The following is a 43306-nucleotide window of genomic DNA, read 5'->3' on the forward strand; positions in this document are numbered from 1 at the left end:
GCCCCTCCAGAACAAGGTTCAGTATCTGTGCTCTCTTCGCTTCTCGCTCGGTCAAATGTAGTCCTCTCATGGACTGACATATTCACTGAGCAGTTACCTACTGACAATATCACTGAGCAAAGACATCAGCACGTCCCGTTATTGACCCTTTTTGCGGGCCGTTGATACACTAGGGGGGCTAACCGCCCAAGACGTCCCTGTAGCTCAGGTGGATAGAGCAGCTGCCTTCTAAGCAGTTGGTCGCGGGTTCGAGTCCTGCCAGGGACGCCAACATCCCCAGAAACCCCTCCGGGGCTTCGCCTCCGCACGGGCAGGCAACTGACGTCTCTCCTCCTCATACATGGGATCGATGACCGCCCCGAGTAGCCCTTCCATTTTGGCCCTAAATGTTACCGCCGTCTGGGTACCTGCTTTCCTTCGCTCCTCTCAACTTGTTCACTCCCATGACGCAGGCGTGACGGAAACCGTCGCGCCTGTCCTTTTACCCTCGGGGCGTGTAGAGTAGTTGTATAGTTCGCTTCCTGCGAATCGTGACGGATTTCGGAGGTCCGGGACATGCCGGAGTCTTACGAGGGTAAAGTGAGGGCGCCTGAGTTCCCGTCCGGCCTGGACTGGATGAACTCGGACCGCCCGGTCGCGCTTAGTGAGTTTCGCGGCAAAATTGTCATCCTGGACTTCTGGACCTTCTGCTGCATTAACTGCATGCATATCCTCCCGCAGCTCGCAAAACTAGAACAGAAATACCCGGATGAGCTCGCGGTGATCGGGGTCCACTCGGCAAAGTTCATGGCGGAGAAATCGAGCGAGGCCATACGCCAGGCGATACTCCGTTACCACATTGAGCACCCGGTCGTTAATGACAAGGACTTCACAATATGGAGATCGTACGGCGTTCGCGCATGGCCGACCCTCATGTTCATCGATCCCGAAGGAAAAGTGATCGGCCGACACCAGGGCGAGATCTCTTTTGATTCACTGGACCGTGTGGTGGCGGATATGGTGAGGCAGTTCGACTCCAGGGGCATCCTTGACCGGCATAGGATCAAGCTGACCCTCGAGAAGGACAAGGAGCGCGACCGCCCTCTCTCCTGCCCCGGCAAAGTCCTCGCGGACGCCGCTTCCGGGCGGCTCTTCATCGCGGACTCGAACCACAACCGCGTCGTCGTCGCAACTCTGGACGGCGTGGTGACGGACGTTGTGGGCAGCGGTCATGCGGGCCTCGCGGACGGAGACTTCGCATCGGCCGCGTTCAACAACCCCCAGGGAATGGCGATAGACGGCGACGCCCTGTATGTCGCCGACGCCAGGTCACACGCCGTGCGCCGGATCGACCTTGCGGCAAAGTCCGTCACCACAATCGCCGGCGCTGGCGGCCAGGCGATGCGCCTCCATCGCGGCGGCCACGGGCCTGACGTGCAGCTCAACTCTCCTTACGACCTTGCGCTGCATAACGGCGCGCTATTTATCGCGATGGCAGGCTTCCACCAGATATGGAAGATGGACCTTGCATCCGGCCTCATCGGGCCGCATGCCGGCTCCGGCACAGAAGGCATCGCGGACGGGCCGGCGGCGGAAGCGATGCTGGCCCAGCCGTACGGGATCGCGACAGACGGCGACGCTCTCTATTTCGCGGACAGCGAGACGAGCGCCGTCCGGCGGGCGGACATCCACGACGGCGGCGCGGTCACGACTATCGTCGGGACGGACCTCTTCCAGTTCGGCGACGCGGACGGCGTGGGAGAGGACGCCCGCCTCCAGCATGTGCAGGGCCTTGCCCTTCACAATGGGCTTCTTTACATCACGGACACCTACAACAACAAGATCAAGACCGTCGACCCTGCGACCCGTGAGGCGGTGACATTCGCAGGCGATCGCGACCCCGGCATGTCCGACGGCGCATTCCACGAGGCACGGTTCTACGAGCCGGCCGGCGTAAGCCCTGCACATGGTAAGCTGTACGTGGCAGATCCGAACAACCATGCGATACGCGTAATCGACATCCCCACTCGATGGACCAGAACCCTGACCCTGGACTGGAGTCGCTTGCCGGAAGCGGCCCGGACAGGGGCCACAGGGGGCCGCTGACAATATCGGCGCGGCTCGGAAAGGCGGGTGGCCCTGCTTTGACCGCCTCAAATCGCCTCGCTGTATCTGTGGCGCCACCGAAAAATCACCCAGAGGCGCGTAATGCTCAACAGACTCATCAACGAAACAAGCCCTTACCTTCTTCAGCACGCCAACAACCCCGTGGACTGGTACCCCTGGGACCCGGAGGCGTTCGAGAAAGCCAGGGCCGAGGACAAGCCCATCCTCCTCAGCGTGGGCTATTCCGCGTGCCACTGGTGCCACGTGATGGAGCACGAGTCGTTCGAGAACCGCGATATCGCCAAGCTGATGAACGACAACTTCGTCTCGATCAAGGTGGACCGCGAAGAGCGGCCGGACGTGGACTCCATCTATATGTCCGCAGTGCAGGCCATGACGGGCCGAGGCGGATGGCCGATGACGGTGTTCATGACGCCGGACGGCAAGCCGTTCTACGGCGGCACATACTTCCCTCCCGAAGACCGCCGCGGCATGCCCGGCTTTCCGCGCGTGCTCCAGGCGCTGGCGGAAGTCTACCGCGAGAACCGGGGTGAAATCCTCAAGACCAGTGGCCAGCTGATGCAGCACATGCGGCAAATGGATATCACGTCCAGTAGCCGGGACCCGCTCACGGACTCCATTCTCAACCAGGCCTTCAGCGGGCTGGCGAAGGACTTCGACGACAACTACGGCGGCTTCGGGTACCAGCCGAAGTTCCCGCAGCCGATGACTTACGAGTTCCTGCTCCGCCACTACGCCCGCACGGGCAGCCCCACGGCGCGCGAAATGGTCGACACGACTCTGGACCACATGGCCATGGGCGGCATCTACGACCAACTCGGCGGAGGGTTTCACCGCTACTCGGTCGATATGTACTGGCTTGTGCCCCATTTTGAGAAGATGCTTTACGACAACGCCCTTCTCGTCCGCCTCTACCTGCACGCATACCAGGTCACGGGGAAGCCCCTTTACAGAAGGGTTGTGGAAGAGACGCTGGAGTACATGCAGCGCGAGATGGTGTCGCCCGAAGGCGGCTTCTACTCCGCCCAGGACGCCGACAGCGAAGGCGAGGAGGGCCGCTTTTTCCTCTGGCGTCCGGACCAGGTGCGTGGCCTCCTTGGCGAGGAGGACGGCGATCTCGTAAACGACTACTACGGCGTCACTCCCCAGGGCAACTTCGAGGGTCGCAATATCCTCAGCGTCGCGGTCGACCCGGAAGCCTATGCACGTTCCAGAGACATGGCCCCCAAGGCGTTCCAGGAGCTTCTCGACGGCCTGCGCAGGCGGCTGCTGGAGGAGCGCTCGAAGCGCATCGCGCCGGCACGCGACGACAAAGTGCTAACCTCGTGGAACGGGCTGGCTATCACCGCGTTCGCCGAGGCGGCGCTGGTGCTTGGGCGGCCCGAGTATGCCGTGGTCGCCGATCGCGCGGCCACGTTTGTCATGGACAATCTGCGCCAGGATGGCCGTCTCCTTCGGACGTTCAAGGACGGGCAGGCCAAGTACAAGGGGTACCTCGAAGACTATTCGTTCCTGGCGTCCGCTCTGCTGCAGCTACACGAGGCCTCGTTCGACCGTCGCTGGCTCGATGACGCCATCGGACTGTGCCGGCAAATGGTTGAGCTGTTCTGGGACGCGGGGGCCGAGAAGTTCTACGACACCGGCGCGGACCACGAGGCGCTTGTCCTCCGCCCGCACGATATCTCGGACAATGCAATCCCTGCAGGCAGCTCAATGGCCGCGGACGTGCTGCTGAGGCTTGCGGTCATCACAGGCGACGCCGACCTGCGCGAGAAGGCGGCGGCGGCCCTCCGCGGCGTGCGCGAGCTCATGTCGCGCGCCCCCAGCGGGGCGGGCCACTGGCTCTGCGCTCTGGACTTCTACCTCTCCACGCCGAAGGAGATCGCCATAGTCGGCGAGCCCGGCGCGCCGGATACGATGGCCCTCCTCGCGGAAGTGCACAACATGTACCTCCCCAACCGTGTGCTCATCGGGAGCGACGGCGGCCCAGTCGGCGCGGTCGAATTGCCGCTCCTGGAGTCGCGCACCATGGTGGGCGGCAAGGCGACGGCGTACGTGTGCGAGCACTACGTGTGCCAACTGCCTGCAACCGACCCGCAGGCGCTTGCCGCCCAGCTCGGGGGCGATTGACCATGTGCAGGCTGAGATAGCAAGATTGCAGTGCATCCGGTATATCTTGATATCCGGTCCCGAATACACCGGCGCCGCGACTCTAAGTGCCATGGGCGAATGAATTCGCCGCTGGGGGCGCGTGGTCTGCTTTGCAGGCCACGTCGCCGGATGTCCGCCTTCGCGGACAATGAAGAATGCCTGGAGCATCATGCTCCGGGATGATCGGATCGTCCGCGAAGGCGGACGTTTGGCGTCGTTCATCGCGAAGCGATGTACGCGCCCTCAGCGGCGAATTCATTCGCCAACGGCCTCTCGTGCCACCCTGGGCCATCCCCCTTCCCACCTGAGCGGCAGCGAAGGGTCTACGGGCGCTGCCGGCGTGCGGTCGTCCAAATTGCAGGCACGGTTCTTAGACCCTTCGCTGCCGCTCAGGGTGGCAGTACTTGTTACGGGTTATTGCTTGTATACCATTGGTCGCTATGTCATTGCGCCTATTAATTTCTTACCCCGATAATTCGCGGAAATCGCCACGAAACAATTTCCCGACCATCGTACTCCATCAAAGCTATTTCGCGTTTAAGATAGCGTCTTATGTGCAGGCGAGCACACGCCCCGCAGCGCAGAATCAAGCGGGGAATCAAGGGGTATTCGTGCGTGGTTTGTCCTCGCGTGCGGCGCGGAGAATGGTGTGGGTGTAGGCGGCCCTGTAATCGAACTCAGGCAGCGCGTCGAACTGCACCAACTGCTCGTGAAGGACCTTCCACTGCTCGTCCGTCATCCAACCGAAGCCGTGCGCCCCGGTGACGGGCCCGAAGGCGTCGGCCATCTCCGCCTGCAGCATGAAGCGCTGGTGGTCGCGGTCCTCCTCCGGCGCGTACTTCATGACCACGCTCACGGCCCCGTCCGGGTCCGCCTGGATGTCCTCCATCGCCCTCAGAGTCGCCCGCAGGAAGCGCGCCAGCCGGTCGGGTGAGCCCGCGACCATGTCCTCCCTCGTGATGAACGTCAGACCGATGTTGTCGACGCCGAAATCCTCCGGCGACCATTGCAAGACCTCGAAGCCGAGGCGTCTGATGGTGTCCGGCTCGTTGGACTTGAATACCGCGAGCAGGTCTACCCTGCCCTCCGTGAGAACGCGGACGTCGAAGCCGGCGTTGACCTCGCGGATCTTCGACCGGTCCACCCCGTTCGCGCTGAGCATCGCAAGGTAGTCGGGAGGGACGGATGTCCTGTAACCGAAGGTCTTGCCTTCCCAGTCCTTCGGCGTGCGCATACCGGAGCTCTCCAGGGCGACGTACGCCTGCTGGCCGCGCTGGCCGAACAGGGCGAACGCTACTACGGGGAGGCCCGGATCTGCCCGCCGCTTCAGGACGGAAGAGGCGGCGGCGGTGGTCACATCGACGTCGCCGGACATCAGCAGCTTCAGGTGCTCTCCGGTTGCGGCGTGCCGGATTTCCACGTCCAGCCCTTCCTCCCTGAAGTAGCCCCGCTCCTGCGCCACGTAGACAGCTACGAACGGCAGGTTGGCCTGCGGCTTGAAGCCGGCCATGAATACGAGTTTCTCCGCCGATTGCAGTGCATCCGCCGCGGGGGACGGTCCCGGCGTGGCGTCCTGCCGCTCGGCGCACGCCGTCATGAGAACCAGCGCCAGGCTTGTCAGCAGCAGTCGCATCATCGTCGTTGCGCCTGGCGGGACTCGTGCCAGAAGAGGGTACGGCCCTCTGCGTAGGCCGTGAGCGCCGTGAGCGCCACGCCGATGGCGGCCAGGACGACGATCGCTGCGAACAGCGTGGGCATGTCGATATTGTTGTGCGCGACGATGATCACGCTGCCCAGGCCGCGGTCGCCGGTGAACCACTCGCCCACCACGGCCCCGATGACTGCCAGGGGCACCGTGATGCGGAAGGCGGCGAACAGGTACGGCAGCGCGCTCGGGAGTCGCAATTTGAGGAAAATCTCGACCGTCGAGGCCGAAACGGAGCGCATGAAGTCCAGCGCGCCGGAGTTGACGGACCTGAAGCCGGCGATCGCGCTCACGAGCACCGGGAAGAACGTGATGAGCGCCGCGATGAGCACCTTGGGGAACGACCCGAAGCCGAACCAGATGACGAACAGCGGCGCGACTGCGATCACCGGCGTCACCTTCACGAGGAGCGCCAGGGGGTACAGCGTGCGCTCAGCGGCCCGCGAGTGCGCCATTACGGTGGCCGCCGCGACCGAGGCCGCGCATCCCAGTGCGAAGCCAGCCGCGGCCTCTGCGAGCGTCACCGCGCCGTGGCGGGCGAAGTGGCCGGGGCGGTCCATGAGGCGCGCAGCGATGTCCGAGGGCGCCGGGACAACGTATACCGGCGTGCCCGACAGCCTTACCCAGATCTCCCACACCGCCAGCACGGCGAGCACAGCGGCGACCGGCGCGGCGACGTCCACAAGCCGGCGCGCCCCGCGGCCCCTATCCTCGCGCTGCGGCATACGCCACCCCCGCGGAAAGGCTGTCCTTCACCCGCCGCACAACGGCCATGAACTGGGCGCTGTGCTCAAGAGAGTCGTCGCGAGGCCGTGGAAGGTCAACGGGAATGTCATCAAGGATCCTGCCCGGCGACGGCGACAGGACGATCACACGGTCGGACATGCTCACCGCCTCCGCGATGCTGTGCGTGACCATGAGCGCCGTCGTGGGCGAGGCCTCCCATACCCTGAGCACCTCGTACCGCATGGCGGCGCGTGTAAGCTCGTCTAGCGCGCCCAGCGGCTCGTCCATGAGCAGCACGGCCGGCCTGAAGACGACCGCGCGGGCCAGTGCGACGCGCTGCTTCATCCCGCCGGAAAGCTCATGTGGGTAGAAGGACCGGAACGCAGAGAGGCCGACCGCGTCTATCATGCGCTCCACGGCCGCGCTGGCGTCCTCGCTTCGGCCCGCCCGGTTGACATGGAGCGGCAGCGCGATGTTGTCACGAACGGTCCGCCACGGCAGGAGACACGGGTCCTGGAAGACGAAGCCGATCTGCTTGCCGCGCTGCGCCTCGCGCGGAGGCTTGCCTGCTATGGTGATCTTCCCGGCGGACGGCGTAATGACGCCGCCCACCGACTTCAGGAGGGTCGTCTTCCCGCACCCGCTCGGGCCGATGATGGAGACGAATTCGCCTGCCGCCACGGAAAGGCCGACGCCGTCCAGCACAGCCGGCCCGCGCCCTTCGCCGGGGCGATAGCTGTGCGAGAGTCCGCGGATGGCGATGTGCGGCGGCGCTTTCATGGCGGGCCAATCTACTCCTACAATGGGTATCATAGCATCGGAGGGTACCTGTTGAAGCTCGGCAGGCCGGTCCACATTGCAGAGGGCATCTGGCAGGTGCGGGCGCTCGGCTCGCGCGTGACCGCCGTGGAGAGCGGGGACGGCCTGCTGCTTGTGGACGCCAGCTCACGCGGCAGCCTCGCGCCCATCAGGGACGGCCTCGCCTCCGCCGGGCTCCCGCTGGACCGGGTGTCGCTCGTCGCCGTGACGCACCACCATCCCGACCATACCGGCGGGTTGCGCGAGCTGGTGGATGCGACCGGCGCACCCGTGGCGGCGCACCCTGCTGACGCCGGTGTGGTGAGCGGCGCCGTGCCCGCGCCGAACCCGTTCCGCCGCCGTTACGCCGCCCGGATGTCCGGCCCGGCCGTCGCGAGGCTGAACGGACGCGCCTGCGAGGTGGTCTACGAGATGCAGGACGGCGCGGCCGTGCCCGGCTTCGACGGCGTCGTCGCCATCCACACGCCGGGCCACACGCCCGGGAGCGTGTGCATCTACTTGCCGGACAGGAAGGCGCTGATAGTGGGCGATGCCCTGCAGAACCGGTTCGGCCGCCGTCTTAGCCCGCCATCATCCTTGTTCACCGAGGACGCGGCGTCGGCGATGCGCTCGCTGCGGCGGCTACTGGAGCTGGAGTTCGAGACGATCGTGTTCAGCCACTTCCCGCCGGTCCGCAGCGGGGCGCGCGATGCGCTAAGTGCGATGCTGGAGGGGCGACGCCGCTAGCCGGCCTGCCGGAGGTGCTGGTTGCGGTACTGCACGCGCGCCTTGAGAAGCACGATGCCGCCCGCCAGCAGGACGCCGAAGACGCCCACAGGGTCGCTCTGGAGCGCCCATCCGGCCAGGGGGGTTACGATGAAGTACGACGCCCCGGTGTACCCGGCGTTCCGGGTCGCCACGAGCACCAGCAGCGCGATCACGGCCCCCACCGGCACGCCCAGCGGCGCCAGGCCCGCCGTGGTGCCCATCGCAACCGTCACGCCGGTGCCGCCCTTGAAGCCCTGCGTGACCGGGAAGATGTGCCCCGCCAGCACGGCCGCCATCGCCACCAACCCCACCCACGACGGCCACCCCATCAGGTAGACCGGCAATGTAGCCGCGAGCCCCTTCAGGATATCCAGTCCGAAGACCATCAGCCCGAACTTGCGCCCCGCCTCGCGAAAGATGTTCGCCGCGCCAGGGTTGCCGGTGCCGACCGTCCTGATTTTCACCCCCGCGCGGCGCGCGACCAGGTCACCGGCAGGCACCGTGCCGATGAAGTAAGCGATGATTGTCCAGACGACGATCAGCGGCAAGCCCAAGACGCTCTCCAGATACGCAATGTGCGATTCTCTGCGTTGTAGTTAGCTATGTTATGGTATCTCGGCGGCGTTGTCCACTACTTCTATTTTGAACTGATAGGCAATGTCGCCGACCGAGAATTTGGCAAGGAATTCCAGAACATATACGCCCGGCGGCAAGTCAACATTGAAAGGCTTCATCAAGTCCGGGGTGATCACCGCCTGTCCAGTCATTAGCGGGGTTGCCTGCGCAACCGTATAGACACCGCCGGAGATATTGGTGACTGGTAATTCCGAGACAGCTTCAATGACAACCTCTCCACCTCGCTTTACGATCACCGGAGTCGCGTTGGCGAAGTCCGGCCAGCGTATAACGTCCCCACGCCTGCGCACGCCCTGGCCGATGGGCCAGCAGTGGCTCCCTGCCCGCCCGCCGTCCACAACGTCGCCGTACCTGATCTCGAATCGCGGCAACGGAGGTGGCGGCGCAACGCCTCCCGAAGGAATTGGCCCGATAATAACTTGTGGCCGGTCTCTGTACTTCACTTCCAACTTGAAGTCGTACAGCGCTGAAACCATCAACCACTCTCCGCGCACGGTGAGAGAATACACGCCCGGGTACAGGTCCACTTCGAGCGGCCCGCCGGAGCCGAACTCTATGAACTTGATGTCCGTATCCAGCCAGGGGGAGCTTTGAGATACACGGGATATCCATCCAGACAGGGTAGATGTGCTATACCCCTCCGTGACTTGGAACGCAATGGACTCACCTCCAAAGACGGAAACAGCGCGCGCCGCATCGAATCCCTCCCAGGGTGCTAACGTGGCACACACGTTGCCCATGTAGACGCCGGATTCTTGTTTAGGGAAGTACCGGCATTGTACCCTGCGATTGCCCATAACCCGGGTGTCTCCGAAGTGGACGAACAACGAAGGTAAGTCAGGCATCGGCGTTGCGGGCGGCAAAGGCGTCAGCGCCCCTTGCACCCCGGAAGGCGGGACATACCAGATGCTGGAAGGATCACTCGTCCACGGCGTCGGCGTGGGCTCAGACGTCGCCGCCGGCAGCGGCGTCCACGGGTCGGCGGCTGCCGGCGAACATGCGGCGATCAGCCCCGAGAGTGCCAACGCGACGATTGTGTACAGCGTTCTCAAAGTTGCTCCTCGACACTCGCGGCCGGCTCAGACCAAAATTGCGCCCATGGTCAATCGAAGCTGGTGCTGCCGCCTTGCCCCATGGCATGTATGAGCATTCCGATGCCGGTCCAGACAAGGTATACGCCTCCCGTAATGGCAGAAAACACATGGAGCCCACGAGGGACAGGAGTGCACGCCTTCAGGTGTCGCGCGTACTCGTCAATAATGGCCTCGCGCCTGCCAATTACTACCGCCCCAACCACAATTAGCGCAAGGCCCATGATCGCCCAGGACACCCTTCCCACGGTTTTGAAAACAGAACTGCTCTCGATGCTGGGCGGGATGCCTGGCAAAGCCTCAATCGCAACAAGTCCGGCAATGGCGGCCCACGCGGCAAGGACGACTATCCCGAAGACGAACGCGCGTCGCCTGGCGCCGTTCCGACCGGCAACAGCCGTTGTCGCAGACTCATAGGGTCGCTTGGCATAAAGTAGGGCCGCAACATAAGCTCCACGCCGCTTAACACAAGACATGCCAATGTACAACGTAGCCAGAGCGACGAGTATCAATTCGATATTTGGGACGAGCATTTGCTCTCCAGCCTGGTAGGTGTTTCAGAAATCATGAGGCCGGAATTGCGAAGCGCCGTGTCGAGAAAAAACCCGCCATTAGGCGTGTGAGGCTTCGCACAACCTCCATGTTCGTCGCTCAAATATGGGATGGGTATCCCGGCGGCGTTGACTAGTACCCTAACGGCGCCGTCCTTGGCGACGGTCTCGGGTGAGGCGTCGGCGTCGGATGCGGTATGACGTCCAACCTGAAGTCGTAATATACCCTGCCGTTGGGCCACGTGCCTTTCAAGATCAGCGCACAGGACGACGGAAAGAGATCAACCATGAGCGGCTCACCGGAGACAATCTCCTTCATCATAGTGCCCGTCTCAAGCCAGGGCGTCCTCTTCATCGCGATGTAAATGCCGCCGGTGATGGTTGAAGTCGAATAACCATCGGATAGGACAAAGGTCAGCATATCGCCGCTCAAGACCGGCACCGGGCGCGCGGTGTCGAAGCCGTCCCACGGCGCGAGCGATCCGATCTGGGCATGGGTATACGTGCCGTCCTCTTTGACTCCGAAGTACCTGGCCTCCACGCGCCTGTTGCCCAGCACCCGGCTGTTGCCGGCCAGAACGTACATCCACGGCAGGTCCGGCTCGGCGGTCGGCGCAGGCAGCGGCGTCACAGGCTCGCTCGTCGGCGGCGGCTCCATGGCTGTCGCTGTGTGCGCCGGCAGCGGCGTCCACGGCTCGGCCGCCTGTGCGGAGCACGAGATGGTGAGCATTGCTAAAGCAACCAGTGGCAGCGCACCGAAGAATCCGAGTCCGGTTGGCCTTCTCGGAGCTATCGCCCTCACTCTATCACCTCAATCAGGAATCGGGCCGTCGCCGCGCCAACCGGCCAGCCCGCATGTACGTCGAGCACGTACCTCCCGGGAGGGATATCGAGGCGGAACGGGCCATTCAGGTCTGGCAAGAGCACCAGTGAGTCACCTCGTGGCACCGGCTGCGTCGTGCCCGGGTAGATCCCGCCCGTCAGCGAGTCGGGCCCATCGTGCGCCTCCACCTGCACCTGGACCAGAGCGCCCTTCTTCACCCTGATTGGCTCCCCAGCGGCTATCCGCACCCAGCTATCCGTGTTCTCGCAGCTCAGGCCTTTGGAAGCGGGTCCTGCCCAGCAGTAGCTCGTTATCTCGCCCACCGTCGCGAGGCCGTCGCCGTGGCGCAGGCTGAACGACGGGAACGGATATGTCGGGTACGGAGTCGCCGTAGGCGTGGGCGTTCGGGTCGCCGGGTCCCGCACTGCGTCCTCTATGCGTTTGATCAGCTCCGCCTCCGAGATGCCTTCCACGTCTGCCATATGCCAGGAGTACATCCCAACTATCTGCACCCTACCGTCCACTATCTTGAGCCGGTACACGGAGGAAATGTTTATGTACGTGTTCGGCAGTTGCCCGACCGGCCCCACGAGCAAAATGAAGCGCTCGCCGTCCTCCATCGGAAACAAGCGGCATTCAGAGCGGTGAAGGAGCGTGAAGCGCCCATTTCCGGCGCCCTTGAAGTAGCGGTCGACCTCAATCTCGTAGGTCGTGAACCACCCAAAGGCCAATTGCTCAAGGTCTACCGTCAGGAACTTCGATTCGTTATTGACGTTTCGGACCGGCAGCGTGGAGACGACGAGCGTGGACTTCGTTACCGCCTCGAACAGCGGCATGGAATTGTCGGGACCCGTTCGGAGGCACGACGGTCGGATAGCGGGAAACGGCGTCGGCGTCGGCGGCGCTGGCGTGCGGGTGGGCCTGACCTCCGGCGCCCGCGCCTGCGCCGCCGGGGCCGGAGCGGCGGGCGGGAGCTGCACAAGCAACGGTCCCGGCGTAGCCGAAGGCTCTGCAGTCGCCGCCGGCAGCGGCGTCCACGGCTCGGCCGCCTGCGCGGAGCACGCGGCTAAAAGGCACGCGCCGACGGCAAGAGTGACGACCAACGTCACTTTCATTGGGCCTGCTCCCTTACCGACTTCCAAATAAGTCCGATCAACTCGTCGGCGGGTATTCCCTCAAGCGTCCGCATTGGCCCGGCATTGGGGCTTACGATGTGGACCACATCGCCTCTAAGATCGAAGTGGAATACGCTCGATGCGTTGACAAATATGTGCGGTGCCCCATGTACCGGGCGCAAGAGCATTAACACCGGCCCTTCGCCTTCGACAAGGTACTCTCTGCATGGGGAAGAGAACCTGGCGAAAGTGATACTGGCCGGGCCTTTCCCTTTGAGATATCTAACGTCAACCAGCTCGGTCAGAACAAGTCGCTGAATTGAGTCCACGGTATGTCCCAGCATAACAAGCTCGTCCACGTTCGCCCTGCCTGGCATTGGACTCCCGATCACTATGGCCGTAGAGGACGCCACTGCCTGCTCGAGAGTCATGTAATACCACGGTACGAAGTCATAGGAACAATGTACTGTCGGTTGGGGTGGCTCCGGTAGCGGCCGCGCGGGACGCGGCATCGCCGGCTTTTCCGGCGGCCCGCTAGTGGCTGCGGGTTCGGGAGGCGCCGCTGTAGCCGCGATGCTGACCGGGAGCGCAGTCACGGCGGGGCTCGTCGCCGCCGGCAGTGTCGTCCAGGGCGCTGCGGCCTGCGCGGAGCACGCGGCGGCGGCGAGACCTCCCACAGCAAGAGCAAGCAACCTGTGGACCACTTAAGCACGCTCCTCACTTTGAGGACGCCTCAATGCGGGATATTAACGCATCGACGGACATGCCACGAACGTCGGCCATCTTGTCGGTTCCCTGCCCCACCACGATGGCCGTTCCGCCGGAGATGTCGATGTAGTTATCGACCGTCACCCGGAAGTAGGCGTCGGTAATCTGCGTATGGTGGCGAAGAAACACGATAATCCGGCCTTCCTCCGGAAGCGGGTACCGGCAGTCCGGCATTCCTGACCGCCTGACGATTCCGTTCGGTTGCGCCATGATGAACTCCTCGAACTGCAGGACTTTCACCCTGGCGTCACCTTCGTCTTTCAGATACTTTTCCACTCCGACCTCGTATAACACGACGCGGGCAGTCAACCCGGGGCCTCCGGCGGATTCCAGCCTTTCCTCTCTCCCAATCAGCTTCCCGAGCACGACGATCGCGGAGTTCGCGACGGCCTCCTCCAGCGTTACGTACATTTCGCGGATGAAGTCTCCAACGGCCTGCGTGCATGGCGTGGGCGCCGGCGTGGCCGAAAAGGCGAGGACTGTTGGCGTGGAAACCGGAGTTGCGGAAGCCGAGGGCAGAGGAGTTGGGGTTGGCGTTGGCGTCATGATCTGGGCGGGTTCGGTGGGGACCGGGGTCTCAGGTATGGCTGTGGCCTGGACCAAAGGTGTAGCCGTTGGAGTGGGCATACTCGCTGCTGGTATGGCAGCCTCTCGCGTGGGAGTGCCCGGCGCATCCGAAACGCAGGCTACCATCAACAGCAGCAGTAACGGTCCACTTACCGATACCTTTATGGCATTGTGCATTTGAGTTACCCAATCCCGGGAAATGCGTTGCGCCAAATCGTCCCAAATGTCGAGCCTCATTGCGCCCTGCCCTTCACCGTGCGAAAATACCGCGCAACCTGTACCTGAGAATACGAGAGGAGACGCCGAATGGTTTCCATAAAGCCGACTGTCGACCCTTCCATGCTCGGGACGTTGCGGTGGAGGAACATCGGCCCGCACCGCGGGGGCCGCGTCGTGGCCGTCGCGGGACACCCCACCGAGTACGCCACCTTCTACTTCGGCGCGTGCGCGGGCGGCGTGTGGAAGACGGACGACGGCGGCAACTACTGGCGCAACGTGTCGGACGGCTTCTTCAACACGGCGTCCGTCGGCGCAATCGCCGTCGCGGAGTCGGACCCCAACGTCATCTACGCCGGAATGGGCGAGGCATGCGTCCGCGGCAACGTCGCGCAGGGCGACGGCGTCTACAAGTCCACGGACGGCGGCGCCACATGGTCGCACGTGGGGCTGGAGCTCACGCGGCACATCTCCCGCGTCCGGGTCCACCCCGCCAACCCGGACATTGTGTACGTCGCCGCTCTCGGCAACATCTTTGGCCACGATGGCAGCCGTGGCGTGTTCCGGTCGGTAGACGGCGGGCGCACCTGGGCGAAGGTGCTCTTCCGCAGCGAGAAGGCGGGCGCGTGCGACCTGGTCATGGACCCGGCGAACCCCCGCGTGCTGTACGCCGCAACGTGGGAGAACCTCCGCCGTCCCTGGAACTTCTCCAGCGGCGGCCCGGACAGCGCTATCTACAAGACAGAGGACGGCGGCAATACCTGGAAGGAGATCACCTACGCCCACTGCCTGCCCAGGGGGCCGCGCGGCCGCGTCGGCGTCGCCGTCGCACCGAAAAGGCCCGGCCGCGTGTGGGCGATCGTCGAGTCGAAGGACCGCGGCATCTACCGCTCCGACGACGGCGGCGAGTCGTGGGAGATGCTCACGAACTCCGCCAACCTCCACCAGCGGCCCTGGTACTACAGCCACCTTGTCGCCGACCCCATGGACCCGGAGACGGTCTATGTCGTCGGCTCGAAGATGTACCGATCGAACGACGGCGGCCGCACCTTCACTGAGGTCACGACGCCGCACGGCGACAACCACGACCTCTGGATCGACCCGCGCAATACGCAGCGCATGATCAACGGCAACGACGGCGGGGCGTGCGTGAGCTTCAACGGCGGCGCTACCTTCTCCACCATCTACAACCAGCCCACCGCGCAGATATACCGAATGGACGCCGATAACCAGTTCCCCTACAAGGTCTACGGCACGCAGCAGGACAACTCCGCCATCAGCGTCCCCAGCCGCTCCTACAAGGGCGCAATATTGTTCTCCGAGTGCGAGTTCGTCGGCAGCTCGGAGAGCGGCCAGGTGGCCGTGCACCCCTCCGACCCTAATATCGTCTTCACCGGCGCGATCGGCAGCTCCGACGGCGGTGGGGACGCGATGCTGCGATACGACAGGCGCACCGGGCAGACGCAGGTGGTGTCGGTATGGCCGGAGTACGTCTGGGGCTGGGGCGTGCAGGACCACAAGTACCGCTTCCAGTGGACCTACCCCCTGCTCTTCTCCCCCCACGACCCCAACACGATTTACGCCGCCGCGGAGGTGGTGTTCCGCTCGACGGACCAGGGGATGAGCTGGAAGGCGTTCACGCCGGACCTTACCCGCAACGACCGTACGAAGATGGGGCCGTCCGGCGGCGACATCACGCACGACACGACGTTCGTGGAGCATTTCGGGACGATATTCTCGTTCGCGGAGTCGCCGCACAAGAAGGGCGTCTTCTGGGCAGGCTCGGACGACGGCCTCATCCACATCTCCAAGGACAACGGCAAGACCTGGAAGAACATCACCCCGCCGGGCCTGCCCGAGTGGTCCACGGTGAACATGATCGAGCTTTCGCGCCATGACCCGGCGAAGGCGTACGTGGCGGCGACCCGGTACCGGCTGGACGACCACAAGCCGTACCTGTTCAAGACGAGCGACTACGGCAAGACCTGGACGAAGATCGTGAGCGGCATCGACGACCGCAACTTCTCACGCGTGGTCCGCGAGGACACGGAGAAGCCCGGCCTGCTGTACGCCGGCTCCGAGTACGGCATATACGTCTCGTTTAACGACGGCGAGTCGTGGCAGTCGCTTCGCGGCAACCTGCCCGCCGTGGGCGTTCACGACCTCAAGGTCAAGGGCAACGAGCTTGCGGCGGCGACGCACGGCCGCTCGTTCTGGGTGCTGGACGATCTTGCCGTGCTGCGGCAGGCCGCCGACTCGATACGCGGCGAGGCGGCGCACCTGTTCGCTCCGGCGAGCGCCTACCGGCTGGCGCCGGACATGGCCGCGGGCCGCACGACGGGACCCGGGACGAAGTACATGCTGCGCCTTGGCGCGGCGGCGCTGTGGCACGAGAAGAAGCACCCCAACGGCGACGTGGAGGAAGTGTTCCTGGACGCCGGCAAGAACCCGCCGGAGGGCGTCGTCGTCCACTACTACCTCAAGGACAGGCCCGAGGGCGAGGTAACGTTGACGTTCCAGGACGAGGCGGGCAACACCATCCGCACCTTCACGCCGAAGCCGCCGGAGGAAGCGAAGCCCTCAACCGGCCCTGCGCCGGTGGCAGGCAGCGCCAGGTCAAAGAAGCGCTCCGAGAAGTTCATCCACGTGGAACCAGGCATGAACCGGTTCGTGTGGGACATGCGCTACCCGGGCGCGACCCGCATCAATGGGCAGGGCGACATCGATCCCGGCCACGTCGGGCCGTACGCCGTGCCCGGCAGGTACAAGGTCACGCTGAAGGTCGGCGTGAAGAGCTACACGCAGCCGTTCGAGCTGGTCAAGGAACCGCGCATCGCCACAATCGCCGAGGACTTCAAGGCACATTTCGACCTGCTCATGCGGATCCGCGACAGGGTGACCGAGACACACGAGGCGATCAACCGCATCCGCTCCGTCCGCCGCCAGATCGAGGAGTGGTCGGAGCTTGCGAAGGGCAAGGAGCCTCTGGCCGCGCTCCGCAAGGACGCGGAGGGCATCTGCGCCAAACTCTCCGAGATCGAAGAGGAGCTAATCCAGACAAAGTCCATCGACGGCATGGACGTCATCGCCCTGCCCACCCGCATCAACGCCAAGATATCGGAGCTTGCGTCCGTCGTCGCCAACTCGGATACGCGCCCAACCAGACAGTCGTATGATGTACTGGAGCACCTCAGCGCAAAGCTGGCCGAGCAGACCGACAAGCTGAAGGCGCTGATAGACGGCGACGTGGCAAAGTTCAACATGGAAGTGCGGAAACTGAATGTGCCGGCGATAGTGGGGTGAGTGGGGGTGTTTCCCCACCCGGACAGCCCCACAACAGGGGTACAGGGTACGGGGTACGGCCGAACAGCCATCACGCTCACCCGTCCCGATGGGGCATCGCCCCGATGCATCGGGGTCTCCCGTCAAGCACAGGAGAGGAACAATACAGACAGCCGACACCCTCTCTGTCCCGCAAATCCGGGACATCTCCCCCTGAGGGGGAGAAACGTAAGGGGGCAGGGAAGCCGGGTTAGGGATCGACGATCGGGCCTACGGCCCGATGACTTGGGAGTCTGAGGGCTTCGCCTTCAGTGGGGTACGGGGCGAAGCCCCGTGTCTTCTTCTTCCCCTTCCGCCGAAGGCAGGAAGGGGTTTGGGGGATGGTCCCAACACCCTCCCAATTCGCCGGACACACCACTGGCGCGGCGCTCACCGTAGACACTGCCTGCCCGGCCCACATTAACGATATTTCGAAGGACGACACACCGTTACCATGTCAACAACAACCCAACCCAACTTCAAGGTCGTCGGCGCCCGGCCGGTGAGGCACGACGGCGTCGAAAAAGTCACCGGCAGCGCTCAATACGGTGCGGATATCTACCTGCCGGGGATGCTCCACGGCAAGATACTGCGGAGCCCGCACGCCCACGCGCGCATCGTCTCCATCGACACGAGCGCCGCGGAGACGCACCCGGACGTGCGCGCCGTCGCCACGTGGCGCGACCTCCCACCCGCACCACCCATCGCCAGGACCGTCCTGCCCAACCAGACGCCGCTGGACAACGTGTTCGCGAAGGACAGGGCGCTCTACAAGGGCCACCCCGTGGCGGCCGTCGCGGCGACGAGCCTCCACGCAGCACAGGAGGCGCTTGCGCTGATCAGGGTCGTTTACGAGCCGCTGCCGGCTGTGACGACCATCGAGGAGGCGCTGAAGCCAGACGCGCCAGTGCTACACCCGCACTGGCAGCCTTTGCCGAGCATCGCGGCGCTGCCTGAGAAGAACAACATCGCCGCGCACCAGCGCCACGTCATCGGCGACGTCACGGCCGGCTTCGCAAAGGCCGACGTCGTCATCGAGCGAGAGTTCCGCACGAAGTCCGTCCACCAGGGTTATATCGAGCCACATGCGTCAACGGCAAGATGGGACAGACCTTTACCGAATTCTCCTCTCCCTCTGGGAGAGGATGTCCCGATTCTATCGGGACAGGTGAGGGACTCAGGCCGCCTTACCGTATGGACGTGCAGCCAGGGCCACTTCGGCATACAGGAGCAGCTTGCGAAGCTGCTCGCGCTGCCGGTATCTCAGGTCAGGATCATCCCCACCGAGATCGGCGGCGGCTTCGGCGGCAAGCTGCAGCCGTACCTTGAGCCGGTGGCGGCCGCGCTGGCGAAGAAGAGCGACAGGCCGGTCAAGATGGTAATGGACCGGGCCGAAGAGCTCGAGGCAACCGGCCCCGCGCCCGCGACTCACGTGAAGGTGAAGCTGGGCGCGACGAAGGACGGCCGACTGGTGGCCGGCAAGGCGCAGATATTCCTGGAGGCCGGGGCGTTTCCCGGTGCGCCAATGGCGGCCGCGCTGGCGGCGGTGTTCTCCGCGTACGCCATCGAGAACACGGAGCTGGACGTCTACGACGTTGTCACCAACAAGCCGAAGTCGGCCGCGTACCGCGCGCCCACCACGCCGTGCATGGCCTTCGCCGTCGAGGGAACGATGTCCGAGCTTGCCGAGACCCTCGGCATGGACCCTATCGACCTGCGCATCATGAACGCCGCCAGGCCCGGCCAGCGCCGCGCGGACGGCCTCATGAACGGCGCAATCGGCGCGATGGAGGTCATGCAGGCGGTGAAGTCGCACCCGCACTACACCGCTCCGCTGGGAGGAGAGGGGAATAAGGGCAAAGCCGCCAGTTTCGGGCGGGGCATCGCCATCGGCTTCTGCCGAAACAACGTCGGCACCGGCGCGGCCGTCGCCAATGTGCTCGCAGACGGCACGGTCGGCCTGGTTACGGGCGCCATCGACATCGGCGGCACGCGCACTGCCGTCTCCCAGATGCTCGCCGAGGCGCTCGGGATAACGGTTGACCGCATCAACCCGTCGATCGGCGACACCGACTCCATCGGCTACACGACGAACACGGCGGGCAGCAGCGTCATCTTCAAGCTGGGCCACGCCGTGAACGACGCGGCGAACGACATCAAGCGCCAGCTCAGGGAGCGCGCGGCGAAGGTGTGGGGCGTGCCGCTCGACGCCGTGGAGTACTCTGACGGCGGTCTGCGCCACAAGTCAGACGGCGAGTTGAAGCTCTCGTTCAAGCAGATCGCCGCGATGCTCAACGAGACCGGCGGGCCGGTGGTCGGCCGCGGCAACCTGGCGGCGACGGGCTCAACCGGCTCGTACTCCGCGAATATCGTGGACGTGCAGGTGGACCCGGAGACAGGCAAGGTCAGGATTCTGCGCTACACCGCGCTGCAGGACGTGGGCCGGGCGATACACCCGTCTTACGTGGAGGGGCAGATACAGGGCGGCACGGCGCAGGGCATCGGGTGGGCGCTCAACGAGGAATACTTCATGAGCGCGGACGGCAAGATGCTCAACACGAGCCTGCTGGACTACCGTATGCCCACGGCCTTCGACGTGCCGATGATCGAGGCGGTGATGATCGAGGTCCCGAACCCGAACCACCCCTTCGGCGCAAAGGGCGTCGGCGAGGCCAACATCTCCCCGCCCATCGCCGCCCTCGCGGACGCCATCTACCACGCCACCGGCGTCCGCCACCGCAGCCTCCCCATGAATCCGGGGAGAATAGTGAATAGTGAATTGAACAGCCGGATCCCGGTCCGATAATTCACTATTCACTATTCTAAATTCACTATTCCTCACACCCCCACCGCCCACCCATCCCTCCGCGGGTCCGCCCCACCGTGATATATGCCGGACTCGGGGTCCAGCAAGAGGCAATGGCCTCCGCCGACGCGGTACGGCCACGGCTCCATGATGGTGATCTCGTGGCCGCGCATCTCAAGGTCGCGCCGCACGTTGAGCGGGACACGCTCCTCCATGTGCACGTTCCTGCCGGAGAACAGACGGAATAGCGGCGCCTCTATCGCCTGCTGGATGTTCATGCCGTAGTCCAGCACGTTCATAACCATCTGCGCCGTCGTGTGCGTGATTCCCCAGCCCCCGGGCGTCCCTATCGCCGCGTAGAACTTGCCGCCCTTCAGCGTGATCGTCGCGGAGTACGGCGAAGCGCCGCGCCCGCCGGGCCTGATCGCGTTCGGCGCGCTGGGGTCCACGTCGAACACCATGGACATGTTGTTGAGGAAAATGCCTGTGTCGCCAACCGCCAGGCCGCAGCCGAAGTAGTGGCCCAGCGACTGGGTTATCGACACGACGTTCCCGTCGCGGTCAGCCACTACGAAGTGCGTCGTGTGCCCGCCGCTGTGCTCCTCAGGCGACCCGCCTGAGATCGCGCCGGCCGGCCGGGGCCGGGCGTAAGACTCGCCCTCCACCGCCGCGGCCTTCTCCATGTCAATGCGCGCCCTCTGCTTCGCCGCGTAAGCCTCCGACAGCAGCCCCGCCACGGGCACCATCGCGCGCGAGGCCTCCCCTGCGTATTTGATGCGGTCGGCGACGGCGAGCTTGCACGCCTCCACCTGGATGTGCAGGCTGTCCGCATCGCCGTGTCTCAGCGCCTCCGGCCCGTATCCCTCCATGATCTTGAGTGCTTCCAGCACCTGGAAGCCGCATAGCTCCGGGGCCGTGGAGAATACCTGGTGGCCACGATACTGGGTGCTGACCGGGTCGGCCCACTCCGGCCTGTACGTGGACAGGTCCTCGTATGAAAGGACCCCGCCCGCGCGCTGGGTATGCTTGACGATCCTGTCCGCGAGCTCGCCGTTGTAGAAGACCTCCCTGCCCTGCCTGGCGATCTTGGTGAGGCTGGCCGCAAGCTGCGGCATGACCACCTTCGCGCCTGGTCGCGGCGCTCGGCCGTTATTGGTTAGCAGGATTGCCGCCGATGTGGGGAACGGCCGCAGTCGCCACGCGAAGTAGTCGGTACGGTAGTTGTTGGCGTAGGTGAATGGGAATCCGTTCCCAGCGTAGTCAATTGCGGGCCGGAAAAGGCGCTCACGGTCCTTCGTGCCGTATTTCTCGTGCAGCATGAGCCATCCGGCCACATTCCCCGGCACAAGCGGCGCCATCGCCCCAAGGTCGAGGGCATCCAGCTTGAGCCCCTCCACCTGCAGGCCGAACGGCACGCGCCCGCCGAAGTTCAAGGTGCGCACGCGCCGCTCCTTCGCGACATACATCACCGCCGAGCCTGTGCCGCCGATGCCGGACATGTACGTCTCGGCAACTCCGAGCGTCGCAGCTACTGCCACGGCGGCGTCGAACGCATTCCCGCCTTCCGACAGCACCTCCATTCCCGCCTGAGAGGCAAGCATGCTGCCGGAGGAGACCATGCCGTTCGCGCCCATTACCACAGGGCGTGTCGGCGGTGGGAACTTGTGCCAGTTGCGCATCGCGAGACTCCTTCGAAATAACGTGTGGCGCACCGGGCGCGCCACCTGCTACAATTTAACGCGACGAATCAGGAGGTGCCGTTCAGTGTCCCAGACGCAGGCTTTCGACTACCGAGCCGACGACAGGCAAGTATGGGAGGAGGACCTCGACTCCTTCGTGCCGAAGCGCGTGTATGACACTCATATCCATTTGTTCAAGAAGTCGGAGATTGCCCCGGCGGCCCTCGCAGAGGTCCATTTCGAGGACGCAGATTTCAACAGGCTGAAGGCATGGACCTCCACGATTATGCCCGGCCGCGAAGCCCACTTCCTCGTGCTGGGGACGCCGTCCAAGGGGTCCAATACGAAGGCGCACAACGACATGATGTTCAATGAGGTCCGCGCGGACCCGCTGTCAAGGATGAACAGGCTTACCACGCCCGCCTGCACACCCGAAGACATTGAGCGAGATTTCCGAAGGGGCTTCGTGGGCCTGAAGGTCTATCGCATCTACGCAACGAGCGGAAACGCGAAGGACTGCCGCATCCACGAGTTCCTGACGGAGCCGCAGATGGAAGTCGCCAACCAGCTCGGGATGTGGGTCACCCTGCACCTGTCGAGAGAGATGGGCTGCGGCGACGAGGAGAACCTCAAGGACCTGGAGAACTACACGAAGAAGTACCCGCGGATCAAGTGGATCCTCGCTCACTCGGCGCGCAGCTTTATCTGGAAGCCGATACGCCTGGCAATCGACCGCCTGCGAGCTATGCCGAATATATACTATGACCTGTCTGCAGTCTGCGAGGTGAGGGCCTTCACAACCCTGTTCCAGCAGGAAGACCACAGGCGAATCTTCTACGGGTCCGACGGCATCGACTCCACGGGCTACCACGGGTATTACGTGCCGTTCGGCCACGCGTGGCAACAGGTGAAAACCGATAAGCTTACGATGCACCCGCTGACGACGAACAGGCGGCCCATCCTGTGCATTTATGAGCAGCTACTGGCGATGAAGCATGCAGCGGAATACGCCGGATACACAAAGGACCAGATAGAGGATATCTTCTGGCGCAACGCCGTAAAGGCCCTGAAGGTCGACTGGAAATAGCCTTCTCACGGCTACCCTCGGTGAAAAAGATAGTGGGCGGTCGGCATGCCGACCGCCCACTGCTATTCATATCCCTTTCGCTTCCCTAGCCCCTGGCCCTGGCAACCTCCACCTTCGTCGATTGCGTGAGGCGCTTCTTGATCTCCGGCCGCTCACCCTCCATCACCGTCTCGCCGGAAGGAGCGGCGCTGCCCCCCTCTCCCTCCACAGTGACCAGTATGCGCTCGGCCATTGTCAGCTCCAGCGGCATTGTGAAGATATCCGTTTCCGCGCCTGAAGGCACAAACGTGCCGATGGAAACGCGCCGGTCGCCGGAGGCCTGCCAGACCTGGTACGCGCGGTCCCTGGGAAGCCTGGGCAGATTTTGTACAAGCAGGTACGCCGTCTCACCGTCGTCCGACTGGACAAGGCTGCCCGTGGCGACGGGCGCGCTGCCCGCGCCGGCGAGGTTGTACACGGCTGCGCCGCCTGCCATCGCGCTGAGGAGATTGTGCTGCGCCGCGGCCGTGTGCTCCCTGTCCTTGAACCGCAAGTACACCCCGGCATTCCACACCGTCATGCCCACGGCCAGGAGCGCCAGCATGGCAACCGCCACCACCCAGCTCTTGCCGGACATCCACCCCTGATATGCGTCGCTGCCCGGAGAAGGACGAACGGCAACCGCGGGGTTGGGCCTGACGACGGGCTGAGGGCTCGGCCTCGGCTCCCTCGACTCAACGGCGACGAAGCTCAGGGACTCGCCGTGAATATATTGCTGAACAAGGCCCCGGCAGGTCGTGCAAACGTCCAGGTGAGTGGAGTATTCGCGGCTGTAACGAGGACTGAAGTTGCGGTTGAGGTAGCCGGATGCCAGCCTTTCCAGCTCGCGCGTCACCGACCCGTGAGTCTGGTCTGTGCTGAACGGTAAACTGTTCATCTCCCCGCCTCCTCCGCCTCTGTTTCAACTACGTATGCGACTACGTATACTAATATTTCGAGACTAGCCGCCGGTGCTTCGTCCATAATATACCTAGATAAAAAACATACCTGCAATCGGCGTTTCGGACTATTTTCAGTACATATACGTAGACAATTATTACTGGCCGTGCGGTGTCTCGCAATATTTACGAAATCCGTAAGCGCCATCAGCGGACGCGGATGGCGCGCACCTGGTTGTTGAGGGAGTCGCAGATGAGGAGATGGTCGCCGTAGAGGAGGAGCCCACGCGGCTCGTTCAGCCGGGCGGAACCGGCCAGGACGCCGTCCGCGAGGTCGCCGGGAGTGCCGCTGCCGGCCACGGCGGCCAGCTCGCCGCCCGGGACGATTCGGCGCACGCGGTGGTTCATCGTGTCGGACACGTACACCGTGCCTTCCGGCGAGACCGCCAGGCCGAGTGGCTTGTTGAAGTATGCCTCCGCCGCCCTGGCGCCGTCGGGGCTGAAACCGGCCTTCCCGCAACCTGCGACCGTGGAAATAGCGCCTTCCCTGCTAACCCGCCTCACAACGTGGTACGCCGAGTCCGTGAAGTAGAGGTTCCCTTCGCCGTCGAAGCGGATCGCGCTCGGCGCGCCGATCCTCGCCCTGACCGCCGGCCCGCCGTCGCCCGAGTACCCGGAAATGCCCGTCCCCGCAACGGTGGAAATCGTATTGGAAACCGCATCGATCCGCCGTATCCGCCCAACCGGGTCCCCAATATACAGACTATCGTCCGGCCCATACCCCACGCACTGCACCCTCGTAAAACAGGCCCCCATCGCCGGGCCGCCGTCTCCGCGGTCGTGGGCGAATGAGGAGCCGGCGATGATCCGGATGACTCCGTCTTCGTCCACGCGCCGGATGAAGTTGTGTATCTTTTCTGCAATGGCCACCCTGCCGCGGGAGTCCACGGCAACGTCGTACGGGTTGCCCAGCCACGCGGAGGCGGCGGACCCGTTTTTGTCGCCGCCGAAAGCCTTGGCCCTCGTGCCGGCGAACGTTCGTATGAGCCCCGTGCGGGGGTCGATTGCCCGGACCCGGTGACTCCACTCGTCCGCGACGTAAACCGTGCCGTCCGGGCCTGCGGCGAGCCCTGCCGGGCTGCAGAGGAACGCTGACCTCGCCGGTCCGCCGTCGTGCACGCTAGTCCCGCCCAGGACCGTGGTCACAATGCCGGTCCGGCCGTCGTACCGGCGCGTCCTGCCGGACTGGTCTCCCCAGAAAAACCGTGCCGTCTTCGTCCGCCCAGATGCCGGCCTCGCAAGCGTTGCAGTGCGTCTGGTTGCCGGGCAGGCCCTCTTCACCCCAGCCGGGAACGCCATTGCCGACGAGCGTGGAGACGATGCCGGTCCCGGCGTCCAGCTTGCGGACGCGATAGCCCCACTTCTCGCCCACGTAGATGTTGTCCCGCTTATCGATGAACAGGGAGTCAGGCCACTGCAGCCCTGCCTCATCAGCCGGCCCGCCATCGCCCTTGGAGGTGAATGCGCCGGTGCCGAGGGCCGTCGCGACCAGGCCGGTCCGCATTTCTATCTTGCGGATTCGGTGATGCTCGCAGACATACATGTCACCGCGAGAGTCGAAAGCTATGTGCTCCGGGTAGTACATCGCCGCGTCCAGGGCGTGGCCGCCGTCCCCGTGGTAGCCGTAGAGCGACAGCCGCGCCCCCGCAAATGGCCGGCTTGCGCCGCGCTCTGAGGCGTAGTGGCGGGCGTCCAGGCCGGCGAAGCGGGTGATGATTCCGGTCCGCGCGTCCACCTTGCGGATGTTGTTGCCGAACTCGCTTGCAAGGTACACATTGCCGTCAGCGTCCACCCCAACCCCGCAAGCGACGTCCGTCTCGGCCTCCAGCGCCGGTCCGCCGTCGCCGCCCCTGCCAGCTTTTCCGGAGCCGGCTACACGCGTAATTATGCCCGTCCTGTAGTCGATCCGCCGGACAGTGTTGTTCCACAGGTCTGTGAAGTAGACGTTGCCGTGCCGGTCCTGGAAGAGGTCGTGGGGACCGGCAATGCGCGCCTCCCCAGCGCCGGGCCGCCGTCGCCGGCCGCGCCCTTGACGCCGTCACCGCAGAAGGTATGGAGGATGCCTTCCCTCTCTATCCGCCAGATGCGGTGCGCGTTGTGGTCGCCGATCAAGAGGTCGCCGTCTGGCCGCCGGACGATGCCCTGCGGCCAGCCGGCATCCGCCTCGGCCGCCTGGATGCCGTCCCGGTAACCCTGCCCGGCGATCGTGAAGATAGTGCCTGGCTGGAGGCTGCCGAGCGACTTCAAGATCGGCATTTGGGCCTCCGGGCTAGCGGGCGGTCATAATCTCGCGGATTCGCCGAACGATGATCTCGGGCTCGCCGTCCTGAAGGGTAACAGGGCTGATGAAGAAGCCGCCGGTGAAGAGCTTGTTGACTACTCGGATGGAGGGGTCCCCGCTTGCCATGCGGTCTACAAGGTCGTCGGTCGACAGGCGGTGCTTCGATGAATCACGCTTGACCACGACGCGGGGCAGCGTGGTGTCGAACTCCAGGTGTTCGGGCTCGCCGGGCTCCGCCACGGCCGTCAGCCCCGGCACTTTTGCCACTTCGGACGCAATGTACTCCGCCATGGACAGCCACTTGCGTGTGAGGGCGTCAAAATCCGTGTCCACAAACAGCTCGAGCGCGGTCACCAGGCCGACGATCTCCTCCTTGGAGACCTTCGCCGGGCGGCCTATCGCCGCGTATGGGGACGCGTTGAGCGTAGCCGCCTCAATGAACTCTTTCTTCCCGCACAGGATGCCGCTGGACTGCGGCCCGCGCACGCCTTTGCCGCCGCTGAAGCACACGAGGTCCGGCCCCATCGCGACGAATCGCGTGAGGTTCTCCGGCGGCGGGAGCATGGAAGCGGCGTCCACGATGACCGGGACACCTCGCGAATGGGAGATCCTGACGACTTCCGGCATCGGCAATGCGCCACCCGGCCGGGGGCCGATGACATATGCAACAGCGGCGGTCCTGTCATTTATCGCGGACTCGAGCATCCATTCCGTCGTATGGTGCGTGTCGCCGATCATCACCAGCTTCGCGCCTGCGGCTCGGAAATTTATTTCGTAGCCGATGCGATGGGCGTGGTGGATGATGATCTCGTTCTTCATCCCCTCGGTGTCCGGCAGGCGGGATATCTTCGCCGGGTCCTTACCGGCGATGCACGCGGCAGCCTCCAGCAGCATTGCTGCCGAAGCGCCGGCCGTCACCATGCCGGCCTCCGCGCCGGTAAGCTTCGCGATGACTTCGCCCGCCTTGCGATTGAGCTCGTAAATATCCACATACGACCGGGAGGCCTCCGCCATCGCCTTGACGACGGCGTCGGGCATCAGGCTGCCGGAGACCCCTGAACGCCAGGAGGCGGCGTTGATGATGGGCCTGACACCCAGCCTGCTGTAAACGGAATTTGAGGACATCGAAAGGACACCCCCGCCCTACTCGACTTTGGGCTTACCCCAGATTATGACGAGCTTGAGAATTTCGTTACCCGTGTTGCGGAAACCGTGGTCCACCCCGGGAGGCACCATGATCGCGTCGCCGGCCTTAACATCAACGTCCTTACCGTCGCACCACATCACACCCTTGCCCTGCGTGAAGTAGTAGATCTCCTCGAGGGCGCTGTCGCCGCCATGGGTGTGGCCGCCCTCGCTCACGCCGGGCTGGAGCTCCCAGACCTCCATCCGGATAGGGAGGCGGCTAGACTGGCCGAAGAACTTCCTCCGGGTGATCTCGCCCTCCCCGTGGTGGATGTTCATCGAGACGACGTTGCTGCTCTCATTTTCCTTGTAGTACATTTCTGCCCTCTCATCGGCTAGTCTATAAACCGCAGCGCCTCGGCAGGATAGACCATCGAAGCTTGCCTTGCCGGAAGGAATGTTGTCAATAGGGACGCCAGGTAGGCCACGACTACGACGACGGCTATGTTCATCCATGGGACCTCGTAGCTCGCGCCTTCGAACTCCCGGGATACTTCCGCAACTATCTGCACAGACAGGCTCGCGCCCAGGGCGACACCAAGCGCGATGCCGAGGAGCGCGATGAACGATGACTCGAGAAGGAATGAGAGCTGTACCTGCGACTTCTGAAAGCCCACGGCCCGGAGCATGCCTATCTGCTGTCGACGTTCAACGACGGACCGGGCGGCAATTACCCCGAGTGCAGCGATGCCGACAACGAGCCCGAGGCTCATGAATCCCTGCAAAAGGTTGTTGATCATCAGGTTCGCGTTCACCTGTGTCTGAAGGAACTCGTCAAGCGACTCCGTCTGCGCCCCGTTTTCCAGGAACGCAGACTCGATTGCCCGTGACATTGCGAAGGCGTCCGCGCCATCCCTCACCCTGACGAAGTACCTGAGCCTCGGCACCGGCTGACCGATCAGCCCTTCGACCGTCTCCATAGAGGAGGCGAAGCCGAATGAGCCAAGGAACGCTGTCTGCTCTATCACGCCGATCACCCGCAGGCGGCGGGTGTTCCCCGTGAGTTCGTTGGTCACGTCCACGAAGATGTCGGCCGGAACAACTTCGTCCTCGCGGAAGAACCCCTCCAGCCGGAACGTTGGTCCACCGGCATTAACATCGTAGTTTCGCCTGGCAGGCACTATGAATGACGAAACGACGGCGGTGTCCGGCTCGTTCTGGAGAGCCATCCATACATCCCTGTCGGTCTCGTAACCGGCCGCCTTCTGGGAAATTTTGTACGTAATATGCTCCGAATACCCCCGGTCCAGCCCGTCGAAGGGCATGTCCTCCGGTTCCTTCTCAGAGCCGACCTGCCTGGCCTTGACCGCCACCGTGGCCGTGCCGGCGACCGCCTCAATGTCGTTGCGGTCCACGCCAGGTACGCCGAGAAGCGCAGACTCCAGGTCCTGGACGGGGTTTGTGTACCCTGTGTTAATCATGATGTCAAAGCCCCCGCCGATTCGCCTGTGGTCACTCAGGAGGCCGGCCTGGGAGTGCAGTATGAATGCCATGACGATCAGCGTAAAGATGACCAGTGAGAACATCGCCAGTGTCATGCCGGTCCTGAAACGGTTTTGCATTGGATAGGACACTGCCGTCTTCAACACCGGCGGCAGGCCGCTGATGCGGCCGAACACCGCCACCACGACCGCCATAATCAGGTCCGCGTTGTAAACGACGGCCCACACCGCGCCGATTACGACCATCAGGCCGGACAGAAAGAACATCTCGATGGAGGCGCTCAACTCAGGCAGGAAGGTCTCAGTTACTGAGGCCGGCAGGAGCCACCAACCGACGACTCCCAGACCGGCGATTGTGTAGGCCGCGCGCGTGCCCAGGAAGAAGCGCCGGAGGAGCATGGGCACGCCGATGATGAGCATCGAAGTCCCGAGCATGAAGGGGGCCGCCTGCTTGCCGCCGAGTCCGCTCATTGCAAACAGCGCGCCGAGGATCAGTATGACGATGGCAATGATCAGTCCGCGCCCGCTCTTTCGGTGGACCTTCGGGTCCGGAATATCTCTGATAGCGCGGATGACGTTCTGGCGGCTCGCGCGCCATGAGGCCAGCACGACAATAAAGAAAGTGAACGCCATTCCGAGCGTGTACGAAATAACGAGGCTCTTCCAGTTGAAGTAGAAGACGAGGTCAAGCTCCGGCCCGTCGAACTGCCCGATCGCCGCCGCGAGAAGTCGCACCATCACCCACCCGACGACGATTCCCAGCGCACTGCCCACAGCCGCGGCGATAAGCGAGTACAGGGCGCCTTCGAATGCGAACAGGCGCATCACCTGCCCCTGCTGGGTGCCTACCGCCCTGGCGATTCCGAGCTCGCGCTTCCGCTCCGCGGCAAGCATGACGAATATTAGAAAGATCAGCATGATGCCAGCGGCTACGGAAAACTGGCCGAAGAGGAGGAAAATACCGGCGAACGCAGAGCCAAGCTCGTTCGCAGTATCCAGCGCCTCCTGCTTGACCTCGCGCACCGCCAGGCCGGAGCCTTCGAGCGCCGTCTCCAGTTTGTCCGAAAGCGCCGCCGCCGCATCCGCGCCGTCGATCTCTCCGCCTGTGGTGGAGATGATCACGGAGCTGATTCTGCCCGCGCGGCCGGTCATCTGCTGGAGAGCTTCAAGGGGCATGGCTATGGACTCGGCGCCGCCTGGGTTCGCACCGGACACGTAGATTCCGGCTACCGTGAGCGTGGTGGGCTCCGGACCAAGGAAGAGCAGGAACGACTCTCCCTGATCAACTTCGATTTCGCTTGCCAGGTCCTGGCTTACGTAAACACGGCCGGGCGCGAGAGAGGATAGCGAAAGCGTCGAGCCGTCAGCGGCCGTCAGCCTGTCGAACGCCCCCATTCGGGCCTCATCAAAACCCAGGACGGAGACGTTCGGCTCACTGAGCCGGTTGGACGGGGAGACAACTGGGGCGGTCTCCGTGAGAAGCGGCGCTATGCCGCCGACGGTGGAGTCGCCGGCCAGGGCGGCCTCTACTTCCTGCATTCGTGAAGCATTGAAGGTCGCCGAACGACCGGTAACGTCGGTGGCCTCTGAAGCCACCAACAGGTCAACCTGCCCGAGTTGCTTAACGGCCTGTACCCGGATCGAATACGTCATCGTGTCGCCCGTCGCAAAGGACGCTGAGAACAGGAGGGTCGCGAGCATCAGGCCGATGATTATCAGCACAGTCTGCGCCCTGCGCCTGGGGATATTCCTGACTGCCATCTTGAATAGAACGGGGTTGCGCATCGCCATGAGCGCCACGACCGCCGTCCCGGCGATGAAGATTACCAGCAGTATGACCATGAGCTGGTCAAGGGGGATACCGAAAAGCTTTTCCATCTTGGGCTCCCAAGTCCCTAGCGCTTGTGGTTGGAATCGTCGCTCTCTATCTTCCCGTCGCGCATCCTGATAATGCGCGCCGCGCGGCTGCCGACCGCAGGATCGTGAGTTACAACCACGAATGTCTGCCTCTTCTCTTCGTTGAGACGGCACATCAGGTCCATGATGTCCTTCGAGGTCTCGCTGTCGAGATTGCCGGTCGGCTCGTCCGCCCACACGATCGCGGGCTCATTGACCAGCGCCCTGGCGATAGTGACCCGCTGCTGTTGCCCGCCGGACATTTCGGCCGGGCGCTTCGGCGCCTGGTCTTCCAGGCCCACGAGCTCCAGCATGGCCTGAGCGCGCTTGCGGGCGTCCTTTGGGTTGACGCCCGCCACAAGCAGGGGCAGCTCCACGTTTTCGACTGCGCTCAAAACCGGCAACAGGTTGAAAGACTGGAACACAAAGCCCATCTTCTCGGCCCGGTAGCGGGTGCGCTTCTTGTCGGACATCTGGTGAAGGCTGGCGCCATCGATTTGCACATCTCCGCCCGATATGTCATCCAGGCCGGAGAGGGTGTTCAGGAGCGTCGTTTTTCCGCAACCGGAAGGCCCCATGATGGCCACCATTTCTCCGTGCCTGATCTGAAGGTCCACACCGTTCAGAGCGTGTACTTCAACCTTACCTGTGCTGTATGTCTTGGTAAGTTCTTTAGCCTGGATAATAAGGTCTTTCGAGTCCTGCATATGCGCCTCCACGTAGGTCCGGTCAGACTTCTCGCGAAAAAGCGAACAACCATTATTGTATCAGATTTGCCCGTGGCCGAACGGGCCGGATTTGACGCTTTGACGCTTTTGAGGTTAACGGGTAAGCTTATTACATGTTCCGACTGTGTCCGGCAATTCGCTTGAAGGAAACCCACAAATGTGCGAGCTCTGCGACGTTCAGGAAAACTGGGCGGTCTCTCTGGATGAGATTGACGACACGGACCTGGACCCCGACGCCGAGTACGCGTGCGAGTGGGTAGCGGACCTGGAAGGGGACGACGCGGAGGGCTCCGAAGCCGATGATGTCGATGACCTGGGCGAGATGTGCGGCAAGCCCGCCACGTGGGCCGTCTTTGAGAAGTACGTGGAGGAGCACTACTGCTCGCGCCACGTTGCTGAGAGCCAGGCAGAGCTCGGCGAGGCAGGCAGCAACGGCAACGGGAATGGCCACGTGCACAGCGAGGAAGAGTACGAGCCGGACGTTGAGTTTATCCCCATTCGCAGCCGGAGCGAGCGTTGCGACTTTGTTGAGGTGGGGGGCGGATTTGCCGTGCGCCCGTGCGGCAGGCCGGCAACGCACGCCGTGATGGTTGTGCAGCAGTTCTACCAGTGCGATGAGCACACGCCTGAAGACGAGTACCCGAGGATGGAGACTGTAGCCTAGCCGCCCGGAGGAAGCCGATGAGACGAATAGCAGGCAGCAGACTGCATGGGCTGGCCACCGCCGCGTCACTGTACATCCTGGGGACCGCCGCGCTGGGCGACGTGATTACTTACCTCGTGATGGCGGTGACGGTAATAGTCATACTGGTTGCGATCACGATTGTTCAACGGCTGGTGCCGCGCCCGGGCGACCGGCGCAACTGGAAAGAGCGTCTCAGAGGCCGCTTCTAGCCCGTCAGATAGGCGTAGCTACGTAGCCTGACTTGCCATTCGCGGAAGGAGGAACGTCCGCCTCTACCGGAGGGCTGGTCTCCTCCTCTGTCTGTCCTGCCTGCTCCCCACGGTCAGCCTGCCCCGCGTTCGGGACGACCCCCTCCCTTGACGGCACCGAGAGCCCGATCTCGCTGAGGAACGGCAGCAGCACACGGTCGATTACCGCCCGCCAGGTGTACTTGGCCGCCGACCGCCGCGCCATGCGGCGCATCTTGGTCGCGATCTCGCCGTAACGGTGCTGGTACAGGTACGACGCGTGGTGAACGATCTCTTTCGGGTCGGCTGACTGTATCGAAACCGCGTCGTAACCGGGCGTGGCGTAGTCCTCTCCTGTGCTACCCACGAAAGCAATTCCTCCCACCACCATCGTCTCCAGCCCCACCAGCCCGAACGGCTCGATGCCGCTGTTGGCCAGCACTGCGTCCACCGCCCGGTAGAGCACCTTGCGCTGCGCCATAGAGAGGTATACCTGGAAGTCGATCACGTCAGCGTTGATCGCCGGCGCATTAGCCTCAATCATCGCTCCCGGCTCCTGCCCGGACCAGTGCACGGGCGCGGTGCGCATTCCGTGCTCGCGTATGCGGGCCAACACCTCGAGCTTGTGGTTTTCAACTCCCCCACGCGCCAGCAGGAGAGGCCGCAGTCCCATCCGCTTGAGCTCCGCCGCGGCGTCTGCCGCCATGAGCCACCGCTTGTCCGGGTCCCACCTTGCTACCTTGAGCAGAGACAACCTGTTCCACAGCAATGCCGATAGCTGCGACACCGACCGACGGTCGATCGGGTCCAGCCACTCGTCGGCGATTCCGTTCGGCAGGACGCGCGCGTCCACCCCGTACTTCCACATCTCGTGCTTCATGTACCGGCTGACTGTCGTCACTGTGCATGAACTCTTGAGGGAGTCCCAGTTGATGCGGTGGAATGAGAAGGTGTTGTTGGCGTTCCAGAGGACCTTAACGTTGTCTTGCCACCCGCGCTTGCGCACCACCTCGGCGAGGTTGATCACAGCGGTAGCGGTCTGCCACTCCTCCGCCATCACCATCACCTGGCCGCCCTCTTCCACCTTCTTTGCCAGCAGCTCCGTCTCCATCCACGAAGGCAGGGACTTGTCCCAATCGGCCAGCTTGGCCTCTTCGCCGTCGTAAACGCCGGCCGGGTGGTACCGGCTGATCCACTGGCACCACCGGTGGAGCACCAGCTTCCCGTTCTCCAGGGTCTCGTGGCCGGACAGGTAAGGCTCGCCTATGAAGAAGAGATGCGTCTCGAAGCCCATGCGTGACAGCACCTGCGTCAGCTCAGTGACGCGGCTGCCCAGGCCGCCTCCGCAGGAATAGTGGTCCGGCCCTTCAAAGCTTACAACTACAAAGGTAACTTCACCCATAATCGCACCGCGCCCTGGCGTTCACCCCGCACTCGGGTATACCCAGCACCCTATAGCATAACGGCGCTTGCCGGCTGAAAAGGAATCGGTCAAGAAATCGGCATCCCCTGATTCTTGACGCAAGGCCACTGCCTTTTTATAATTTGCTTTTATCAATTATGGGCTGGAATATTTGGATTTCCGCGCCGGAGGCAGCGTCAATGGCAGAACAAGATGTGCGATTGATGGGACACCTAATGAGACGGGCCGGCTTTGGGGCCAGCAGGGATGAGCTTGAGCGGCGCGCCGCCAAAGGCTACCAGGCGACCGTCACCGACCTGCTGGACACCGACGCCCCGGACGGCATACGCCACGACCTTCTCCGCCGCTACCACCCTGACTACTCGGGCTTCATAGGCCTCTCCGGAGCCCATTCGTACTGGCTCTACAGGATGCTCAACTCCAACACACCCCTGCTTGAGAAGGTGGCACTCTTCTGGCACAACGTGTTCGCCACGGGCTACGCCAAGCTCACTCAGGGTAAGGTCCTCATGGAGCAGATCGCCACGTTCCGAAAGCACGGCATGGGCGACCTGCCGACCTTGCTTGTGGCGCTCTCCAAAGACCCTTCGATGATTATCTGGCTGGACAACCAGGAGAACCACAACGGCGCGATCAACGAGAACTACGGCCGGGAGCTGCTGGAGCTCTTCTCCATGGGAGTCGGCAACTACACCGAGCAGGACCTGAAAGAGGCCGCCCGCGCCTTCACGGGCTGGACGGTCGCGAACACCGAATACGTGACGATGAAGGCCCGCAACGACTCGCTATGGCCTTATGGCCGCAGCGCATTCGAGTTCGAGTACCGCCCCAAGGACCACGACAACGGCACAAAGACCTTCCTTGGCCACAACGGGCGCTTCAACGGCGAGGACATTGTCCAGATCATCTGCAGGCAGCCCGCCACGGCGCGCTTTGTCGCCCGCCACATGTACCACTTCTTCGTAGCTGACGAGCCGCCTGTGCCGCAGTGGCCCTACCAGCCGCCGCGCGACCCGCGCGCCATCGACATACTGTCACAGGCCTACTTCGAGGGCGGGTACAGCATTCGCGAGATGCTCCGCGCCCTGTTCACCTCGGACTTCTTCAAGGACAAGTCCGTCTGGTACGCCAAGGTAAAGAGCCCGGCGGAGCTGGTTGTGGGTACGCTCAAGATCTCAGGGGACCTTCGGAAGCCAGACCCCCGCATGCAGCAGATGACGGGCGAGATGATGACGATGGGCCAGACGCTCATCAACCCTCCCAGCGTCGAAGGCTGGCACCAGGGCACCGAATGGATCAACACCGGCTCATCCATGGACCGAGTCAACTTCTCCGCAAAGGCCATCGGCGACATCACGCGCCCGGGCGTCAATGAGATGATCGGCAAGGTCATGGCCGAGGCCGGCGGCAAGGCCTCGCCCCGGGATCTCGTCGAGAGATGCCTGGACCAGATGGGCGCCGTAACCGTCTCGGACAATACGCGAAAGGCGCTCGTGAACTTCGCGGCCAAAACGCAGGGGGCCGGAGGCGCGCAGCCGAACGGCGGGCTGGATGAGAAGCGCGTCGCGGGCATCCTGGAGATGATCGCGGCTTCGCCGGACTACCAGAGGGGATAGCGGCTCACACGGGACCAACACCACCGCTGGAGGAATGACGCATGGCCCTTTCGACCGCTCGCAAGCCGTTCCTGAAATACAGCTTCACCCTCGGCATCGCAGCCATGGAGGGACGGGGGTTCTATTACCCCACCGACCTGGCCTTCCGGAACGACGGCCGCATATACGTGCTCGGCAGGGGCCACGACGGCGACACGCGCGGCGTTCAGGTCCTTGCGTGCAATATCGATAGCGAGTATTTCGGCAAGTTCGCGTCCCATGGCAAGGGGCCCGGCCAGTTCATCTGGTCCACCGCCATCGCCTGCGACAACGCGGGCAATATCTACGTGGCCGATGAGTACCTGAATAACATCTCCATCTTCTCGCCGGACCACAAGTTCATCACCAGGTGGGGCGAGCAAGGCACTGAGCCGGGGAAGTTGAACGGCCCCTGCGGCCTGTCTTTCGACTGGGAGGGGAACCTCTTCGTCGTCGACCACCAGAACAACCGCATCCAGAAGTTCACTAAGGACGGCGCCCTGCTGCAGTGCTTCGGCCACGAAGGCCTTAACTACGGGGAGTTCAACCTCCCTTGGGGGATTTGCGTACCGCGTTACGGCGACATTTACGTGGCGGACTGGGGCAACGACCGAATCCAGCAGTTCGCGCCGAACGGCACGTACATCGCCAGCTACGGCCGCTCCGGCGACGGCGACGGCGAATTCAACCGTCCCTCCAGCATCGCCGTGGACGCGCAGGGATACATGTACGTGACCGACTGGGGCAACCACCGCGTCCAGGTACTGGACCCGGAGGGGCGGTTCGTCCAGAGCCTGCGCGGGCAGGCCACGGCCTCGAAGTGGGCGGAGGAGTTCTTCCAGAGCAGCTACGACGAGGGCCGGGCGCGCGCGCAGTCCAACCTTGAGCCGGATCTGTCCCCCTACAGCGGGGACCCGTACGAAGAGTCCTGGCACATGGAAAAATACTTCTGGGCGCCCGTTTCCGTAAAGGTAGACAGCGCCGGTCGGGTGCTCGTCGTGGAGCGCAACCGGCACAGGATCCAGGTATACGAGCGGGCGAAGTAGGCTTTTCAAGACCGACAAGGATGGTGAATGATGGCTACCGGCAACGGGACCAGGAAGCGCTCACTCGTCGTTGTGCAGCTCTCCGGCGGCAACGATGTGCTCAACACGATCGTCCCTTACACGGACGGCCTGTACCACGACTTCCGCCAGTCGGTGAAGGTGGAAGCGGACAAGGTAATCAAGCTGGACGACCGATTCGGGTTCAACCCGAGGCTGGCGCCGCTCAAGGGGCTGTGGGACGAGGGGAAGATGGCGATCATCAACGGCATCGGCTACCCCAGCCCGAACCGCTCCCACTTCCGCTCTATGGATATCTGGCACACCGCTGAGCCGGCGAAGATCGGCAACGACGGCTGGCTGGGACGGGCGATACGGGACCTGGACCCGCGCGGCGAGAACGTGCTCACAGGCGTTAACTTCGGGAAGGGCCTGCCGCGCGTCCTCTCCTGCAGCGGCGTTCCGGTGGCCTCGGTCGGCGGCAACCTGGAGACCTACGGCCTGTTCCCGGACAAGCAAGACGAGTGGCTGCGGAAGTACGCGCTGGACTGCTTCTCGGAGATGTACGGCGGCGTGGACGGGCGGGACGCCGTGCTGAGCTTCCTGGGCCAGACGGGCACCAGCGCCCTGCGCGGGGCGGATATCCTCCGGACGGCGCCTTCGAAGTACACTTCGTCCGTAGAGTACGGCTCGGACCCACTGGCGCAGAGCCTCAAAAATGTCGCGCAGGTCATGTTCGCGGGCTTCGGCACGCGAATCTACTACACGCAGCAGGGCAGCTACGACACTCACGCCGACCAGGCGAACACGCACGGCAAGCTGATCACCCACGCCGCCGCGGCGATCCGCGACTTTCTGGACGATGTGCGCGAGCACGGCATGGAGGACGAGGTGCTGGTCTTCGCGTTCAGCGAGTTCGGCCGCCGCGTGAAGGACAACGGCGACGGGACGGACCATGGCTCAGGCGGGTCTGCGTTCATCTTCGGCGGCGGCGTCAAGGGCGGCATGTACGGCGAGTACCCGTCGCTCAGGCTTGAGGACCAGCTCGACGGCGACCTCCACTTCAACAACGACTTCCGGTCGACCTACGCCACAATCCTGGAGCAGTGGCTGGGCCTGGACTCGAAGACAAACCTCGCCGGCACGTTCGAGCAATTCGATTTCGTGAGGAAATAGGCAGTAACGGCCAGCGGCGTTACCGCCCCTCGATAACGCCACGCAGCGACTCCGCGTTGCGCTTCCAGTAGTCGTACAGGATGTACAGGTCCGTGCCCAGCGAGAAATGGCGCACGCCCATGTCGAGGTACCGCTTCGCGGCGTCCAGGTTGCGGACGCCCACGCGGGGGTGAACGCCCTTCGCCAGCGCCTTCTTTATCATCGCGTCCTGGACCTTCTGAACCTCCGGGTCGCGCGCCTGGCCAGGCCGGCCGATGCTCATCGAGTAGTCGTTGCCGCCGAACACCACCATGTCCACACCCGGCACTTCCAGAATCGCGTCAAGGTTCTCCACGGCCTGTCGTTTCTCTATCATCAGCGCCACAACGCAGTCTTCCAGCGCCTGCACGTAGTCCGGCGTGCCGCTCTGGAAGAAGTACTTGTAGAAACGGCGGTCGCCTGAGCCGTGTCGCCCGCCCGTCTGCGGCGTCTCCGCGCGCACGGCGGTCACGCACTCCTTCACGTCCTCAACAGTGCGCACGTCTGCGAACAGAATATTCTGTATCCCAGACCCTATGGCCCGGGTCGCGACAAACGTCCGCGGCTCCTGGTCTATCTTGATCATCCCGGCGATGTTGTGCAGCTCCATCGCCCTCGCCAGGTTGTCCAGGTCGTGGAGGTCGTACGGCATATACTCCGCCTCCACCTCCACGTAGTCGTAACCCCCGGCGTAGCCGAGTATCTCCACCACGTCCGGGGAAAAGACCATGATGTTGGTGCCCACGCTGGGCTTGCCGGCCTTCATCAACTCGCGAAGTCTGTTAGGGCGCATGGAGGGATCTCCGGATGTTATTTATACGGGTCGGCGGCGTCGCGCAGGCCGTCGCCGACGAAGTTGAACGCGAGCACCGCCAGCGTGACCGGTATGGCCGGGAACGTGAGCCAGGGGTACAGCGCCACGGTCTGAATGTTCTGCGCCTCCTGGAGCAGCACCCCCCAGCTTAGCGCCGGCGGGCGGAGTCCGAGGCCAAGGAAGCTCAGCGCCGTCTCGCTGATGATCATGAACGGAATCGCCAGTGTCGTTGCTGCGATCAGGTGGCTCGTGAAGTTCGGCACCATGTGCTTGAAGATTATTCGCCTGTCCTTGGAACCGGAAAGCCGAGCCGCGGTGATGTAGTCCTCCTCGCGGAGAGAAAGGAACCGCCCTCGCACGACGCGCCCCAGCTCGGTCCACAGGAAGAGCGAGATTATTATGGTGATCGCTAAGTAGATACGGTGCACGCTCCAGTCCCTCGGCACCGCCGCTGCCAGCGCAATCCACAGCGGTATTGTGGGCACGGAGCGCGTCACCTCGATGAGGCGCTGGATGATCGTATCCGGGATGCCGCCGTAGTATCCGGAAATACTGCCGAGCACAACACCCAGCACCAGGCTGGCCGCAACGCCGGCAAGTCCGATGGTCAGCGACACACGCGTCCCGTGCACTATGCGCGAGAGCTGGTCGCGGCCGAACAAGTCCGTCCCCAGCAGATACGGTGAAGTCCGGTCAGGATCGCCCACGACGCCGATAAGGTGACGGTCCGTCTTGATCAGGCCGAGAAGTTTGTATTCGTAGCCCCTTGCGAACGGACGGACAGGGAGCTTCTTGCTTTCGTCGTATGTAAACACGCGGGCGAAGGTCTCAGGGTCCCTTCGGCCCGTGACACTGATCACATGCGGATTGAAGCCGTTGTCGAACCAGCGAATGGTCTGCGGCGGCATGTACGCGATCGAGGCTTGCGATTGCCTGGGGTTAGCGCTCGAAAGGAAGTCCGCGAATATTGCTATCAGGTAAAAGCCGAGAATGACGAAGGCCGAAATCAGCGCTAGTTTGTGGCGGCGGAACTTCCACCACATGAGCTTCCACTGGCTGGCTAGCGAGACCTTCTCTTCCTGCTTGAGGTTCTCCGCCGTACGCTGGTCCGCAGCTTCCGCTGCGCCTGGTACAGCTTTGGGTAGCTCTTGCTCGTGTTCCTTGACCATAGTTTATTTCACCAGCCTTATTCGAGGGTCCAGGAGCACCAGCAGCACGTCGGAGATAAACGTGCCTATGACTGTGAGGGTGCCCAGGAGGAGCACGATGGTGCTTGCCATGAACATGTCCTCCGTGCGGAGCGCCCGCAGGAGCAGCGGCCCAACGGTGGGGAGGCTGAGCACCACGGAAACGATGACGCTGCCCGAAAGCAGGAACGGCAGAACGTAACCGACCGTGCTGACGACAGGGTTGAGTGCGACACGCACCGGGTACTTGAGAATGAGCTTGATCTCGGACATCCCCTTCGCGCGCGCGGTCAAGACGTACGGCTTGCGCAGCTCATCCAGCAAATTGGCGCGCATGATGCGTATCAGGCCAGCCGTGCCGGACGTGCCGAGCACTATTGCAGGAATCCACATGTGAGACAGAAGGTCCACAACGCGCCCCATGCTCCAGGGCGCATTGATGTAATGGGCGGAGAAAAGCCCGCCCACGCTCATGTCGAAGTAGAAGTAGCCGATCCAGAGCAGCGCCAGCGCCAGCAAGAAGTCCGGCACAGCCAGCCCAAAGAAACCGACAAATGTCGCGACATAGTCGCCGATAGAGTGCTGGCGAACTGCGGAGTAGATTCCGATTGGAACTGCCAGGGACCAGGTTAAAAGCACGGTGGCAAAGGCAAGAATCGTCGTGAGCAGCATGTGCTCTCTGACGATCTCCATCACGGGGCGCTTGTATTCTAGGGAGATGCCGAAATGGCCCTGCAGCACGAGCCAGAGCCACTTGAAATACTGGATGAACACCGGCTGGTCAAGCCCGTATTGCGCTCGAAGCGATTCTGCAATGTTTTGCGCCGCCTCGCTGTTGGCTACATCCGGCCCAATCACGAGGAGAATATATTGGGATACGAAGTCTCCGGGTGGGAGCTGAACAACGAGGAACGCAAGTATTGAAATCGTGAATATCGTGAATACAGCGTAGATGGCCCGCCGTATAAGAAACTCAATCATGCTTTGGCCTCCTGTTCGTCAGACGGTAGCCTGCGCCGTCGCATCAAACAGCGCACCCGGTTTGCCGGACCGGGTGCGCATATTCACTAACTGCCAGCGTTGCGGCAGGCCGTCACCATTGGTGACACCCCAGCCACTTACTGGCCGGCATCGTTCTTGCCGCCCTCGAAGAAGAACTGTACCGTCCTTCCGATTCCTTCATTCTGGAGCAGCGAGACGTTCGGCGCCTTCAGAGGCACGTTCTTGAAGTTGTTCTTCATCACGATCACGCCGTTGAACGCGGGCGTATCGCCCACGAGGCCGACGTAGTACTGCTGGTCGATAACTATCTTCTGGTTCTCGATGTAGTTCGCGGCCCGATTCTCGTACTTTGTGTCGTTGGCCGAATCGTTAAGCACCTTGATGCGCCGGAGCTCAGCATTGTACGGTTCGACTGACGGCAGGCCGCCCTGCTGGGCGTTGTACCACGCCGAGATCGCCGGGAAGGCGGAGCGGCCAAGGGCGAAGTTGAGCGGATGGCGGTCGCAGCACGTGTCCACCACAACCTGGTGAAGATTGTTCAGGCGGCGCTGGCCGAAAAGGTTAACGTCTTCTGCCTTGAGATTGACCTTGATTCCTACCGCCTCCCAGTTCTCCTTGACGATCTCGGCCAGCGTCTTGAAGTCCAGGAAGTACTGGGATATGTAGACCACTTCTATGGAAAGAGGGCCTTTGCCGTCCGTTCGAAGCCTGAAGCCGCTGGAGTCCTTCTTGTCGAGGCCGATGGCGTTCAGCATTCGGTTGGCCTCCGCGAGGTCCCGCTTGGTGTACTTGGACTCGTAGTCTGCGCCGGGGTAGAACGGGTGGCCAGCGGAGAACGTGGCCTGCTTCTCTTTGCCCGTGCCGAGGAACAGCACCTCGTTCACTGTCTTCCGGTCCATCGCAAGGGATATCGCAATCCGGAAGTCCTTGTTTTGTATCCACTTCTGCACTTCAGGGTCGGCGGCTTCGCTCGGGTTGCCCATGCCATAGGTCTGGTTGAAGCCGATGCCGGCCTGGATGCCCTCCTGCGGCCAGAACCTCAGCGAGTAGTTGCCGCGCGCCGCATTCTCGCGGTATACCGGCACCTTGGTCATCAGGATGTGGCGGTGCTGGAAGTCGATCTCGCCGGCAATGGCCTTCAGGTTAAGCACCTCGGTCTCGCCTATGAGCTGCATGGAGATCTTGTCGATGTACGGGAGCTGGTTGCCGGCCGGGTCAACCGCCCAGTAATACGGGTTGCGCACGTACTCGAGCAGCTGCGAGGTTGCCGGGCTGGTCATCTTCCAGGGCGCCAGGACGGGCAGGTTCAGGTTGCGCTGGGCGTCCATCTTCTCCTTGAAGAAGAGGGGCCACGTCTGGAAGCCCGCGGCCTTCGCCATATTGTCCACCGCGGCGCGGTCATTAAAGTCCTTGTGGAACTGTTTCAGGTAGTGCGCCGGGGCGTATGGAGGCCAGCCGGTGCGACCGTGCAGCGAGAGGCCGCCGATGCGGTACGAGGCCACTTCGTCCATAAAGCCCCTTTGGGACTTGTCGAAGACGAACTGGATGGTATAGTCGTCGACCTTGACGAACTTGGGCGCGAGTGCCGTGTAGCCCATCCTGCCATTGCGGCCCGGGTTAAGCTCAGCGTCGTTCAGGATGTACTCGGAGGAGAACATGAAGTCATCAACCGTAAACGGGGCGCCGTCCGACCACTTCACGCCCTTGCGGAGGTGGAAGGTATACACCATGCCGTCGGGGCTCTCCTCCCAGGACTTCGCCAGGTTCGGCATGAGCGTCGTGCCGTCCAGGTCGTAGTAGACTAGGGCGTCCATCATGAGGCGGTCGGCGTTCTGGCCGTCGTTTGGGCCGGTGAACGCGCGCCGCCACGTGCCGCCGTACTGGCCGATCTTCTCGACTACTGGCACTACCATTACGTCGGAGGGCTTGGGGAGCCGCTGCTCGACGGGAGGCAGAGTTCCGGCCCTGACCTGTGCGGCGAGCATGGGGGCCTCTGAGAACTTCGTAACGGCGGGGCCGGAGTAGATGAATGAGCCTTTGAATGCTGCGGGGGCCGCTGTCGCAGTCGCCTGCGGCTTTGCGCCGGAACCGGTAGTCGCTGCGGGGGCCGCTGTCGCAGTCGCCTGCGGCTTTGCGCCGGAACCGGTAGTCGCTACGGGGGCCGCTGTCGCAGTCGCCTGCGGCGTTGCGCCGGAAACGGTAGTCGCTGCGGCCGTCGGCTGTTGGGCCGGCGACCCGGGGGCGGAAGTTGCAGGTGTATCGGACGTACACGAAATCGCCGCCAACAGCAAAAGGCCTGCCAGAACTAATCGCCAGTGTTCCAAAAACCTCTTCATCGGTCTTGCCTCCTAGTCGCAATTACTTTTCGAGTTTGGTGGGGCCGGACTATGAGCCTGAGTACACGGACGAGATCGGAAGGGTTGGGTTTGGTGCTATGTTCTTGGGACTGTTGTGGACACGAAATAGGCACCCGGACTGTTGGATTCTAGATTGTGCCTCATATCTGGAGTCGTTTGAAGCGGTTAATTTATCACATATTTCAAACACAAAGTCAAGGGCATAAGCAGACAGGCCCTCCTGCCTGTACCGGGACAGCATTCTCCACACATGTCGCTCGCCGACACCCATCAGCTCAGCGGCCTTACTTGCCTCGCAACGCCCCTCCAGAACAAGG

The 43306-nt window shown here is 63.2% G+C and carries 34 protein-coding genes and 1 tRNA gene; 12 read left to right on the forward strand and 23 right to left on the reverse strand.

All coding sequences use genetic code 11. The features are described 5' to 3' along the window. Positions 1 to 193 precede the first annotated feature (193 nt). The 3 genes from FJ319_05795 (at position 194) to FJ319_05805 (ending at position 4236) form a co-directional block, all read left to right on the forward strand. Positions 194 to 270 (forward strand) — tRNA-Arg (locus FJ319_05795). A 285-nt stretch (positions 271 to 555) separates the two neighbouring features. Beyond that, positions 556 to 2085 (forward strand): redoxin domain-containing protein, encoded by a 1530-nt coding sequence (locus FJ319_05800; protein MBM3933802.1) that lies wholly within the window; start codon positions 556 to 558, stop codon positions 2083 to 2085. Positions 2086 to 2187: 102 nt separating this feature from the next. Continuing rightward, positions 2188 to 4236 carry a thioredoxin domain-containing protein gene (locus FJ319_05805; protein MBM3933803.1) on the forward strand — a complete coding sequence of 683 codons (2049 nt, stop codon included), beginning with the start codon at positions 2188 to 2190 and terminating at the stop codon, positions 4234 to 4236. A gap of 619 nt (positions 4237 to 4855) precedes the next feature. Here FJ319_05805 and FJ319_05810 read toward each other — a convergent pair. The 3 genes from FJ319_05810 to FJ319_05820 are packed head-to-tail and all read right to left on the reverse strand — an operon-like array spanning position 4856 to position 7501. After that, on the reverse strand, positions 4856 to 5893 hold the full coding sequence (locus tag FJ319_05810) for an ABC transporter substrate-binding protein (protein MBM3933804.1): 1038 nt from the start codon (positions 5891 to 5893) through the stop codon (positions 4856 to 4858). Continuing rightward, complete coding sequence (locus FJ319_05815; GenBank protein ID MBM3933805.1) at positions 5890 to 6687, reverse strand: ABC transporter permease; 798 nt, start codon at positions 6685 to 6687, stop codon at positions 5890 to 5892. The genes FJ319_05810 and FJ319_05815 overlap by 4 nt, the downstream gene beginning before the upstream one ends. Continuing rightward, the gene (locus FJ319_05820) at positions 6668 to 7501 is read right to left on the reverse strand and encodes an ABC transporter ATP-binding protein (protein ID MBM3933806.1); all 834 of its coding nucleotides are present in this window, start codon (positions 7499 to 7501) and stop codon (positions 6668 to 6670) included. The genes FJ319_05815 and FJ319_05820 overlap by 20 nt, the downstream gene beginning before the upstream one ends. Here FJ319_05820 and FJ319_05825 point away from each other — a divergent pair. After that, a complete protein-coding gene (locus FJ319_05825; protein ID MBM3933807.1) occupies positions 7049 to 8233 on the forward strand; it encodes an MBL fold metallo-hydrolase in 1185 nt (394 codons plus the stop codon). The genes FJ319_05820 and FJ319_05825 overlap by 453 nt on opposite strands. Here the strand turns inward: FJ319_05825 and FJ319_05830 are convergent. The 7 genes from FJ319_05830 to FJ319_05860 all read right to left on the reverse strand — a co-directional run bounded on the left by FJ319_05830 (position 8230) and on the right by FJ319_05860 (position 13784). Continuing rightward, a complete protein-coding gene (locus tag FJ319_05830; protein MBM3933808.1) occupies positions 8230 to 8829 on the reverse strand; it encodes a glycerol-3-phosphate acyltransferase in 600 nt (199 codons plus the stop codon). The two genes, FJ319_05825 and FJ319_05830, sit on opposite strands and share 4 nt — an antisense overlap. Before the next feature lie 30 nt (positions 8830 to 8859). Beyond that, complete coding sequence (locus tag FJ319_05835) at positions 8860 to 9942, reverse strand: hypothetical protein (GenBank protein ID MBM3933809.1); 1083 nt, start codon at positions 9940 to 9942, stop codon at positions 8860 to 8862. Positions 9943 to 9992: 50 nt separating this feature from the next. Further along, positions 9993 to 10457, reverse strand: coding sequence for a hypothetical protein (locus tag FJ319_05840; GenBank protein MBM3933810.1), 465 nt, complete (start codon positions 10455 to 10457; stop codon positions 9993 to 9995). 208 nt (positions 10458 to 10665) lie between these two features. Continuing rightward, positions 10666 to 11262, reverse strand: coding sequence for a hypothetical protein (locus FJ319_05845; GenBank protein ID MBM3933811.1), 597 nt, complete (start codon positions 11260 to 11262; stop codon positions 10666 to 10668). Between the two features lie 68 nt (positions 11263 to 11330). Beyond that, a complete protein-coding gene (locus FJ319_05850; protein MBM3933812.1) occupies positions 11331 to 12470 on the reverse strand; it encodes a hypothetical protein in 1140 nt (379 codons plus the stop codon). Continuing rightward, positions 12467 to 12901, reverse strand: a complete 435-nt coding sequence (locus tag FJ319_05855; GenBank protein MBM3933813.1) for a hypothetical protein — start codon at positions 12899 to 12901, stop codon at positions 12467 to 12469. The genes FJ319_05850 and FJ319_05855 overlap by 4 nt, the downstream gene beginning before the upstream one ends. Before the next feature lie 286 nt (positions 12902 to 13187). Further along, a complete protein-coding gene (locus FJ319_05860) occupies positions 13188 to 13784 on the reverse strand; it encodes a hypothetical protein (protein MBM3933814.1) in 597 nt (198 codons plus the stop codon). 327 nt (positions 13785 to 14111) lie between these two features. Between FJ319_05860 and FJ319_05865 the strand changes: the two genes are divergently transcribed. After that, positions 14112 to 17324, forward strand: a complete 3213-nt coding sequence (locus FJ319_05865; protein ID MBM3933815.1) for a glycosyl hydrolase — start codon at positions 14112 to 14114, stop codon at positions 17322 to 17324. A 472-nt stretch (positions 17325 to 17796) separates the two neighbouring features. After that, entirely contained in the window at positions 17797 to 20148 is a 2352-nt protein-coding gene (locus FJ319_05870; protein MBM3933816.1) for a xanthine dehydrogenase family protein molybdopterin-binding subunit, read from the forward strand. Between the two features lie 32 nt (positions 20149 to 20180). On the opposite strand, the gene ggt is transcribed toward FJ319_05870, so the two are convergent. After that, positions 20181 to 21827: a gamma-glutamyltransferase gene (ggt, locus tag FJ319_05875; GenBank protein MBM3933817.1), complete on the reverse strand. Its 1647-nt coding sequence runs from the start codon at positions 21825 to 21827 to the stop codon at positions 20181 to 20183. Between ggt and FJ319_05880 the strand changes: the two genes are divergently transcribed. After that, positions 21748 to 22914, forward strand: coding sequence for a hypothetical protein (locus FJ319_05880; GenBank protein ID MBM3933818.1), 1167 nt, complete (start codon positions 21748 to 21750; stop codon positions 22912 to 22914). The two genes, ggt and FJ319_05880, sit on opposite strands and share 80 nt — an antisense overlap. 85 nt (positions 22915 to 22999) lie before the next feature. Here the strand turns inward: FJ319_05880 and FJ319_05885 are convergent, their stop codons facing one another. The 7 genes from FJ319_05885 to FJ319_05915 all read right to left on the reverse strand — a co-directional run bounded on the left by FJ319_05885 (position 23000) and on the right by FJ319_05915 (position 31402). Continuing rightward, entirely contained in the window at positions 23000 to 23830 is an 831-nt protein-coding gene (locus FJ319_05885; protein MBM3933819.1) for an anti-sigma factor, read from the reverse strand. 208 nt (positions 23831 to 24038) lie between these two features. Then, positions 24039 to 25337: a hypothetical protein gene (locus FJ319_05890; protein MBM3933820.1), complete on the reverse strand. Its 1299-nt coding sequence runs from the start codon at positions 25335 to 25337 to the stop codon at positions 24039 to 24041. A gap of 438 nt (positions 25338 to 25775) precedes the next feature. Further along, the gene (locus FJ319_05895) at positions 25776 to 26147 is read right to left on the reverse strand and encodes a hypothetical protein (GenBank protein ID MBM3933821.1); all 372 of its coding nucleotides are present in this window, start codon (positions 26145 to 26147) and stop codon (positions 25776 to 25778) included. A gap of 13 nt (positions 26148 to 26160) precedes the next feature. Then, entirely contained in the window at positions 26161 to 27297 is a 1137-nt protein-coding gene (locus FJ319_05900) for an aminotransferase class V-fold PLP-dependent enzyme (GenBank protein MBM3933822.1), read from the reverse strand. 18 nt (positions 27298 to 27315) lie between these two features. After that, entirely contained in the window at positions 27316 to 27813 is a 498-nt protein-coding gene (locus tag FJ319_05905) for a cupin domain-containing protein (protein MBM3933823.1), read from the reverse strand. Further along, positions 27693 to 30677 carry an ABC transporter permease gene (locus tag FJ319_05910; protein ID MBM3933824.1) on the reverse strand — a complete coding sequence of 995 codons (2985 nt, stop codon included), beginning with the start codon at positions 30675 to 30677 and terminating at the stop codon, positions 27693 to 27695. Before FJ319_05910 ends, FJ319_05905 begins: the two co-directional genes overlap by 121 nt. 17 nt (positions 30678 to 30694) lie before the next feature. Further along, entirely contained in the window at positions 30695 to 31402 is a 708-nt protein-coding gene (locus tag FJ319_05915; GenBank protein MBM3933825.1) for an ABC transporter ATP-binding protein, read from the reverse strand. Between the two features lie 178 nt (positions 31403 to 31580). On the opposite strand from FJ319_05915, the gene FJ319_05920 reads away from it, so the two are divergent. Both FJ319_05920 and FJ319_05925 read left to right on the forward strand, forming a co-directional pair. Beyond that, complete coding sequence (locus FJ319_05920) at positions 31581 to 32087, forward strand: hypothetical protein (GenBank protein ID MBM3933826.1); 507 nt, start codon at positions 31581 to 31583, stop codon at positions 32085 to 32087. 17 nt (positions 32088 to 32104) lie between these two features. Then, a complete protein-coding gene (locus FJ319_05925) occupies positions 32105 to 32317 on the forward strand; it encodes a hypothetical protein (protein ID MBM3933827.1) in 213 nt (70 codons plus the stop codon). A 4-nt stretch (positions 32318 to 32321) separates the two neighbouring features. Here the strand turns inward: FJ319_05925 and FJ319_05930 are convergent, their stop codons facing one another. Further along, entirely contained in the window at positions 32322 to 33737 is a 1416-nt protein-coding gene (locus FJ319_05930; protein MBM3933828.1) for a glycosyltransferase, read from the reverse strand. Between the two features lie 200 nt (positions 33738 to 33937). On the opposite strand from FJ319_05930, the gene FJ319_05935 reads away from it, so the two are divergent. From FJ319_05935 to FJ319_05945, 3 genes are read left to right on the forward strand one after another with little or no spacing between them, the layout of a single operon-like run. Beyond that, positions 33938 to 35374, forward strand: coding sequence for a DUF1800 domain-containing protein (locus FJ319_05935; GenBank protein MBM3933829.1), 1437 nt, complete (start codon positions 33938 to 33940; stop codon positions 35372 to 35374). A gap of 41 nt (positions 35375 to 35415) precedes the next feature. Further along, positions 35416 to 36438, forward strand: a complete 1023-nt coding sequence (locus FJ319_05940) for a hypothetical protein (GenBank protein ID MBM3933830.1) — start codon at positions 35416 to 35418, stop codon at positions 36436 to 36438. 30 nt (positions 36439 to 36468) lie between these two features. After that, a complete protein-coding gene (locus FJ319_05945; protein MBM3933831.1) occupies positions 36469 to 37611 on the forward strand; it encodes a DUF1501 domain-containing protein in 1143 nt (380 codons plus the stop codon). A 19-nt stretch (positions 37612 to 37630) separates the two neighbouring features. Here FJ319_05945 and FJ319_05950 read toward each other — a convergent pair whose 3' ends face one another. The 4 genes from FJ319_05950 to FJ319_05965 form a co-directional block, all read right to left on the reverse strand. Continuing rightward, on the reverse strand, positions 37631 to 38422 hold the full coding sequence (locus FJ319_05950) for a 2,4-dihydroxyhept-2-ene-1,7-dioic acid aldolase (protein ID MBM3933832.1): 792 nt from the start codon (positions 38420 to 38422) through the stop codon (positions 37631 to 37633). 17 nt (positions 38423 to 38439) lie between these two features. After that, positions 38440 to 39612 carry an ABC transporter permease gene (locus FJ319_05955; protein ID MBM3933833.1) on the reverse strand — a complete coding sequence of 391 codons (1173 nt, stop codon included), beginning with the start codon at positions 39610 to 39612 and terminating at the stop codon, positions 38440 to 38442. A gap of 3 nt (positions 39613 to 39615) precedes the next feature. After that, positions 39616 to 40611 carry an ABC transporter permease gene (locus FJ319_05960; GenBank protein MBM3933834.1) on the reverse strand — a complete coding sequence of 332 codons (996 nt, stop codon included), beginning with the start codon at positions 40609 to 40611 and terminating at the stop codon, positions 39616 to 39618. Between the two features lie 137 nt (positions 40612 to 40748). Further along, positions 40749 to 42968 (reverse strand): ABC transporter substrate-binding protein, encoded by a 2220-nt coding sequence (locus FJ319_05965; GenBank protein ID MBM3933835.1) that lies wholly within the window; start codon positions 42966 to 42968, stop codon positions 40749 to 40751. Positions 42969 to 43306: the final 338 nt, after the last annotated feature.

The sequence above is a fragment of the SAR202 cluster bacterium genome (genome assembly GCA_016872355.1).
Taxonomy (GTDB): Bacteria; Chloroflexota; Dehalococcoidia; order Lucifugimonadales; family VGZY01; genus VGZY01.

Excerpts from the sequence above, each read along its gene's own strand:
- FJ319_05880 (MBM3933818.1), top strand. The coding sequence starts at position 21,748 with ATGCTGCCGGAGGAGACCATGCCGTTCGCGCCCATTACCACAGGGCGT.
- FJ319_05935 (MBM3933829.1), top strand. The coding sequence starts at position 33,938 with ATGGCAGAACAAGATGTGCGATTGATGGGACACCTAATGAGACGGGCC.
- FJ319_05850 (MBM3933812.1), bottom strand. The coding sequence starts at position 12,470 with ATGAAAGTGACGTTGGTCGTCACTCTTGCCGTCGGCGCGTGCCTTTTA.
- FJ319_05925 (MBM3933827.1), top strand. The coding sequence starts at position 32,105 with ATGAGACGAATAGCAGGCAGCAGACTGCATGGGCTGGCCACCGCCGCG.
- FJ319_05965 (MBM3933835.1), bottom strand. The coding sequence starts at position 42,968 with ATGAAGAGGTTTTTGGAACACTGGCGATTAGTTCTGGCAGGCCTTTTG.
- FJ319_05955 (MBM3933833.1), bottom strand. The coding sequence starts at position 39,612 with ATGGTCAAGGAACACGAGCAAGAGCTACCCAAAGCTGTACCAGGCGCA.
- FJ319_05800 (MBM3933802.1), top strand. The coding sequence starts at position 556 with ATGCCGGAGTCTTACGAGGGTAAAGTGAGGGCGCCTGAGTTCCCGTCC.
- FJ319_05930 (MBM3933828.1), bottom strand. The coding sequence starts at position 33,737 with ATGGGTGAAGTTACCTTTGTAGTTGTAAGCTTTGAAGGGCCGGACCAC.
- FJ319_05960 (MBM3933834.1), bottom strand. The coding sequence starts at position 40,611 with ATGATTGAGTTTCTTATACGGCGGGCCATCTACGCTGTATTCACGATA.
- FJ319_05855 (MBM3933813.1), bottom strand. The coding sequence starts at position 12,901 with ATGACTCTCGAGCAGGCAGTGGCGTCCTCTACGGCCATAGTGATCGGG.
- FJ319_05820 (MBM3933806.1), bottom strand. The coding sequence starts at position 7,501 with ATGATACCCATTGTAGGAGTAGATTGGCCCGCCATGAAAGCGCCGCCG.
- FJ319_05940 (MBM3933830.1), top strand. The coding sequence starts at position 35,416 with ATGGCCCTTTCGACCGCTCGCAAGCCGTTCCTGAAATACAGCTTCACC.
- FJ319_05910 (MBM3933824.1), bottom strand. The coding sequence starts at position 30,677 with ATGGAAAAGCTTTTCGGTATCCCCCTTGACCAGCTCATGGTCATACTG.
- FJ319_05870 (MBM3933816.1), top strand. The coding sequence starts at position 17,797 with ATGTCAACAACAACCCAACCCAACTTCAAGGTCGTCGGCGCCCGGCCG.
- FJ319_05890 (MBM3933820.1), bottom strand. The coding sequence starts at position 25,337 with ATGGCGGGCCGGCTGATGAGGCAGGGCTGCAGTGGCCTGACTCCCTGT.
- FJ319_05865 (MBM3933815.1), top strand. The coding sequence starts at position 14,112 with ATGGTTTCCATAAAGCCGACTGTCGACCCTTCCATGCTCGGGACGTTG.
- FJ319_05905 (MBM3933823.1), bottom strand. The coding sequence starts at position 27,813 with ATGGATGAACATAGCCGTCGTCGTAGTCGTGGCCTACCTGGCGTCCCT.
- FJ319_05860 (MBM3933814.1), bottom strand. The coding sequence starts at position 13,784 with ATGACGCCAACGCCAACCCCAACTCCTCTGCCCTCGGCTTCCGCAACT.
- FJ319_05805 (MBM3933803.1), top strand. The coding sequence starts at position 2,188 with ATGCTCAACAGACTCATCAACGAAACAAGCCCTTACCTTCTTCAGCAC.
- FJ319_05950 (MBM3933832.1), bottom strand. The coding sequence starts at position 38,422 with ATGCGCCCTAACAGACTTCGCGAGTTGATGAAGGCCGGCAAGCCCAGC.
- FJ319_05945 (MBM3933831.1), top strand. The coding sequence starts at position 36,469 with ATGGCTACCGGCAACGGGACCAGGAAGCGCTCACTCGTCGTTGTGCAG.
- FJ319_05895 (MBM3933821.1), bottom strand. The coding sequence starts at position 26,147 with ATGCCGATCTTGAAGTCGCTCGGCAGCCTCCAGCCAGGCACTATCTTC.
- FJ319_05900 (MBM3933822.1), bottom strand. The coding sequence starts at position 27,297 with ATGTCCTCAAATTCCGTTTACAGCAGGCTGGGTGTCAGGCCCATCATC.
- FJ319_05840 (MBM3933810.1), bottom strand. The coding sequence starts at position 10,457 with ATGTCTTGTGTTAAGCGGCGTGGAGCTTATGTTGCGGCCCTACTTTAT.
- FJ319_05915 (MBM3933825.1), bottom strand. The coding sequence starts at position 31,402 with ATGCAGGACTCGAAAGACCTTATTATCCAGGCTAAAGAACTTACCAAG.
- FJ319_05815 (MBM3933805.1), bottom strand. The coding sequence starts at position 6,687 with ATGCCGCAGCGCGAGGATAGGGGCCGCGGGGCGCGCCGGCTTGTGGAC.
- FJ319_05845 (MBM3933811.1), bottom strand. The coding sequence starts at position 11,262 with ATGCTCACCATCTCGTGCTCCGCACAGGCGGCCGAGCCGTGGACGCCG.
- FJ319_05810 (MBM3933804.1), bottom strand. The coding sequence starts at position 5,893 with ATGATGCGACTGCTGCTGACAAGCCTGGCGCTGGTTCTCATGACGGCG.
- FJ319_05920 (MBM3933826.1), top strand. The coding sequence starts at position 31,581 with ATGTGCGAGCTCTGCGACGTTCAGGAAAACTGGGCGGTCTCTCTGGAT.
- FJ319_05825 (MBM3933807.1), top strand. The coding sequence starts at position 7,049 with ATGTGGGTAGAAGGACCGGAACGCAGAGAGGCCGACCGCGTCTATCAT.
- FJ319_05885 (MBM3933819.1), bottom strand. The coding sequence starts at position 23,830 with ATGAACAGTTTACCGTTCAGCACAGACCAGACTCACGGGTCGGTGACG.
- ggt (MBM3933817.1), bottom strand. The coding sequence starts at position 21,827 with ATGCGCAACTGGCACAAGTTCCCACCGCCGACACGCCCTGTGGTAATG.